Raw genomic sequence first — 56865 nt, 5'->3', positions numbered from 1 at the left:
GGACGCGTTCTGCGTATTGGCCAGCCGGGCTTCGTTGCGGCCGGCTACGCAGGCGTCGCGCCCGAAATTCCGGGCGACAAGGGCCAATGGTTGCTGCTTGGCGACACGCAGGGGCCACTGGCATGGCTAGTACTCGACGACCGTCTGCGCGACGATGCACCTGCGCTGCTGCAAGCCTGCAAAAACCGCGGCTGGAAAACGGTGCTGCTATCCGGTGACAGCTCGCCGATGGTTGCCGAAATCGCTCGACAGCTCGGCATCGAGGACGCGCACGCAGGAATGACCCCGACCGACAAGCTCGCCCACCTGCAACGGCTGCAAGCCGAAGGTCGCCGCGTGCTGATGCTTGGCGATGGCGTCAACGACGCTCCGGTCCTGGCTGCGGCGGACATCAGCGTAGCCATGGGCTCAGCGACCGACCTGGCCAAAACCAGCGCCGATGCCGTCCTGCTCACCAACCGACTCGACAGCCTGGTGCAAGCTTTCGCCGTGGCACGACGCAGCCGTCGCATCATCATCGAAAACCTCGCCTGGGCGAGCCTGTACAACGGCTTGATTCTGCCATTCGCCGCCATCGGCTGGGTAACGCCGTTGTGGGCAGCCCTGGGCATGTCGGCAAGTTCGCTGGTCGTGGTGCTCAATGCATTGCGACTGGCGCGCCTGCCTGCTCCCTCTGCGCCCCGACATTCTGCGCTGCCTGGCGTAGGATAGTCGGCGTCTGCCAAGGCTGCGTTGCCGAACCCATCTGGAGACCCGCTATGGCCGCACTTTACATTCTGATTCCCGTCGCCGTGGTTCTGGTCGCACTGGCTATCTGGGTATTTTTCTGGGCGGTCGACAGTGGCCAGTACGACGATCTGGACGGCCCAGCCCACAGCATCCTGTTCGACGAGGAAGATCCCAAGCATCGCGCCGGCATCGAAGAAGCGGACAAGGGCAGCGACGAGGGAAAAGCCGATCGTGACTGAGCTATTGCCGCTGCTGGTGTCGGCGTTCGTCCTCGGTTTGCTGGGCGGCGGGCACTGCCTGGGTATGTGCGGCGGCCTGATGGGCGCACTGATCATGGCAATCCCGGCGCAACAGCGCGGCAGACGCCTGCGTTTGCTGCTGGCATACAACCTGGGACGAGTGCTCAGCTACGCCAGTGCGGGTCTGCTCATCGGATTGGCCGGCTGGGCGGTAGCCAATAGCCCAGCCGCCATGGCGCTGCGAGTCGTAGCCGCGCTATTGTTGATCAGCATGGGGCTTTATCTGGCCGGCTGGTGGAGTGGACTGACGCGTGTCGAAGCAGTAGGACGCGGCCTCTGGCGTCACATCCAACCTTTCGCCAGTCGGCTCATGCCGGTCCGCAGCGTGCCGCGAGCCCTGCTACTTGGCACGCTCTGGGGTTGGCTACCGTGCGGCCTGGTCTACAGCACATTGCTATGGGCTGCGAGCCAAGGCGATGCGCTGGACAGTGCGCTGCTGATGCTGACATTCGGTATCGGCACCTGGCCCGTACTTCTGGCGACCGGCCTGGCTGCCGAACGGCTCACCGCGCTATTACGCAAACGCGGCGTGCGAACGCTCGGCGGCATCACGGTAATCCTGTTCGGCGTTTGGACACTTCCCGGCCCGCATCAGCACTGGTTGATGGGGCATTAACTGGAAGCTGGAAGAAGCGCAGACAGGTGATCCTCCAATTTCTGGCGGTGCATCCAGACTCCTTCCGGCTTCAAGCTTCAAAGCTGCTCTAGACCGGCTCTTTCGGCATCTGCCGCTTGTGTGCCGACTTGTCGTAGGTTTCCACGATGATGCGAGCCGCCTCTTCAGGTACCGGCAGGCCTTGTAGGAACGCATCGATATTCTGATAGCTCACCCCATGGGCGTCTTCGTCCGGCTTGCCTGGCGAGAGCTCTTCCAGATCGGCCGTCGGCACCTTCTTGACCAGTTGCTCGGGCGCGCCTAACGCGGCGGCCAATTCCCGCACCTGATGCTTGACCAGACCGGCCAGCGGTGTGAGGTCACAGGCGCCATCGCCGAACTTGGTGAAGAATCCCATCACCGCTTCGGCCGCATGATCGGTGCCGATTACCAGACCTTGTCGTGCATTGGCAATGGTGTACTGAGCTACCATGCGCATCCGCGCCTTGGTGTTGCCCAGTACGAAGTCGCGCTTCGCCGGGGTCAAGTCATCGAGCGCCTCGGTCGCCCGCGCCAAGCCCTGCACCGCAGCGCCGATATTGACCGTATGGCATTCATCCGGCTTGATCGAGTCAATTGCCAGCTGCGCTTCGTCCTCGTCATGCTGAACCTGATATGGCAGGCGGACCGCAATGAAGCGGTAGTCGTCGCCCTCCCCTGCGGCACGCATCCCCTCCACCGCACGCTGAGCAAGCAGGCCAGCCGTAGTCGAATCGACGCCGCCACTGATCCCCAGAACCAGAGTTTTCATGCCCGAATCGCGCAGGCATGCCTGGATGAAGGCAACCCGCCGCTCGATGTCGGCCTGGACCGCTGCAGGCCCATCAAACGGTGAGCAAACGTTGAGTGCGGCAGCGATCTCTTGTTGGCGGCTATGCATGTGTGTCTCCTATGCGGATGAACGGTTTCGGTTCAAGCCCTAGTTTGACTAATCCGACCACGGTTCGGCGATAAATCTCCATGTCCGCGCCACCGGTCTCAGCGTCCGCCGCTGGGTCTGGACTTGCTTGATACAGGTCAAGTCTACGCGGATGCGCCAGTCCTAGAATCCCATCACCGCAGTCAAACCGAGACCGTATGATGCTCGACGCCATTCGCTGGGATGCCGACCTGATCCATCGTTACGGTCAGGCTGGGCCGAGCTACCCGTCATATCACGCGGCGCTCCAGTTCAGCGGCGGACTGAGCTCCTTCGATCTGCTGCATGCATTGCGTCGCAGTCGACAGGCCAGCCACCCGCTTTCGCTTTATATCCATCTACCGTTCTGCGCAACGGCCTGCCATTACTGCCACCGTAACAAGGTCATCACGAGCGATCGCAGCCGCATCCAGTCCTATTTGCAGCGGCTGGAACAGGAAATCGAGATGATTGCCTGTCATCTCGCCCCGCATCAGGTGGTCGAGCAGCTGCATATCGGCGGCGGCACGCCGAACTTGCTTAGCCATGACGATCTGCGACGACTGATGACGCATCTGCGCAAGCATTTCAACCTGCAGAACGACGATCACGCGGACTTCAGTATCGAGATCGATCCCCGCGAAGCGGACTGGCCGACGATGGGATTGCTGCGCGAGCTTGGCTTCAATCGGATAAGTGTGGGTCTGCAGGCGCTGGATCCAGATGTGCAACGAGCCATCAACCGGCCGCAGACGATCGAGCAGACCCAGACGATCATCGAGGCAGCTCGGACCCTGCAATATCGCTCGCTACACATGGACCTCGTCTATGGCCTACCACTGCAGACCCACGGACGCTTCGCCCGCACGGTAGAAGCCGTTCTTGCCCTGCAGCCTGATCGCATATCTGTCTCGAATTATGTGCACCTACCCGAACGGCACATGGCACAGCGACGAATAAGCGCCACGGACCTCCCCACCTCGAACGACCAGCTCGCGATGCTGCAACACAGCGTGGAACAACTGACCCGCTCCGGCTACCGCTATATCGGCATGGATCAGTTCGCCCTGCCTGATGACGAGCTGGCAATGGCGCAGGAGGACGGCACGCTACAACACAACGTTCAGGGCTACACCACACATGGTCATTGCGACCTGATCGGTCTCGGCGTTTCGGCGATCAGCCAGATCGGCGATCTGTACTGCCAGAACCACCGCGATATCACGCTTTATCAGCAGATGCTGGATCAAGGGCAGCTGGCCACGATTCGCGGGCTACGATGCAGCGAGGACGACCGGATCAGGCGCAGGGTGATCGAAGCGTTGATCTGCAATTTCGAACTGCGTTTCGACGAAATCGAAAGCGCCCACGGAATCGTCTTCAAAATCTATTTCAAGGACAGCTGGCCAACTCTGGAGCAAATGGCTGCCGACGGACTCATTCAACTCAAGGCAGACACCATCACCATCCTGCCGGCCGGGCGCCTGTTGGCGAGCTCGGTTTGCATGCAGTTCGACAATCGCCCGCCTCGTCCCGCCCGGCTCTTTTCCCGCGCGATCTGACCTTAGGTCGCTCTTGCCTGCGACCCTCGCGCCAATTGGCCTAAGCCACTGGCCTGGGTTAATCTTGCACGTCCCGTAAGGTTTTTCAGGAACCACCGATGTCCGAGTCGATCAAGGTCCGCAGGCAGCCGCAAGCTCATTGCAAAGAATGCAGTCTTTCCGGCCTTTGCTTGCCGCTTTCGTTGAACATGCAGGACATGGATACGCTGGACGAGATCGTCAAGCGCGGGCGCCCGCTGAGAAAAGGTGAAATGTTGTTTCGCCAGGGTGAGCCGTTCAGCTCGGTTTTCGCCATCCGCTCCGGGGCCTTGCGCACGTTCAGCGTCACCGACACTGGCGAAGAGCAAATCACCGGCTTTCATCTGCCTAGCGAGCTGGTCGGCCTTTCCGGCATGGATACCGAAACCTATCCGGTAACCGCGCAAGCGCTTGAAACAACTTCGGTGTGCGAAATTCCTTTCGATCGCCTCGATGAACTCAGCGTGTTGCTGCCGCAGCTTCGCCGTCAATTGATGCGCATCATGAGCCGCGAAATTCGCGACGATCAACAAATGATGCTGTTGCTTTCGAAGAAGAGCGCCGACGAGCGCATCGCGACCTTTCTGATCAACCTGTCGGCCCGCTTCAGTGCGCGGGGTTTTTCCGCCAACCAGTTTCGGCTGCCCATGTCGCGCAACGAGATCGGCAACTACCTGGGGCTGGCGGTCGAGACGGTCTCGCGGGTGTTTACCCGCTGTCAGGCCAACGGCCTGCTGGAAGCAGAAGGCAAGGAAGTTCGTATCCTCGATTCAATCCGGTTATGCGCCCTAGCGGGCGGAAACATGGACGCCTAATAGCGAGAGCCCGTTATGATTTTCGACGAATTCGCCATCAAGACACTGATACGCCCGGTCCCCGACTTCCCCAAGCCGGGCGTGGTATTCCGCGACATCACTCCGCTGTTGCAGTCGCCCAAGGCGCTGCGCATGGTGGCGGATAGCCTGATTCAACGCTATGTCGAGACCGACTTCAGCCATGTAGGCGCACTCGACGCCCGCGGCTTCATCATCGGTTCGATCATCGCCTACGAATTGAACAGACCGCTGATCCTGTTTCGCAAGAAAGGCAAGCTCCCGGCCGACGTGCTGGCCGCGTCCTACAGCACCGAGTACGGTGAGGCCTTCCTCGAAGTTCACGCTGACAGCCTTTGTGAAGGCGATTCGGTGTTACTGCTGGACGATCTGATCGCCACCGGCGGCACGCTGATTGCCGCCGCGCAGCTGGTTCGCCGCATGGGCGCCCAGGTTCATGAAGCCGCCGCAATCATTGACCTGCCCGAACTGGGTGGATCACGCAAACTGCAGGACATGGGCATTCCCACGTTCACGCTCACCGCATTCGAGCTGAACGAGCGCTGATCATGTTCCGCAAAGCAACGAGGATTATCAGCTGCGCAGTTTTGCTGGTGACGTTCTGCTCCTCTTCGTTTGCCCTCGACCGCAACGCGTTGCTTGATGATGCGAATCTGCTGCTTCTGCCGCGCGAGCGGCCATTGCCGGTCCTCGAGCTGATAAACGAGCAAGGCCAGGCCGTCAGCACCGATTCTCTTCGCGGACGCTGGCACCTTATGTTCTTCGGGTTCACCGCCTGCCCGGATATCTGCCCCACAACACTGAGCGACATGCGACGGCTATTCGGCCAACTGCCTTCGGATGTTCGCGAACAGCTCCAGCTGGTGTTGATCACTGCCGATCCGGCGCGCGACACGCCCGAGGTGCTGCGCACCTATCTCGGTTATTACCGTGCAGGATTCCAAGGGTTGACGGGAGACATGGCGCAGTTGCAGAAACTGTCCAGGGCACTGGGGCTTCCGTTCGTCCCGGCAAAGCAGACCGAGGGAGACTACAGCGTCAGCCACAGCGGCAATCTAGCCATCGTCGGCCCCGATGGCAGCCTGCGCGGCCACATCCGCGCACCTTTCAAGCTGGAGGGGTTGCGTCAGGCCCTGCCGCAGATAATCGAAGCCGAGTGACAGCCCCGGTGGGAAACCAGCCCTAGTGGCAATCCAGGGTGTCGGCTAGCACATAGGCCTGAAATGCCACTTCGTCGATCCAATACTGAGTGGCTTCAACCAGCATCTCCTGTCCCTGCTCGCTTGAAAGGATCTGCTCGATGCGCTGCTGCAACAGCGCATCGTCAGCCTCGATCCGCAGTGCCAGCGCGGACTCCTCCAGAACAGGCAGCAGCCGATTGTAGCGACGCCATTCCGGTAGCGTGGCGATCTGCTGGAGCAACAACTGATCGCCCACTACCGCCTGGCATTCGCCAAGCTTCAAGCCAATCAATGTCTGCGCCGCACTTGGATAAGCGCGGGCAATACCATCGAAGCGAGACACAACGGTAGCGGCATGAGGGTTCCCAGCCGCGATGCAGACGGGTGCGCCAGCAAGGTCGGTCCATTCGGCTGGCCCCGCTTCGGCCGCAGCCAGCGCCGCGATCTCGCTGGAGTAATAGACGGCGCCCGAGCTAATCTCTCCGATACGCAGCTCCGCCTGTGCTTGGGCGTCGGCCAGGACGATGTCGATGTCGCCCCCCAACGCCTCACCCAAGCTGGCAAGCCAGGCCGCCTCGAACCCTTCGGTAACCGCCTCCGCTTCAGTCGCCTTGAGCGGCCGATAATCGCCGACCAGCACCGCCTGCAAGGGTGCTGCAAGCGCGCTGGCCGGCATCAGCAGCACGATCAACAACCGCAGCAGATGAGACTTCACGGCACCTCCTTCTCAGACGTACTGGTAGCGAAGCATCCTTTGCTTGAATTTTTCCAGCACCACCTGATCGATCAGCGTGGCAAGAATGGCGATCACCAGGATATTCATCATCACCCCGACCATGTCGGCGATCTCGCCGGAATAGGCGAGTGAACGCCCCAGGCCCTGCCCGAAGCCGATCAGCATTTCAGCGGAAATCAGCGCACGCCAAGCGTTACCGAAGGCCAGCTGAGCGCCGGTAATCAATTCTGGCATCACTGCCGGCAAATAAACGCGCCGCAGCAACTGCCAGCGCGACGCCCCCATCACCCGCGCGGCCGATACATGTACCGGCTGCACGCTTTCGGTGGCGTTCATCACCGACAGGGCCATGGGGAAGAATGCCGCCAGGGCCACCACAACGATGATCGGCAGGTTGCCGAAGCCCATGATGATGAGAAATAGCGGCACCCAAGCGATCGAGGGAATCGACTGCAGGATGACGATGGCCGAGCGCAGGATCTCCCGAAAGAAGAACAGCACGCCTCCGACCAGACCAAAGCCAATGCCAAACAGCAGCGCAAAGCCGTAGCCGCTACCAAGACGGCTCATGCTGCCGTACAGGCCTTCGCGGAATTCGGGCTCTTGTACCGTGGCGAACAGCCGTTCGAGCACCGTGGGAATCCCTGGCATCAGAAACGATGGCAGGCTCCAGGCCGCAGCCTGCCAAATCAGCAGGATGAACAGGACCGCCAGCACCACAGCAAAGTGTTTCTTCGGCCCGGTTAGACGACGAGGTTGACTCATGGCTGACCGACCTCCGTCTTGATGCCCAGCAACCGCAGAATCTCGGTGCGCTCGGCGGCAAATGCGGAGAGATCGTGACTCTTCTCGCAATGGGTGAAATTGAAGGTTTTCAGCACCCGCGCCGGGCGCGCGCTGAATACGAGGACATGGTCGGCCAGATACAGCGCCTCGTCGACGTCATGGGTCACCAGCAGCACGGTGGGCTGATGTTCGTTGATGAGCTCCAGCAGCACGTCCTGCAGCGCCATGCGGGTCAGCGCATCAAGCGCACCGAAGGGCTCATCGAGCAGCAGTACCTCGGGTTTGGCGATGAAGGCACGCGCCAATGCCGTGCGCTGACGCATGCCACCCGAAACCTGGTGAGGGTAGTAATGTTCGAAGCCTTCCAGGCTCACCCGGGCCAACCAGGCAGCGGCTTGCTCGAAGGCACTGACCTTCGCCACGCCCTGCAGCTCCAGCGCCATGGCGACATTGGCCTGCAGGCTCAGCCATGGATAGAGCGCATGCTCCTGGAATACCAGGGTGCGCCGCGGGCTCGGTCCGGGAATCTTCTTGCCATCGGCCAACACACGACCTGCAGTCGGGTTCTCCAGCCCGGCCACCAGATGCAGCAAGGTCGATTTGCCACAACCGGAAGGTCCGACCAGCGCTACCAGTTCGCCCTGGGCAAACTCACCATTGAAACCCTTGATGACTTTCAGTTGCCCGAACTGCTTGTCTACTTCTTCGAATCTGAGCTGCATGAAAAACCTGAAAGAAACTTCACCGGCAACGACCGGCAGAATGAAAACTGCCCGGCACGTGGCCGGGCAATGAACGATCGGCGCCATTAACAGGTCGCCGATACGACGATCAGAGTTCGCGTGCTTCCTGCCAGGAAAGATCAAGGATCGCGCTGGTATCGAACGGCTTGCCGTCGCGGGTTTTCAGCGAACCCAGTTCCTGAAGGATATCGGCCAGCTCCTGGATACGCGCCAGATCGGCATCGTCCAGTTTGGCGGTGAAATCCTGGGTCGCGATGGCTTCCTCGATTACCACCTCACGTGACAACTCGCCACGCTCGAGCGTCTTGAGCGTCGGTTCGGCAATGAAGTAATCGGCGATCAGCTTGGCGGCTTCGGCAGGTTGCTTCTCCAGCAACTCAATGGCGTCACGCTGGGCATCGAGAGATTTCCAGACGGCATCCTTGCGCTTGGCCAATGTTTCACCGGAAGTGATCACCACCATGCAGGGGAAAGGCCAGACCTCGCCGATCTCGTAGATCTGCTTGACCGGTGCTACCAGCTGGGCGATGCGGTCATAGGGCTCGAACAGGAACGCCGCATCGACCCGACCGGAAACCAGCGACTGCACCGCAACCGCCGGACTGACACCCATGATGTTTACGTCGCTGGGTTGCAGGCCGGCAGACTTCAGCGTCACGCCGCGCAGTACCGAATCGGCGGTGCTGCCCTCGCGCTGCGAAGCCAAGCTGTGTCCCTTGAGACCGGCCACATCATCGATACCGGTTTCGTTACGCACCAGAATCGAGTGATAACCCTGCTGGGCACCACCGACCACTTTCAGATCGGCGCCCTTGGAAGCCCAGGCGACCGCGTTGGTGAAGCCCAGTACACCTGTATCCAGCTGCCCGCCAACGATCGCCTTGATCAGATCGGTCCCGGAGCTGAATTCGACCAGTTCTACATCCAGTCCATGCTTTTTGTACAAGTCGCCTTCGAAGGCAACCATCGCTTGAGCATCGTCCATAACCCGGATGAAGCCAACCTTGAACTTTTCTTGAGCTTGCGCGAAAGCGCTGAGCAGCAGTAGCGCAGGGACCAGCCAGTGTTTTGCCTTCATCATCAACCTCAAGCTCTTAGGCAGCATTTAGTCATATAACCAAAAGAAAGCTTTCAATTCCATTTAGTTATAAATCAATTCTGGCTTAGAACTTTACACGAAGTTATTTCTGAACGGCACTAGTTAACAGCCATAAGCATTAAACCGGAGGTTATAAGTTGCTGAGATTGCACTACGGCAAAAGATTAGAGCGTGATCGTCTTCCGTCCAGCCAAGGCGTGGGCAAGCGTGCCGCCATCGACCAGATCGAGCTCTCCACCAAGCGGCACGCCATGTGCGATGCGGCTCAACGTCAGCCCCTTCGGAATCAACAGCTGAGCGATGTAATGAGCAGTCGCCTCACCTTCTACGGTCGGATTGGTTGCCAATATCGCTTCGCTGAAATTGCCTTCAGCTACGCGCACAAGCAGTTCAGGGATACCGATGGCCTCGGGACCCAGCCCGTCGAGCGGCGATAAGTGCCCCTTCAGGACGAAGTAGCGCCCACGAAAACCGGTCTGTTCCACAGCGAACACATCCACTGGGCTCTGGACGATGCATAGCAGCGAATCGTCCCGCCGCGGGTCGGCACATTGCGGACAGAGTTCATCCTCGCTCAACGTACGGCATTGCCGGCAATAGCCCACCTCCTCCATTGCCCGTGCAAGCGCTTGCGCCAATCGCAGCCCGCCACTTCGATCACGCTCGAGCATCTGTAGCGCCATGCGCTGAGCGGTTTTCTGTCCGACACCGGGAAGAACGCGCAGCGCATCGATGAGTTGACGAATAAGGGGACTGAAGCTCATGAATTTCTCGGAGAAAGCTGAAAGCTGAAAGCTGAAAGCTGAAAGCTGAAAGCTGAAAGCTGAAAGCTGAAAGCTGAAAGCTGAATCAGAGCCTGCGTTCGACCGGATGGTTTGCAAGCTCTTCCTCACGCTTCAAGCTTATGGCTTCTTTTAGAACGGCATCTTGAAACCCGGCGGCAACTGCATGCCTTCGGTCATGCCCGCCATCTTTTCTTTGCTGTTCTGCTCGATCTTGCGCACTGCATCGTTCACCGCAGCGGCGATCAGATCCTCGAGGATCTCCTTGTCTTCCTGCATCAGGCTGTCGTCCAGGCTGACGCGTTTGACGTCATGCCGGCCGTTCATCACAACGCTCACCAAGCCGGCGCCGGACTGGCCGGTGACTTCGGCGTTGGCCAACTCCTCCTGCATCTTCTGCATTTTTTCCTGCATCTGCTGCGCCTGCTTCATCAGGCCGGCCATGCCACCTTTCATCATGGGATTTACCTCGGATCAGGGTTCGGAGTGTTCTACGGGTTCGATGGTACCGTCACGAATGACGGCGGCGAACTGTTGCATCAATTGCTGCACCACGGGATCAGCCTGGATCGACTGCTCGGCCGCCCGCTGACGCTCACCACGGCGTCGTGCCGCTGCCTGAGCGGGTGTTTCCTGCTGCGGCGTCTGCAGCTCAATATCCAGCCGCAATGTACGCCCGTGATATTGATTCAGCGCCTCGTTAAGACGCCGATGCTGGGTCGCGTTGAATAGCGCACTTTGCGCCGGATCCAGGTGCATCAGCCAGCGATCGTCGCTCACTGAAATCAGCGTGCAATTGGCCGCGATGCTGCCGGTCAGGCCGCCCAGACCCAACTTCAGATAGATATCGAGCCACTCGGCAGCCAAACCAGTAGCAGGCTCGACCGCAGGGGCCGGTGCGACGACCTGCGGTTCTGCCGTCAGGTCATCCAGCCCTTCGAGATAGGCTTCGGCCTGAGTTTCGACTTCGAAATAATCCTCATCGGTCAACGGCGGCTCGTCATCGTCCGGCTCGTTCACCTCAACGACTGCGGCCACATGCTCGGGCTCGCCAATCGGGACGATTCGCTGTTCAAGTGCCTCACTTTCCACCGCGACTGGGGGCGTAACCGGCGGCTCATTCCAAGGCAAGTCGACGACCGGAGGAGCAGGTTCGGACACCAACTCGGGCTTGATCGCAGGAGCCGGAGCGGGATCGGGATCGGGACTGATCGACACCAGAGCGGTGACCGGCTCCGGTGGCGATGAAGAGACAACGGGCGTCGAAGGCGCTGGCGAAGGCATCACACGCGACTCAGATTCCGGCGCAGCCGATGTTGCTGGACCGGCCACATCGGTTGGTCTGGAATCAGTCGTGGCCGGACTGATCCCCAGGCTCTTTAGCGGTGTTCGTGGTGCATCTTCACTATCAGCCGGTCGAAACGCCAACATGCGCAGCAGGACCATTTCGAAGCCACTGCGTGGGTCCGGCGCCAGCGGCAGATCGCGCCGACCGATCAGGCCCATCTGGTAGTAGAACTGTACGTCTTCAGCCGGCAACGCCTGGGCCAGCCCCAGCACCCGCTCACGATCGCCCTGGCCGTTATCCACCGCCTCCGGCAACGCCTGGGCGATGGCGACGCGATGCAGCACATTGAGCATTTCGGCCAGCACGCCGCCCCAGTCCGGGCCTTGCTCCGCTAAGTGCCGGACCGCCTCCAGCATGGCGCGTGCGTCACCCTCCAGTAGCGCCTGCATTACCCCGTAAACCTGGCCGTGATCCAAGGTGCCGAGCATGCTGCGCACGTCCTCGGCCAGCACCTTGCCCTCACCAAAGGCGATCGCCTGGTCGGTCAGGCTCATGGCATCACGCATCGAACCGTCGGCGGCGCGTCCAAGCAGCCAGAGAGCGTCTTGCTCGAAGGGTACGTTTTCAGCACTCAGTACATGGTTCAGGTGCTCGACCACCCGCTCCGGCGGCATGTTCTTCAACGAGAACTGCAGACAGCGCGAAAGAATGGTGACAGGCAGCTTCTGCGGATCGGTGGTGGCCAGCAGGAACTTGACGTGCGGCGGCGGCTCTTCGAGCGTCTTCAGCAGCGCGTTGAAAGAATGCGACGAGAGCATGTGCACTTCGTCGATCAGGTAAACCTTGAAACGCCCACGGCTGGGCGCGTATTGCACGTTATCCAGCAGCTCGCGAGTGTCTTCGACCTTGGTGCGGCTGGCGGCGTCGACTTCGATCAGATCAACGAAACGGCCTTCATCGATCTCGCGACATACAGAGCACTCGCCACAAGGCGTGGAGCTGACGCCGGTTTCGCAGTTCAAGCACTTGGCGATGATCCGCGCGATAGTAGTTTTACCCACCCCGCGGGTACCGGTAAATAGATAAGCGTGGTGCAGGCGCTGGCTATCGAGCGCATTGATCAGGGCCTTGAGCACGTGCGTCTGCCCGACCATTTCGCGGAACGAACGCGGACGCCATTTACGGGCTAAAACCTGATAACTCATAACACCATCGCGGGGAAAGCAGAGGACGGGTAATGCTAGCGGAGCAGGCCGCAAATTGCATCCGGCCTGTCGTCAGCTAAGCAGATCCAGCTCGCAACCACGCCAACCGTCGCGTCAACGCTTGAGGGTCGCGCCCAGTGCGCGCACCAACTGCTCCAACTGCGGCTGGGTATCGTTGATCTCGACTTGCAGCCCCTCTATCTCTCGACGCGGAGGGTACTGTTTGCGCAGCAGATCGAAGCCGTTGCGACGTTGTTCGTCTTTGCCGGTCAAGCTTCGGCGAAACGCTGCATCGTCGCTACGCGGGTCGTAAACCGCTCGGCATATTGTTGCCAGCGCGTCACGGGGTGGCGCCGATGCATCGAAGGAAAGCCCACGCAACGGCGCGACCGGCATCAGCTCGGCCAGATCCACCGTTGGTGCCAGCCCTTTGCTGGCGCAGAACGCCTCGTATATCTGAGCGGTTCCGCGCAATTTACCGTCCAGGCTGTAACCGGCGATGTGCGGTGTGGCGATCCGACATAACCTGGCCAGTTCGACGTCAGCCTGCGGCTCCCCTTCCCAGACGTCGAGCACCACCTGAATATCGGGCCGTCTGGTCAGCTGTTCGCGTAGAGCTGCGTTGTCGACGACCGCACCGCGAGCTGCATTGATCAGCCAGGCGCCCGGGCGCAGCTGTTGCAGACGGGATCGGTCCAGCAGGTGAAACGTCGAATGCTCGCCTTCCAATGTCAAGGGTGTATGCAGGCTGATGACGTCACACTCGGCGAGGATTTCATCCAGACCGACGAACTCGCCAACCTCACGGGCCTGCCGCAGCGGATCACACACCCGTACAGTCCAACCCAGACCGCGCAGCACCTCCACCAGTCTGCCACCCACTTGCCCGGCACCGACCACACCATAACGGCGATCAGCCAGCTCCGCGCCCTCACGCTCGGCCAGCGCCAGGAGACTGCCGAGCACATAATCGACGACGCCCCGGGCATTGCAGCCCGGCGCGCTTGCCCAGCTAATACCTGCCTCCTCGAAATAATCGATATCCAAATGATCGGTACCAATGGTGCAGGTACCGACGAAGCGCACGGCACTGCCTTCGAGCAGCTCGCGGTCGACACGGGTGACTGAACGAACCAGAAGCACCTCAGCTTGTTCGAGCGACGCTCTATTGATGCTACGGCCAGGCATACGGCGAATCTCGCCGTGCTCGGCAAAGAATGCTTCGACCAGCGGAATATTTTCGTCGGCAAGGATGCGCATTGGCAGGCTCCGTCATTGATGAGCCCATTCTAGACCTCCTCGAAGCGCCGTGCCGCCTTCCGAGAACACCTCTCACGGCGTAGACTGAGCGGCTCTGTATACAATTGGATACACCCTGAATGCCCACTGAGTCGAAACTCAGCAGGGTTCGCGTTGAATTGCGCACCCTCTTTGCTCTCGCCCTGCCCATGATGATCGCGCAACTGGCGAACACCGCCATGGGCTTCGTCGATACATTGATGGCCGGGCGCGTCAGCCCCCGCGATCTTGCTGCCGTAGCGCTGGGCAACTCCATCTGGGTCCCTGTGTTTCTGCTTCTCACAGGGATCATTCTGGCAACGACACCCAATGTCGCACAGCGCTTCGGCAGCGGGCAGCATGAGCAAATCGGCCCGCTGGTGCGCCAGGCATTATGGATGGGCTTCGGGATCGGCACGCTGTTGGCGATATTGATGTGGAATGCCGAACCCGTGCTACACCTGATGCAGGTCGATCAGACGTTGATTGAGCCAGCGATGGCCTATCTGAGAGCGGTGGCTTGCGGCTTTCCGGCGGTGGCCCTGTACCAGGTATTGCGCTGCTACAGCGACGGCCTCGGACACACGCGTCCCAGCATGGTCGTAGGGCTTCTTGCGCTGGCATTGAACATCCCGCTCAACTACATCTTCATCTACGGCAAGCTTGGTCTGCCTGCCATGGGCGGTGTCGGTTGCGGCTGGGCCACTGCCGTGGTCATGGGCTTCATGCTGCTGGCCATGCTGTTCTGGGTCCGGCGTGCCGACTACTACCAACCAAACCGGCTTTTTGCCCGTTTCGATTGGCCGGACTGGTCCGTACTGAGCCGCCTGCTTTCCGTTGGCGTACCGATCGGGGTTGCGGTGTTCGCCGAGGCCAGCATCTTCTCGGTCATCGCTCTGCTGATCGGTAGTCTCGGAGCAACTGTCGTCGCTGGGCACCAGATCGCGCTGAACTTCACCTCGCTGATCTTCATGATTCCGCTGTCGCTGGGTATGGCCATCACCGTACGCATCGGTCAGACGCTGGGACGTAACGCGCCGCGAGATGCGCGCTTCGTTGCTGGCGTCGGGATCGTTTCAAGCTTGGTCTATGCCTGTTTCTCGGCCGGCACGATGCTGTTGTTCAGCGAGCAGATCGCCCGCATCTATACCACCGACCCGGCCGTAATTGCCGTCGCAGCCAGCTTGTTTTTCTATGCCGCGCTGTTCCAGTTCTCCGACGTGGTGCAAGTCACCGCAGCCGGCGCGCTACGTGGCTATCAGGACACACGCATGACGATGATCTTTACCCTCTTCGCCTACTGGGGCATCGGCCTGCCGGTAGGCTACCTGCTGGGCCTCACCGACAGGTTCGGCGACCCGAGCGGTCCGGCTGGGCTCTGGCAAGGACTGATCGCCGGCCTGAGTTGCGCCGCGATATTGCTCACCATCCGCCTGGCGCGCAGTGCCCGACGGGAGATACGCCGGCAAGCGACCCAGGCCGCAGCGTAGTGTGGCGATCACGTCAAACGTGTCAGACCTCGAACGCCAGCATCACAGCACTTAGTAGCAGGAAGCCGCTGAACAGAACGCGCAACAGGCGTTCCGGCAGCGCGTGTGCCAGTTTCACGCCAAGGCTGATACTGAGCAGTCCGCCAACGGCAAGCGGCAACCCCAGCGACCAGTCGACCTGGTCGTGAGTGGCATAGGCGAATAACGTTACGGCGGTGCTTGGCGCCGCCAACGACAATGACAGCCCCTGTGCAACGACCTGCGATGTACCGAACACTGCCGTAAGCACCGGCGTGGCAAGCACCGCGCCGCCAACGCCGAACAATCCACCCAACGCACCGGCGCCAGCACCCAGCACGCCCAGCCAAGGCCACGGATGGCGCAATTCGGTACTCCCAGGCTGCGACCGAATGAAAACGCGCAACAAGGTGTAGGCAGCTAGGGCGACGAGGAAACCGACGAAGGCGATACGCATGCGGCCAGCATCGAGCGAAACCGCAATGGCGGCACCCGCAATGGCAAAAAAGAAACTGGCTATACCCAGCGCCGCAGCGTGGCGCGGGTCGATGCGGTTGCGCTGGTGATAACGCCAGATGGCGAGCAGCACATTAGGCACAACCATCACCAACGCCGTGCCTTGCGCAACCTGCTGATCCAGCCCGAACAGCACGCCGAGCACCGGAATCGCAATCAACCCACCGCCGATTCCGAACAGGCCGCCGAGTGTTCCCAACGCCAAACCCAACACCACATTCAGCCCGAGCCCGACGAAGTCCATGATCGCTTCCTGATAAAAACCGCAATGCTACTCACCGCCCTCTAGTAGGTACACGCACAAGCCTGCACAATGGTTTTGCAACTTACGCAAAGCGGAGCAACGAACATGGATGCCAACGCACTCACCGATCAGTTCCGGCTATTTCTCGCCGTGATCGATACCTCCAGCTTTTCAGCTGCGGGCCGCCTGCATGGACTCACGCCCTCTTCCGTTGCCCGTCGTATCGATTCGCTGGAACGCTCGCTTGCCTGCCAACTGGTCAGCCGCAACACCCATTCCATCAAGCCCACCGCAGCCGGGCAGGTCTTTGCCGAGCGCGCCAGGCGTATCGTTCAGGAACTCAACCTGGCCCGCGCCGAAATGACATCGCTACAAAGCACACCGGAAGGCCGCATCCGTATCGATGCGCCAGCGCCTTTCGGCCGCCGGCATCTGGCACCTGCGCTTGCGGAGTTTCTGCAGGCCTATCCGGGTGTGGATATCCAGCTACGCCTGATCGACAGCTTTGTCGATCTGCAGGGCGAACACTTAGGCGAAGTCGATCTGGTACTGCGTATCGGCCCGCTGGCCGAAACACGGCTGGTCGCCACGGCACTGGCGCCGATGACGCGCATCGCCTGCGCCAGCCCCGATTACCTGGCGCGGCGAGGCACTCCGATATCGGTCGCGGAGTTGCCAGAACATGACGGGTTGGATTGGGATGCACTGGCACCGACCCACGCTTGGCGATTTGAGTATGAGGGCAAGTTGCAGCTGTTACGGCCGAGACGCCTGCGGATGATCGCGAACAATGCCGAAGCGCTGCTTTGCGGCACCGTGGCTGGCCTGGGTATTGCGCATCTGCCGACCTGGTTGATCAGCGATCACCTGCTGCGCGGGGAATTGCTGCCGCTGTTCTGTGAACAGGGCCTGCCAGCGCCGGAGCCAAGCGGCATCTACGCCCTGCGCCTGACCAGGGAAGCCGACTCTCGCAGCCGGTTGCTACTAGAGTTTCTGAAAAGCCGGTTTGGCCCGATCCCACCCTGGGATCAGGCACTGCAAAGCGGGCTAAGCTTTGGTTAAGGAATTGACGTCAGACGGGGCAGCCGGATATTTCCTGGGTGACGCCCCAGCCATCAACCACGCCACCCAGCGGCTCGATCAGATTTTCCAGATCCTGTTCGAAATCACCAATGCCATCGAAGGTGGCGTACATCACCTTGCTGACCTGTAGGTCCCAGGCGCCGTCATCACGTGGGGCGATCTGGGCGTTGATGCATTCACCGCGAAATTGGCTTGCGGCGGCAGACGCACACTCGCGATCGGGAAATACGGCATAGAACTCGATCGGATGGACGCGGGCGAAATCGAAACCGCCCTCTTTCATCCTCATCAATACGTTGCTGCTTACATCCTCATGGAAGGTGGCACTCATAAAACAACCTCCTCTCACTCATGGATGAAACGGTGGGGGAATGGATAGAGTCTTGAGTCAGCCTCTTTGCGGATATCGGCTGACTAGAGCCAATCGCAAATACCTTTAACAGATAAGAAACCGCAACGGGAAACAGCGTGCGGTATAAACAATAGGCCTCAGCAGTGCTGAGTAGTTCGGTTCAGGCGCCGCATGCCGTCCCCCAACGACATACGGTGTACGCATCGTTATCGGGCGCATGATAGACATCGAGCCAACCTGCACACTGCGGCAAACAGACTGCCGCAGTGCGCTAAGCGCTCAATCGTTGCTCGGCTTGCTGATGGCCTGCAACACATACTGAGGCAGCGCGAACGCGCCGATATGGATGTGCGGGTTGTAATAGCGGGTGACGATTCCGCTGCCGGCGAAACGCTGGCTCAGAGTTTCCAGCGTCAGTTTGCGGCTGGCCGAGTCGCAAGCGCCCCAGGCGAAGGTCATGGCGCCGCCGATGTAGGTAGGCACCGCCGCCTGGTAAAAATGCCAGTCAGGGAAGAGCCCGGTCATGCGCTTGGCGGTGGTCTGCACTTCGGCCAACTGCATGAACGGCGTACCGTTCTGCGTGACCAGAATTCCACCTTCGTTGAGGCAGCGGCGGCAGGCCTGGTAGAAGTTTTCCGAGAACAGCACTTCGCCGGGACCGATAGGGTCGGTCGAGTCGGAAATGATCACATCGAACTTTTCTTCGGTGGTCGCAACGAAGCGCATGCCGTCGTCGATCACTAGATTCAATCGCGGATCAGCGAATGCGCCTTTCGAGTGCTCCGGCAGGAATTCCTTGCACATCTCCACCACGGTGCCATCGATCTCGACCATGGTGATGCTTTCCACATCCCGATGCTTGGCGACTTCGCGAAGCATCCCGCCGTCGCCGCCACCGATGATCAGCACGCGGCGCGCCAGACCATGCGCCAGAATCGGTACGTGAGTAAGCATTTCGTGATAGATGAATTCATCGGCCTCGGTGGTCTGGATTACGCCGTCGAGCGCCATGACGCGTCCCATTCGGGCATTCTCGAAAATCACCAGATGTTGATGCTCGGTACGCACTTCATGCAGCATCTTGTCGATCCTGAAGCGCTGGCCGTATCCCTCGTAGAGAGTTTCCTGATAGTCGCTCATGGGGTGTCTCCCTGATGGATGGCGTAACAGACAAGCCGCCCGCAGGCCGCACGGACTGCCCGTTGGCAAAGAGGCGCATTCTACTTTGGTCTCATGACAGGGGAAACCATACCGCTTTCAAAGCGCTTTCGGTGAAGACAACCCCATCAACGACGGCTATGGTCGGCCCATGACGCCTCTGCACCTGCCCTATATCGCCCCCTGGAACTGGACACAATTTCACCAGCACTTCGCGCTGCGGCTGTTGCCGGGAGTCGAGGCGCTGGATGCCGACCGCTACAGCCGTACCGTTCGCGTGAATGGAAGTGTCGGCTGGATCAGCGTGCGACCGTTACCGGGCCAGGACGCCATTGAACTGACCCTGAGCGACTCGTTACATGAGCACGCACCCATGCTGGTTTCTCAGATTCGCAAGATGTTCGATCTCGACATCGACCCGGCAGCCGTAGCGCGGCATTTCATCGACGATCCGCAGCTCGGGCCGCTGGTCGTTGCGCATCCCTGGCTGCGCCTGCCCAGCGCTTTCGATCCGTTCGAACAGGCAGTGCGCGCCATCATTGGCCAGCAGGTCACGGTGAAAGCCGCCGTGACCATCACTCGACGGCTAGTAGAGCGGCTCGGCGGCGAGCTACCCCGCTCAACGGCGAGCCAAGCCGCCGGTTTGCTCACGCTGTTTCCCAGCCCGGCAGCGATAGCGCAAGCCCAACTGGACAATATCGGCATGCCTGGCAAGCGCGTTGCGACACTGCAACGCCTGGCGGCTGCGGTGGCAGAAGGTGCGCTCACACTTCAGGTTCAGGACGGTGCGGATGAACTTATTCGCAGGCTCTGCATGTTGCCTGGCATCGGCCCGTGGACCGCCGAGTACATCGCATTGAGAGGATTTGGCGAAGCGGACGCCTTTCCGGCCGCCGATCTCGGCCTGCTGAAAGCGCCCTTATGGGGGAGCGAGGGTATTACAGCGAGACAGTTATTGGCTCGATCACAGGCATGGCGACCTTGGCGGGCCTACGCTGCGGTACATATCTGGCAGAACTACGGCGTCACGGCAGGACAAAAAAGGCCGGTCACAAAGGCCGGGCCAGCAGCCTCAACGAGTTAGTGGTTGCTCGCGAATCGCGGCATGACAACCAACTGGCTCCGCCCGCACAGCTCACAACCTGACCTTGGCAAAGTGCCCCGCCGCAACGAACCACATGATCAGCCCCACTACCGGCAGCAGCACGATAACGAGGCTCCAGATGATCTTTCGCCCCACCTCGATACGGCTACGCCACACCTGAACGATGGCCAGCACATCGCCTACCAGCACTACCACTGCCAGCAGAGCACTCCAGGTTTCCATGGGCTTAGGGTCTCAGGTTCCGGTCGTCGGGGCGGTTACCACGCGGCCCCATGATGCCCCAGATGATCAGACCCAACACCGGCAGGATCACAATCAGCAACACCCACATCGCCTTTTTGCCAGTCGTGGCGTCGCTGCGCAGCACGCTGACGATGGCCCAGACATCCAGTGCCAGAATGAGCAGGCCGAAAATACCGCCGAAGGCATCGGTCATGGCAAGACTCCAATTACAGTGAGTACGTAATTAGGATGCCGGGGCGGTTTGAGGGTTCAGTAAGACGACCCGTTCAATAACGGGCCGGGTCGATCGCGGCAAAGCTTTGGACGGACTCATGACCAGTCAGCTCGCCGCCTTCGCGAGCCAGGCCACAGGTGTGCATGCCGGCCTGACGCGCAGCGTCCAGCTCTTCCACCACATCGGACAGAAACAGAACCTCATCCGCCTGCAGGCCGATCGATCCGGCTATTCGTCGGTAAGACTCAACCTCACGCTTGTGGCCGCTGCCCGTGTCGAAGTAACCGGAGAACAGTGGGGTCAGATCCCCCGCTTCAGCACATCCGAAAATCAGCTTTTGCGCCTGAATCGATCCGGAGGAATACACATAGAGCGCGTAGCCCTGCTCATGCCAACGATGCAGCGCGTCCACCGCATCCGGGTAGACATGGCCTTTGATCTGACCGGCCCGATAACCTTCGGCCCAGACCATGCCTTGCAGTACTTTCAAAGAGGTGGCTTTGCGATCGGCGGCGATCCATTCCAACAGAACTTCAACAACGCGCTCGACGCTCGCCTCCGGCTCGCCGCTTTCACTGCGTACAGCCTCAATCTGCGCAGCCACCGCCGGCTCCGCCGCATGCTTGCGCACGAACGCTGGCAGGTGCTCGCGGGCATAGGGGAACAGTACGTCGAAGACGAAGCTCACCGCGCTGGTGGTGCCTTCGATATCGGTGAGAATGGCCTTGATCGGCATCTTCAATCCTCCAGGCGCGGGAAGCGACCGGCGAGGTCTTCACCGGTGAATTGCGCGACCCAGCCTTCTGGATTGTTGAACAGGCGAATGGCGACGAAGTGCGGATTTTCACCCATGTCGAACCAGTGCCGGGTGCCGGCGGGCACGGAGATCAGATCGTTCTTTTCGCACAGCACGGCGTAGACCTTGTCATCGATATGCAACGTGAAAAGACCCCGCCCAGCAACGAAGAAGCGCACCTCGTCCTCGGCATGACGATGTTCTTCGAGAAACTTGGCCCGCAACTCGGCTTTTTGCGGGTGATCGTTGCTCAGGCTAATGACGTCTACCGTGACGTAGCCCCGCTCGTTCATCAGTCGGTCGATCTGCGGCCGATAGGCGGCAATCACCTCTTCCGGGCTGGCACCGGCGGCAAGCGGCGCACTGGCCTGCCAGCGTTCGAGGCGCACGCCAACCTCAGCCAATGTGGCGGCGATATCTTCGACATGGGTGAGCACCTTGAGAGGCTGCTCGGGAGCGTTGTCCTGATAGACGCTGAGAATGCTCATGGGGTTGTCTCCGAACCGGGTGCTGTCCCGGCTTCTCATCGGTTATTCGGGCACGCGTTGCGTGCGGTAGAAAGAGCGGCGGTCAGACACGCTGCAACATGCGCATCTTCAGTTCGCAATCGAACAGGAACTCGAACGCCTCGATCTGGCGCAGCGCGTCGTTCATCTGTGCGCCCCAGGTATAGAGGCCATGCCCACGGATCAGATAACCAGCGCAGTCGGGATGCTCGTCGAGCCAGGGCTGAACACGCGCGGCGAGTCGCTCGATATCCTGATCATTGTCGAAGATCGGCACCAGCACCTGGGATTCATGGGTCGCGATGCCGCTGAACGCCTTCTGCAACTCGTAATCAGCAAAGACCAGCGAATCACTCAGGCAGACGCGCGAAAGCACGGTGGCGTTGACCGAATGCGTATGCAGCACGGCGCCGATTTCCGGCTGCCAGCGATACAGCTGCGTATGCAGCAGGGTTTCCGCCGAGGGCTTCTTGCCCTCCTCCAGGCTGCGCCCGTCCATATCGACGGCCAGCAGATCATCCACCGTCAGCTGACCTTTGTGCTTGCCCGAAACGGTCAGTAGCGCCTCGGCGCTGGCCAGCCGCGCCGAATAGTTACTACTGGTCGCCGGCGACCAACCGCGACCATAGAGAAAGCGACCCGCGTCGATGATGGCCTGCGACAAGTGTTCACGAGTGGCTGTCATGCCCGGTTCTCCTGCTTGGGGATGGCAATGATAACGGCTGCGGCCAGTGCCGCCAGACTGGCGATGGCGAAGGTCCAGAACGGCCCGAGGCTGGCCCAGCTGTAGCCGGAGTAAAGCGCGCCCAGCGCTCCGCCGACACCCGCGAGCGTCGCGTACAACGCTTGTCCTTGCCCCTGCTGGCGGTGGCCGAAGCTACGCTGGACGAAATGTATCGCCGCCGCATGAAAACTGCCGAACGTCGCCGCATGCATCAATTGCGCGATCAACAGCACGCCCAGATGATCGGCCAGCGTGCCGAGCAGTAGCCAGCGGATCGCCGCCAGCATGAAACTGGCCATCAGGACCTGACGCAACGAAAAGCGCGCCATCAGCGCAGCCATGACCAGAAAAAGCAGAATCTCCGCGACCACACCCAGCGCCCACAACAGGCCGATGGTGCTCCGGCTATAGCCAAGCGACTCGAGGTGAATACTTAAAAAAGTGTAGTAAGGCCCGTGGCTGACCTGCATCAGTCCAACACAGACAAAGAACGCGAGTACGCCGGGACGGCACAACTGACGAAGGAAGCCACCCTGTTCAGCCAGATCCGGTCGTTGTTCCGGCGCGGCATTGGGCACCCAGACACTGGCGATGACGATGCCGACCATGACCACCATCACCGCCACGGGGTAAATATCCAGGGTCAGACGCTCGAACAGTGCACCAAGCCCCACCACCGCCGCGATGAAGCCGATGCTGCCCCACAAACGGATCTGACTGTAGCGCGATGCCTGATCACGAAGATGCGCGAGCGTGATGACTTCGAACTGCGGCAGCACGGCATGCCAGAAAAACGCATGCAACGCCATGACCAGCGCGAGCCAGGCGTAGCTCTTGCCGAAGAAAATCAGACCGAACGACAGCAGCGTACAGAGCGCACCAATGCGGACGATCACCAAACGCTGCCCGGTGACATCGCCCAGCCAGCCCCAGAGATTCGGTGCCAGGCAGCGCATCAGCATCGGTATGGCGACCAGCTCGCCAATGCGCTCGGCACTGAATCCCAGGTGATCGAAATACAACCCAAGAAACGGCGCAGCGGAGCCGAGCAGCGCGAAATAGAAGAAATAGAAGCTGGACAGGCGCCAGTAAGGAAGAGAAGCAGCCATAAGCTGGAAGCCAGAAGCTGGAAGCGAAACCGTAGCGTAAGGATGGAATTCCTATCTCTGGCTTCAGGCGTCCAGCTTCAAGCTCATCGCTGCCCTAACACCGGAGTCGTCACCCGCACATCGGCATTCTGACCACGATGCCGCAGCAGATGGTCCAGCAGGACGATGGCCATCATCGCTTCGGCAATGGGCGTGGCGCGAATACCTACGCAGGGGTCGTGGCGGCCTTTGGTGATGACATCGACCGGGTTGCCGTCAATGTCGATCGAGCGGCCGGGCGTGGTGATGCTTGAGGTCGGCTTAAGCGCCAGATGGGCGATGATCGCCTGGCCGCTGGAGATTCCGCCGAGCACGCCGCCGGCATTGTTCGAGAGAAAGCCGTCCGGGGTCAGCTCGTCACGATGCTCGGTGCCACGCTGGGAAACACTGGCGAAACCGGCACCAATCTCCACACCCTTGACGGCGTTGATGCTCATCAGCGCATGGGCCAGGTCGGCATCCAGACGATCGAAGATCGGCTCGCCCAGGCCTGGCGGTACGCCCTCGGCAACGACGGAAATCTTTGCGCCGACCGAATCCTGATCGCGACGCAATTGATCCATATAAGCTTCGAGCTCCGGCACCTTGTCTGGATCGGGGCTGAAGAAGGCGTTCTGCTCGACGCTGTCCCAGGTCTTGAAGGGGATCTCGATCGGACCTAGCTGACTCATGTAGCCGCGCACCTCAATGCCGAGAGTCGCCAGGTATTTCTTGGCGATGGCGCCGGCCGCTACGCGCATCGCGGTTTCACGCGCCGAGCTGCGACCACCGCCGCGGTAATCACGTAGCCCATACTTGTGGTGGTAGCTGTAGTCGGCGTGGGCCGGGCGGAACTGATCCTTGATCGCCGAGTAGTCCTTGGACTTCTGGTCGGTATTGCCGATCAGCAGGCCGATCGGACAACCGGTCGTGCGTCCTTCGAACACGCCAGAGAGAATCTCGACCTCGTCGGCTTCCTGTCGCTGGGTCGTGTGCCGGCTGGTGCCGGGCTTGCGTCGATCAAGGTCGCGTTGAAGGTCGGCGACGGTTAATTCCAGCCCCGGCGGGCAACCATCGACGATCGCGACCAGCGCAGGACCGTGACTTTCACCAGCTGTGGTGACGGTGAACAGCTTGCCGTATGTGTTGCCGGACATGCAGGGCGCTCCGCGATCGACCTAAACGAGGGGGCGGAAGTATACCCGAGCCGCCGCAGGTTTCACCGCTTCGGTGACTGCGCGTATGGTTGACAGGCGAACCAAGTGCTTCGCATCGCATCCAACCCGCTTCGCCGATGGTTGACCCCTACTCATGCGCACGCTCTTGCTGTTTGTCCTTCTCGCCATGCTTGCTCCACATATCCAAGCTCAGACGCTGCTGAATCAGGCCGTTACGGTGCAAGTACCGGAAGGTCGTCTACATGGCACTCTGCTGCTTCCCAAAAGCGCCGAACCTATACCGGTCGCGCTGCTGATTGCCGGATCGGGCCCCACCGACCGCAACGGCAACAGCCCAATGGGCCACAACGACAGCCTCAAGCGGCTGGCACAGGCGCTGGCCAAGCGCGGCATTGCCAGCCTGCGCTATGACAAACGGGGCGTTGGGCAAAGCCTTGCAGTCGCTCCAGACGAAAGGCAACTGCACGTGGAGCGCTACGCCGCTGACGCGGTGGCCTGGGCACAGATGTTGAAAGCCGACCCGCGCTTCTCTGCTGTCGTGCTGGTCGGGCACAGCGAGGGCGCGCTGATCGCCAGCCTGGCCACGCCTGTCGCCAAGCCCGACGCACTGATCAGCATTGCCGGCAGCGGCCGCCCAATCGACTTGCTGCTGCGTGAGCAACTCCAGGGCCGCCTGCCGCCAGCGCTACTGGCAACCGCGCATTACCTGATCGACGAACTCAAGGTGGGACGAGTGCATGAGCAAGTGCCTGATGCGCTACAGATCCTGTTTCGTCCAAGCGTGCAGCCTTATCTGATTTCCCTGTTCGGTAAAGACCCGGCAGAGGCCTTCGCCAGCACGACCGTGCCGGCCCTGATCATCCAGGGCACCCATGACATCCAGGTCGAGCAGGAAGATGCCGAAGCCTTGCAGCGCGCCCGAGGAGACGCCGAGCTGGCACTGATTGAGGGGATGAACCACGTACTGCGCATCGTGCCGATGGATCGCAACGAACAGACCGCCTCCTACAACCAGCCCGAGCTGCCGATCGCCTATGCGCTGACGGAGCGGATCAGCCAATTTCTGCGCAGAAATGGCTTATTGCCAGCCTCCAGCTAGCCGAACGTCGGCCGATACGCTCTTTGCCCACGCAACGACTCGCTCCTGGAGCCCATGGACGCCGACATGACCGACAGCTCGCCTTCCGCTAACGACAGCGAGGCCCAAACGCCTGACACAACGCCGCAGCCGCATCCCTGGGCGGAGCTCGCCCCGGATCGTTTTCGACTACTGCGCCTGGCGCCACTTCCGACCGATCGGGATACCGGTGCGCGGCCGTTGAGGTTCGTTGAACTGGCTCAAGTCGAACGGCATACACCGCAGCAGAGTTTACTGAAGCTGTTCGTGCGGCTACCGGGCCAGGTTTTGCCGAAGAAGCACAATGCACTGGAAGTCTGGGCGGATCATCGTGCCAAGGAGCTGCGCTTTGGCCCCGACTCCGGCCTGCATATGCAGCCAGTCAATCGTGGCCTCGGACGCTTTCTGCTGGCGCAGGGTGCGCTTTGGGCTCAGAAGCGCTGGGCACACTACCTAGTCGAAGGCGGCGCCCTTTCCGCTGCGGACATAACCGGCGAAGACATGCGCTTGCGCCGCGACCAGTGCCTACTGAGTCAAGGCTTCGATGTGCTCTATCCGGAGCCCAGCAAACTCAAGGCGACCTATAGCGCGTCTCGTGTCAGCTCACTGCGCCCCGACTGGAACCTGGAGAAAGTCCAGATCATCGACCTGAAGGATGCTGCCGCGATGCTGGAGCAGGCCGATCAGAATCTGTTGGAGCAGGAAAACAAGATCCGAGACCAGCAGGAGCGGCTGAACAAATTCCGCCGGGAAGATGGCACGCTCAGATTCACCATTGCCTGCCTGATCGCCTTCTCACTGTTCCAGGCGGGGTTGCTGATCTGGATTGCGACTCGCTGAGTCCCGTGCCGCCCCACATCGCAGCGCTGCTTTCTAGCCTTTGAGGCGAGCGCGAAACAATGCCTGATGCTCGCGGCATTGGCTGGCGGCAAGCAGAAATACGCCATGCCCGCCTTCGCTGAATTCCAGCCAGGTAAAGGTCACCTCGGGGTAAAGCGCCTCGACATGCACCTGGCTGTTACCTACCTCGATAACCAAGGTGCCGGTTTCGGTCAGGTGATCAGCCGCCTCGGCCAGCATGCGCCGCACCAGGTCCAGCCCATCATCCCCACAGGCTAGCCCCAGGGCCGGCTCGTGATGGTATTCGTCCGGCATGTCGGCGAAGTCTTCCGCATCCACATACGGAGGGTTGGAGACGATCAGATCGAAGCGCTGGCCGGGCAACCCGTCGAAGCCATCGCTCTGCACGGTGTAGACCCGATCCTCCACGCCATGATGCTCGATATTGCGATTCGCCACTTCGAGCGCCTCGAACGACAGGTCGGCCAGTACCACTTCGGCATCGAGAAACTCATAAGCGCAGGCAATCCCGATGCAACCGGAGCCGGTGCACAGATCGAGAATCCGAGCGGGGGGCTGCGCCAGCCAGGGTTCGAAGCGACGATCGATCAGTTGCCCGATTGGCGAACGCGGAATCAACACGCGCTCGTCGACGATGAACGGCAGCCCGCAGAACCAGGCTTGCCCCAGCAGGTAGGCGGTGGGCACACGCTGCTCGATTCGACGATGCAGCAGGTTTTGCAAATGCTGCCGCTCATCGTCTTCCAGCCGGCAGTCGAGATAGCTGTCAGCCATTTCCCAGGGCAGATGCAGGGCACCAAGCACCAGCTGACGCGCTTCATCCCAGGCATTGTCCGTGCCGTGACCGAAGAACAGCTGTTCGGCCTGGAAGCGGCTGACGGCCCAGCGAATGTAATCGCGCAAGGTGCGCAATTGGGACGGCGAAGCGGTCACGGCAGCATCTCCTTCTGAAAAGCGCGAGAGTTTAGCCGATGGCTTCGCGACTTTCTCAAATCGTATAGAAGGATCATGGGTCTATTGCAGGATTGCGTAACTCCGCTGGCGAAATCATCATCTTGGGCAGTTCACATATTGGTCATCTAGCGCCACAATCAGGCCCCTCTCAAAACAAGGAGTCAGTGATGTCCAAGCCACAGACCATGCTTCAGCTCAGTGGCCGCAGTTATGCACCGGCGACTCTGGCTAACGCGACCGTTGTGGTCATTGACGCTCAGGAAGAATATCGGACAGGGACTCTTGCGCTACCGAACCTGAGCTCAGCGCTGGAGGAAATCAAGAGCCTGGTCAGCGCTGCGCGCGCCGCCGGTGCACCCGTCGTGCATGTTCATCACCTGGGTATTCCAGGCGGGCTGTTCGACCCGCAGGGCCTACGCGGCCAGATCATGCCGGAAGCCGCGCCGCTCCCCGGCGAAACCGTGATCGGCAAGACCCTGCCCAACGCCTTCGCCGGCACTGAATTGCACGAGCTGTTGCAGCAGCATGGCCGCCTCGACCTCATCGTCTGCGGCTTCATGACCCACTCCAGCGTGAGCACCACGGTTCGCGCGGCGAAAGACTATGGGTACCGCTGTACCCTCGTTGACAAAGCTTGCGCCACCCGCGATCTGCCAATGGGAGACGGTGTGCTCGAGGCGGCACAGGTGCATCGCATGGAAATGACCATTCTCGCGGACAACTTCGCTGTTTGCGTGGCTGACGTAGGAGCACTGGCGTAATCGTTCGCGCCGTAAGCGTTACCTGACCGCGAATAAAACTGACCGGGCTGCCCCGGTCATAGCCAGTTCTGACGAGGTAACCGGAATGAAACGAACCGATGGATTCGATGCACGCCGACTTCGCCCTCGCGAGCAACGGAGCTGGGGCGCACGCCTCGGCGCAATGCTGGGCCTGCTGTTGAGCATCCTCGGTGTGCTTCTGGCGGGATCTGGTGCGGCGTCCCTGTTCGGCAGCCATGCAGCCTTCGCCAACATGGCGTTCGAATATGAAGAAGCAGTGACGCTATTGGTGCTTGGCCTGGCTTTGCTGGTTATCGGTCTGCTCATCCGACACCGCGTGCGTCGCCGGTTGCGTGAACCCGGTGGACTGAGCCTGTCCCCAGGACTGAAGAAGAAGCGCTGACCTCTGCGCTTCGAGCAGGTTGAAAGCGGAGGCTTTCGGGTAAGATCGCCTGCAACGCGGAGGCCCCATGCAAGACGACGACTTTTCCCTGTTCAAATCAGCCGTTCATGGCGTCAAGCCAATCAAACACGACCGCGCCGACACCGGCAAACCACGCAGCAACAAGGCGCAGATCGCCACTCGACGCGCAAACGCAGTCATCAGCGACAGCGAAATCCGCATCGATGGGCTTTCCGATCAGTTCGTCATCGATGTCGCAGCGGAAGACGAGCTGTATTGGGCACGCGACGGTGTGCAAGACAGCCAGATGCGCAAGCTCAAAGCCGGCCAGATCCCCTTCGAAGGCAGCCTGGATCTGCATGGGCTGAGCGTCGAAAAGGCGCGCGAGCTGCTCTGGGATTTCCTTGCCGAAGCCAGCAAGTTCGAAATTCGCTGCGTGCGGGTCACCCACGGCAAGGCCGCACGCGTCGACGGCAAACGCCCAATGATCAAGAGCCACGTCAATACCTGGCTGCGTCAGCATGCCCAAGTGCTTGGCTTTTCTTCATGCCTGCCGAGACATGGCGGCACCGGGGCGGTTTACGTGATGCTCAAACGCACCATGCTCGAAGGGAGGGATGAGTAGCAGCCCAAGCTGACAGAGCCCGCGAAGCCAAACGAGCCGTCGCTCCTCTTGCGGCTTGTAGCGTGCAGCTTGCTGTTCCCCCTTGCCAGCGCGGCGGGTGCACCCTACCCTTCGCGTTTGCGCTCACATGAAGCCCGACAGGTAGCTCAATGTCACTGGAACAACATTACACCGAGATCCTTGGCCAGCTCGGAGAAGACGTCACCCGCGAGGGATTGCTCGACACGCCCAAGCGCGCCGCCAAAGCCATGCAGTACCTATGCAAGGGTTACCAACAGACGCTTGAAGAAGTCACCAATGGCGCGCTGTTCAGCTCCGACAACAGCGAAATGGTGCTGGTGAAGAACATCGAGCTGTACTCCTTGTGCGAACACCACATGCTCCCTTTCATCGGCAAGGCCCATGTTGCCTACCTGCCCAACGGCAAAGTACTGGGACTGTCGAAGGTAGCGCGTATCGTCGAGATGTACGCTCGCCGGTTGCAGATTCAAGAGAACCTCACCCGCGAAATTGCCGAGGCGGTCCAGAAGGTCACCGGCGCATGGGGCGTGGCTGTTGTTATTGAAGCCCAGCACATGTGCATGATGATGCGCGGCGTTGAGAAGCAGAACTCCTCGATGGTCACCTCGGTCATGCTCGGACAGTTCCGGGAAAACGCCGCCACCCGCAGCGAATTTCTCGGGTTGGTCAGATAGGAGAAATGAGGCTGGGCTGGCTTCATGCTTTCTTTGCTGCTTGAGGCTTGCAGCGCGCAGCTGCTTTCTCGCCCAGCCTCAAGCCTCCAGCCTCTTTCTCGTCTTCCTTAGTCGAACATCCCGACGTGCCGCGGATGGCTGGCAACCCGCTGTAGCCACGCGCAGATTGCTGGGTATTTCTCCAGTTTGAATCCGCCCTCTTCCGCTACGTGCGTATAGGCATACAGCGCGATGTCCGCAATTGAGTAGTGATCGCTAACAAGGTACGGCGTGCGCAGTAGCTGTTGCTCCATGACGTCCAGCGCGTGGTAGCCGTCCAGTTGCTTGGCAGCATATTCATCGAGACGATCATCAGGCAAACCCAGATATACCTTGATGAATCGCGCCACGGCAATGAACGGCTCGTGACTGTATTGCTCGAAGAACTGCCACTGCAGCACTTGGGTGCGCAAGCGCGCATCCTTGGGCAGGAACTCGGTTCCCTCCGCAAGAAAATTGAGAATCGCATTCGACTCCCATAGACAGGAACCGTCTTCCAATTCGAGCACGGGAATCTTGCCGTTAGGATTCTTTTTCAGAAACCACCCTTCACGGCTTTCGCCACGGAGGATATCTACCGGTATCCACTCGTAATCCCGCCCGAGCAGATGCAATATCAGCTTCACCTTGTAGCAATTGCCAGACCGATAGTCGCCATAAACCTTGTACGCCATATCTCTTCTCCATGCGGCAGCGCAAGCACCGCTAAATGAAACTACGCCGCATCGACCATTTCGGCACTCCGAATGACGCTCGCCAGCCGGCGAACGCCCTCAGCCAGCCGCTCCGGCGCGACGTGGCTGAAATTAAGCCGCAGGTATCCTGGATTCTGCTCCGGGTCGACGAAGAACGGCTCGCCGGGCATGAATACCACGTCCTGCGCCAACGCCGAATCGAGCAGGGTTCGCGTATCTACCGGACGCTTCAGCTGCAACCAGAAGAACAGCCCACCCTGCGGGAGCTGCCAGTCGGCAAGATCGCCAAAATGAGCCTCCAGCGCAGCCTGCATCGCATCACGGCGTAGGCGATAAAAACATCGTAGCTCGACCAGGTGCGACTGATATTGCTCGCTTCCCAGCCATTGCAACGCCTGCCACTGGCCGATGCGATTGGTATGCAGGTCGGCTGACTGCTTCAGCCGAAGCAGATACGGAAACAGATCAGGAGTCGCGATCAGATAGCCGACCCGTAGCCCCGGCAGCAGCGTTTTGGAGACCGTACCGGTGTAGATCCAGCTTGCCCTGTGCATGCGGCTGACGATGGGTTTGGCGCTACCTTCGTCGAAAACCAGCTCTCGATAAGGCTCGTCCTCGATCAGAGTGACGTTGAATTCATCGAGCAGCGCCGCGACAGCGTCGCGTTTTTCTTCGCTGTAGCGCACCGCTGAAGGGTTCTGAAAGGTTGGAATGAGGTAGGCGAAAGCCGGTTTGTGTTGCTCCAGCCGTTGGCGTAGCGCAGCGAGGTGCGGCCCGTCAGCTTCCTGCGGTACCGCCAGGCAGTCCGCACCGAATAGTTGGAAAGCCTGCAACGCCGCCAGATAGGTCGGCGCCTCCAGCAACACTTCGGTACCTCGATCGATGAACAGCTTCGATGCCAGATCCAGCGTCTGCTGGGAGCCGCTGACGATGAGAACCTGGCTGGCCGAACAGTCGACACCGAGTGAACGCGCTTCGGCGGCAATGGCCTCGCGCAGCGCCGGCTCTCCCTCGCTCATACCGTACTGCCCCATGGTCGCCGGCATCTGCGCCCATTCCACCTTCGGCAGCATCGATTCGGCCGGCAACCCACCGGCAAAGGACATCACCTCGGGACGCTGCGCAGCGGCGAGAATTTCACGGATCAGCGAGCTTTTCAGGCGGTCGACGCGTTCGGAAAAGACCATGGGGCACCAGATGCATTAAGGGGAAAATTAAGTCAAACTACTTGACCGAAATTACGCTTACGCCCCCGAATACGTCAATATGGCTGACCTAAAAAAAAGCACAATCCAACGCCAGATCATGGAAAGTTTCTTCCTTGGCTATCAGGCCTTCACAGCCAAGCCGGACGAAATGCTCGCGCGCCGCGGACTTTCTCGGGTCCATCACCGCATTCTTTTCTTCATCGCAAGCTATCCCGACCTCAGCGTCAAGGAGCTGCTCGGCTACCTCGGCGTGAGCAAACAGGCACTGAATATCCCGCTACGGCAGCTCATCGAGATGCATTTGGTGGAAAGCAGAACCGCGGAGGACGACAAGCGCAAGCGCATACTGCGCTTCACAGCAGAAGGCGCCAAGCTGGAACAGTTACTTAGACGAGAGCAGGTACGGCTACTCGAACGAGCGTTCAAACAGGCGGGCGATGACGCCGTATCCGGCTGGCTTGCAGTGAACCAGACGCTGGCGACCGGCACCAATCGACATTAAGCAACCTTGGGCGCACAGATGCGCCTGAAGGTTTTGACGCGATCTCCAGCTTATTCGAAGCACAAAAAAGGGCGACCGAAGTCGCCCTTTTTTATGGATTGCAGAACTTAGTTCTGGTTTTCCATCTGTGCGCGGATCAGATCACCAATGGTGGTCGGACCAGCGGCTGGCTCTACGTCCTGCTTGGTACGCAGTTCCTTCATCGCGTCTTTCTCGTCCTCGACGTCTTTCGACTTGATGGACAGGCTGATGACGCGGCTCTTGCGGTCGATGCTGATGATCTTAGCTTCGACTTCATCGCCTTCCTTCAGCACGTTGCGCGCGTCTTCAACGCGGTCACGGCTGATTTCGGACGCCTTCAGAGTTGCTTCGATATCGTTGCCCAGATCGATGATGGCGCCTTTGGCGTCAACTTCTTTCACGGTGCCACGAACGATGCTGCCCTTGTCGTTGACGGCGGCGTAGTTGGAGAACGGATCGTCTTCCAGCTGCTTGATGCCCAGGGAGATGCGCTCACGCTCCGGATCGACTGACAGGATGACGGTATCCAGCTCGTCGCCCTTCTTGAAGCGACGCACGGCTTCTTCGCCAGCTTCGTTCCAGGAAATGTCGGACAGGTGAACCAGACCGTCGATGCCGCCGTCCAGACCAATGAAGATACCGAAATCGGTGATCGACTTGATGGTACCGGAGATGCGATCGCCCTTGTTGAACTGGCCAGAGAAGTCTTCCCATGGGTTGGACTTGCACTGCTTGATGCCCAAGGAAATACGACGACGCTCTTCGTCGATGTCCAGAACCATGACTTCCACTTCGTCGCCGACCTGTACGACCTTCGACGGATGGATGTTCTTGTTGGTCCAGTCCATTTCGGACACGTGCACCAGGCCTTCGACGCCCTCTTCCAGCTCGGCGAAGCAGCCGTAGTCGGTGAGGTTGGTGACCTTGGCCATGACGCGGGTGTTTTCCGGGTAGCGGGCTTTGATGGCAACCCATGGGTCTTCACCCAGCTGCTTCAGACCCAGGGAGACGCGGTTGCGCTCGCGGTCGAACTTCAGCACCTTGACGTCGATCTCGTCGCCAACATTGACGATCTCGGAAGGATGCTTGATGCGCTTCCAGGCCATGTCGGTGATGTGCAACAGGCCGTCTACGCCGCCCAGATCCACGAACGCGCCGTAGTCGGTGAGGTTCTTGACGATACCCTTGACCTGCTGGCCTTCCTGCAGCGATTCCAGCAGAGCTTCACGCTCGGCGCTGTTCTCGGCTTCCAGGACGCTACGACGGGAAACGACAACGTTGTTGCGCTTCTGGTCCAGCTTGATGACCTTGAACTCGAGTTCCTTGCCTTCCAGGTGAGTGGTATCACGCACTGGACGAACGTCAACCAAGGAACCTGGCAGGAACGCACGGATGCCGTTAACGTCGACCGTGAAGCCGCCCTTAACCTTACCGTTAATAACGCCCTTGACCACTTCCTCAGCTGCGAAAGCCGCTTCCAGAACAATCCAGCACTCGGCACGCTTAGCTTTCTCGCGGGACAGCTTGGTTTCACCGAAGCCATCTTCAACCGCGTCCAGCGCCACGTGAACTTCGTCACCCACGCTGATGGTCAGCTCGCCCTGCTCGTTGTAGAACTGCTCGACCGGGATGACGCCCTCGGACTTCAGACCGGCATGGACAGTGACCCAGTCACCATCGATGTCGACCACGATGCCGGTGATGATGGCGCCCGGCTGCATGTCGAGGGATTTCAGGCTTTCTTCAAAAAGTTCTGCAAAGCTTTCGCTCATGTTTATTCCTGCTGTTTTCGGGCGAGGATCCGCCCTATCTCCACGCCCCAGATAACGTGGGTTCATTCATATAAAAAAAGGCCTGCGGGACTGGATCTGGTCTCCCACATGCCTCCTTGTTAACAGCTCTCGAAACGAGAACCGTCGGACCGCACCTCGGCGGTCGCTCTTCAGGCGAAATCGCGTTTGGCGACTTCGCTCAGAATCTGTCCTAGCACCTGCTCGACGGAAAGATCAGTAGAGTCCAGCTGTACCGCATCGTCTGCCGGTTTCAGCGGCGCCACTTCACGTTGGGTATCACGCTCATCGCGCACCCGTATCTCATCGAGAAGACTCGCGAGATTAACATCATCACCCTTGGCCTTCAACTGCAGGAAGCGCCGACGTGCCCTTTCCTCGGCACTGGCGGTGAGAAAAATCTTCAGCGGAGCGTCCGGAAAGACCACGGTCCCCATGTCTCGCCCATCCGCGACGAGCCCGGGCGGCTCACGAAAGGCCTTTTGACGCTGCAAGAGTGCATCTCGAACGACCGGTAGTGCGGCCACCTGGGACGCACCGGCACCGACCTGCTCGTTGCGAATCGCGCTGGTGACGTCCTCCCCTTCGAGAATGATCTGCATACCATGGCCGCCCCCAGCTCCGAACTGGACGTCAAGATGAGCCGCGAGCAGCTTCAGCGCTTCTTCATTGGTCAAATCGACCCCGTGGTTGCGGGCTGCGAAGGCAAGCAGGCGATAAAGTGCCCCGGAATCAAGAAAATTCCATCCCAGCTTCGCAGCCAGCAGCGCCGCCACCGTGCCCTTGCCGGACCCGCTAGGGCCGTCAATGGTTATGACCGGAACCTGTCTGATCATGAATCAGCCTCCACAGTCACCCGCATTCCGGCCCGTTCGGCCAGCGCCAGGAAGTTCGGGAACGAAGTGGCGACGTTAGCGCAATCGTGGATGCGTATCGCAGCACCGGCACGAAGCGCAGCGACACTGAAAGACATCGCAATTCGATGATCGCCGTGCGCCCAGACCTCGCCACCACCGAAGGCAGCGCCGCCTTCGATGATAATCCCATCCGGGGTCGGTGTAGCCTGCACGCCGAGCGCTTGCAGACCATCGGCCATCACCTGAATGCGGTCGGACTCCTTGACTCGCAACTCGTCGGCACCACGCAAGGTTGTCCGGCCCTCGGCACAAGCCGCTGCGACAAACAGCACCGGGAACTCATCGATGGCGAGCGGGACGAGGTTCTCCGGTATCTCGATACCCTTGAGCTGAACGGCACGCACCCGTATATCTGCAACCGGCTCGCCGCCTACTTCACGCTGGTTGGTCAATTCGATATCGGCACCCATCAGCTTGAGAATGTCGATGACGCCGGTACGCGTCGGGTTTATCCCAACGTGTTCGAGGGTGATGTCCGAACCTTCTGCAATACTGGCAGCGACCATGAAGAAGGCGGCGGAAGAAATATCCGCAGGCACTTCGATCTGCGTGGCGTGCAGTTTGTGGCCAGATTCGACAGCAGCGGTGCTGCCCTCCACCATAACCGGATAACCGAAGCCCTGGAGCATCCGCTCGGTATGGTCACGGGTGGGCGCCGGCTCGGTCACGGACATCCTCCCTGCAGCATACAGTCCTGCCAGCAACAAGCAGGACTTGACCTGAGCACTGGCCATCGGCATTTCGTAATGCATCCCGGAAAGCTTCTGCCCGCCACGAATGGTCAAAGGCGGGCGCCCCTCAGCGGCCGTCTCGATCACTGCACCCATATCACGCAGGGGCTTTGCGACGCGATTCATCGGGCGCTTGGACAGAGAAGCATCACCGGTCAGCGTGGTGTCGAACGGCTGCGCAGCCAACAAGCCGGACAGCAGACGCATCGAGGTCCCGGAATTACCGAGATAGATCGGGCCTGGCGGAGCCTTCAAGCCATGCAGGCCGACGCCATGGACGGTCACGCGCCCCTGATTCGGCCCCTCGATCACCACACCCATGTCGCGGAATGCCTGAATGGTTGCCAGGGCATCCTCGCCCTCGAGAAACCCTTCCACTTCGGTGATTCCATCGGCAAGCGAGCCGAGCATGATCGACCGGTGGGAAATGGATTTGTCGCCTGGTACTCGAAGTGTGCCGCTAAGGCTGCCGCCAGGATTGGCGAGGAAGATCAGATCTTTGGAATGCATAACGTCCACATAGGCTCTGCGAGCCAGTATTTTGCTGAAATGTTCCCGGGCAGCCCTGGCGCGCGTGAACACGCCCAACAACGTATGCCCGTCTCCTTCATCGACCGCGGCGCGTAGCGCATCGAGGTCGGCACGAAAATCATCGAGGGTATGCAGCACCGCCTCGCGATTGGCGAGAAAGATATCGTGCCACATGACCGGATCGCTGCCTGCTATACGGGTGAAATCACGAAACCCGCCTGCCGCATAACGGAAAATCTCGAGATTCTCGTTGCGTTTGGCCAGCGAATCCACCAGACCAAACGCCAACAGATGAGGTAAGTGGCTGGTCGCTGCGAGCACTTCGTCATGATGTTGAACATTCATATGCTCAACATCGGCGCCCAATGCCCGCCACATGGCATCGACAAGCGCCAGCGCGTCAGAATCCGTGCCCTCCAGCGGTGTAAGAATCACCTTGTGGCGACGAAAAAGCGTGCTTTGGGCAGCGGTAACGCCGCTCTGTTCCGAACCTGCTATCGGATGGCCCGGCACGAAACGCGGCGGCACCCGCCCGAACCGCTCACGAGCACAACGCACCACGTTGCCCTTGGCGCTGCCAACATCGGTCAGCACCGCACTTCCGAGATCGAGCATTGCAAGCTCCGCCAGCAGACGCTCCATCGCCAGGATCGGGACGGCCAGCTGAATCACATCCGCGCCTTGGCAAGCGTCCGCAAGGTTGTCTGCGCAGCGATCCACCACGCCAAGTTCGACGGCAAGCTCGCGAGAACGGGCATCGAGATCGAAGCCGACCACCTCGCCACACAACCCACGCTCACGCAGCCCTTTGGCGAACGAGCCACCGATCAGTCCAAGACCGATAACGACCAGACGACCTACCTGGGGTACGTCGGCGCTCGTCGATACAGTGCTGCGACTCAACGCCCGAGAGCCTTGCGCAGGACGTCGAGAAAACGTGCATTCTCGGCTTCGGTTCCGATCGACACACGAAGAAAGGTTGGCATTCCATAGCCAGCCATAGGTCGAACGATGACGCCATCGCGCAGCAACGCCTGGTTGATCGGCGAGGCGTCACGGCCAAAATCAACCGCGATGAAGTTCCCCCTGGACGGTATCCAGTCCAGCCCCAGCTGTTTGAAGCCCGTCTCGAGCTGCTGCATACCAGCGCTATTACACGCCCTGCTTTGAGACAGATATTCGGCATCGTCAAGCGCGGCGCAAGCAGCGGCAAGGGCGAGGCTGTTGACGTTGAATGGCTGGCGAACACGATTCAGCACATCGGCAATCCGCGCCGAACAGATTGCATAACCCACGCGCAATGCAGCCAGGCCGTAGGCCTTGGAGAAGGTGCGGGACACCAGCAAGTTGGAATGCGAAACCAGAAAGGTCAATCCATCCGGCAGCTCGCCACCCTCCGCGTATTCGATATAAGCCTCATCCAGCACAACCAGAACGTGCGCTGGAACATTGGCGAGAAAGCTGCCGAGCGCGTCGGCATCGAACCAGGTACCAGTCGGGTTATTGGGGTTGGCAATGAACACGACACGGGTGTTCTCATCGATAGCCGTCAACATGGCCTCGAGATCGTGACCCCAGTGCTTGGCCGGCACAGCCTTCGCCTGTGCGTCGACGGCCTGGGTAGCAATCGGATAGACCGCAAAAGCGTGCTCGCTGAATACCGCATTGAGCCCGGGTGCGAGGTAAGCACGCGCAACCAGCTCGAGGATATCGTTGGAGCCGTTGCCGAGCGTGACCTGATCAAGCTCGACGCCGTATCGCTCGGCCAGTTTCTGCTTGAGCACGAAACCGTTGCCGTCGGGATAGCGGGTCAATTCGTCGAGCTGCGCTCTGATCGCAGTGATGACGTTCGGACTGGGACCCAGCGGATTTTCATTGCTGGCCAGCTTGACGATGGTCTGTGGATCGAGATCAAGCTCCCGAGCCAGCTCGTCCACGGGCTTGCCGGGCACGTAGGGCGACAGCTTCTGCACGCCTGGCTGCGCCAGGGCGAGGAAATCACAGGACATATTCAGCTCCGCTGAAGCTGAAAACTTGAAACTTGAAGCTTGAAGCTTGAAGCAATCCGCATTGCCCAAAGTTCCAGCTTCCAGCTTCCGGCTTCCAGCTGCTTATTAAAGTACCGCCTTGGGATACGACCCCAACACCTTCAACGCCACCGCTTCACGACCGATCTTCTCCAGAACGTCCTTGATCAGCGGGTCCTGGTGGTGGCCGATGCAGTCGATGAAAAATACATAGGTCCATTTACCGCTGCGCGAAGGGCGGGTTTCGATCCGCGTAAGATCAATGCCGTTGGAATGGAATGGCATCAACAGTTCATGTAGCGCGCCAGGTTTGTTGCGCATGGAAACGATGATTGAGGTTTTGTCGTCACCGGTAGGCGGTACTTCCTGGCTACCGATGATCAGGAAGCGCGTGGAGTTGTCCGGACGGTCTTCGATCTTTTCGGCAATCTTGCTCAGGCCGTAAAGCTGAGCGGCCATGTCACCGGCGATCGCTGCGGAGTTCCACTCGCTCTTCACGCGCTTGGCCGCATCAGCATTACTGGAAACTGCTACGCGTTCGACGTTCGGATAATGGGCATCCAGCCATTTGCGACATTGCGCCAGCGACTGCGCATGGGAATAGATGCGGGTGATGCGGTCGGTCTTGGTCGTCTCACCCACCAGCAAGTGATGGTGAATACGCAGCTCGACCTCGCCGCAGATGACGATGTCATGCTCGAGGAAGCTATCCAGCGTATGGTTGACGGCGCCTTCGGTGGAGTTTTCCACCGGCACCACGCCGAAGTTCACCGCACCGGCAACCACTTCTCGGAAAACTTCGTCGATGGCCGCCATCGGCTTACTAACCACCGAGTGACCAAAATGCTTGAGCGCCGCCGCCTGCGAGAAGGTACCTTCAGGGCCGAGATAGGCGACCCGCAGCGGCTGCTCCAGTGCCAGGCATGAGGACATGATTTCGCGAAACAGGCGCGCCATCTCCTCGTTGTCCAGCGGGCCTTTGTTCAGCTCCATGATGTGCTTGAGCACCCAGGCTTCGCGCTCGGGACGATAGAACACCGCTTCCTCGCCTTCGGCCAGCGAAGCCGTTTTGACACGGGCCACGTCCTGGGCGCAACGGGCGCGCTCGCTGATCAGCTCGAGAATCCGCTCGTCGAGACTGTCGATGCGAACGCGTAGCGCCTTCAGCCGGTCGGCATCACTCATCAGCCGTGCTCCTTCTCGAATTTGCGCATGTAGGCGACGAGCGCCTCCACGGCGTCCAGCCCGACCGCATTGTAGATAGAGGCACGCATACCGCCGACCGAGCGATGACCTTTCAAGTTGAGCAGGCCGCGCGCATCGGCCCCTGCCAGAAAGGCCTTGTCGAGTTTTTCATCGGCCAGCCTGAACGGCACGTTCATCCACGAGCGAGCGTTGCTGGCAATCGGGTTGGAATAGAAGTCGCTGGAGTCGATCACGCCGTAAAGCAGGTCTTTCTTGGCGCGATTGCGCTGCTCCATCGCTTCGACACCGCCCTGTTCCTTCAGCCACTCGAACACCAGGCCGGAGAGATACCAGGAAAACGTTGCCGGCGTGTTGTACATGGAACCGTTGTCGGCTGCGATCTTGTAATCGAGCATGGTCGGGCAACTGGAACGCGCGCGACCGAGCAGATCCTCACGCACAATCACTACCACCAGACCCGACGGGCCAATGTTTTTCTGCGCCCCGGCGTAAATCAGACCGAATTTCGACACATCGATGGGGCGCGACAGAATGTCCGAAGACATGTCGACCACCAACGGCGTGTCACCCAGTTCAGGCGTCCAGTCGAACTGCAGTCCGCCGATGGTTTCGTTACTGGCGTAATGCAGATAGGCCGCGTTGTTGCTGAGCGCCCACTCGTTCTGCCCCGGAATCGCGAAGTAGTCGTAGGGTTTGGCGCTGGCAGCGATATTGATATGACCGAAGCGCTTGGCCTCTTCGATACTCTTGCGCGACCAGATACCCGTATCGATGTAATCGGCGACGCCATCGTCCGGTAACAGATTCAACGGGATTTCGGCGAATTGCTGGCTGGCGCCACCCTGCAGAAACAACACTTTGTAGTTGGTGGGAATGTTCAGCAAATCGCGCAGATCCTGCTCAGCCTTCTCGGCGATGGCCGTGTATTCGTCGCTGCGGTGGCTCATTTCCATCACCGACAGGCCTCGGCCCTGCCAGTCAAGGAGTTCAGCCTGGGCGCGCTGCAGCACAGCTTCAGGAAGCGCGGCCGGACCGGCACAGAAATTAAAGGCGCGTTTGCTCATCTTCGTTCTCTCAAAAACGGTCGATACCATGCTCGCTCCGCCCGTCGCCGAGGCGCTCAGGTCAAGCGCTTGCAATTTCTTCACCCGTAGCGGGTTGCCGATCGAACACGCGCGGCGCCCTTGGGCGCCGCAATCTGTCGAATCAGTTTTCGTCGTCGGTGGGCACTACATCCGGCGGAACGTCCCCGCCCCCGCCAAGCAGCTCGTCCTCGCTGGGCTCGGTGCTGACGACAGGCATTTCCTTATCCAGCGCCTCGTCATCGAGAACCGCCTCGATATCTTCCAGGACGTCCTCTTCGGATGGTTCCTGAACCCTTTCGAGACCAACCAGATGCTCGTTCTTGCCCAACTTGATCAACGTTACACCCTGGGTATTGCGCCCCAGTGATGAAACCTCATCGACACGGGTACGCACCAGTGTGCCCTGATCGGAAATCAGCATGATTTCCTCGCCCTGCTGCACCTGAACGGCACCGACCAGCGGACCGTTGCGCTCATTGGTCACCATGGCGATGACCCCCTGACCACCACGACCGCGACGCGGGAACTCATCGATCACCGTGCGCTTACCGTAACCATTGAGGCTCGCGGTGAGGATCTGCGCATCGGGCTCGGGAATCAGCATGGAAATCAGACGCTGGCCTTCCGGCAGGCGCATGCCACGAACGCCGCGGGCGGTACGGCCCATGGTGCGAACGTGTTTCTCCTTGAAGCGAATCACCTTGCCGCCGTCGGAGAACAGCATGACTTCGCGTGCACCATCGGTAACCGCAGCAGCGATCAGGGTGTCGCCCTCTTCCAGACCGAGCGCGATCAGGCCGACGCTGCGTGGACGACTGAATTGCGAGAGCGGAGTCTTTTTGACGGTGCCCTTGGCGGTCGCCATGAAGATGTAGGTACCGGTCGGCTCGTCCACCGACTCGTCGGCGTCCTCACCGTCGAGCGACTCTTCCACTTCATCGCTTTCGCTGATGATTTCAGCGTCTTCGATATCGTCATCACCGTTCAGCTGCTGCTGACGCGCTGCCTCGATATCGACCTGCAGCATCGCGGTGATGTGCTCGCCTTCGGAAAGCGGTAGCAGGTTCACCAGTGGACGACCGCGCGAGGTGCGTGAGGCTTCGGGAATTTCGTAGGTCTTGAGCCAGTACACCTTGCCCTTGCTGGAGAACAGCAGCAGCGTGGTGTGGCTGTTGGCGACCAGCAGATGCTCGACGTAATCCTCTTCCTTGACGCCGGTCGCCGCCTTGCCGCGACCGCCACGGCGCTGTGCCTGGTAGGCCGCCAAAGGCTGCGACTTGGCGTAGCCGCCATGGGAAATAGTGACGACGCGTTCTTCTTCGGTGATCAGGTCGGCCAGTGTCAGGTCCAGGCGCGCTTCGAGGATCTCGGTGCGGCGGGCGTCGCCGAATTCGGCCTTGACGCCTTCCAGCTCCTCGCAGATGACTTCCATCAGGCGCTCGGGACTGGTCAGGATCCGAATCAGCTCGCCGATCTGGGCCAGGATTTCCTGGTACTCGCTGAGCAGCTTCTCATGCTCGAGCCCCGTCAGGCGATGCAGACGCAGATCGAGGATGGCCTGCGCCTGTTCCGGCGACAGGTAGTAACGGCCATCGCGCAGCCCGTATTGCGGATCGAGGTCTTCCGGGCGGCAGGCATCAGCTCCGGCGCGCTCGACCATGGCTTCCACCGCACTGGATTCCCAGGCGGTGGCGATCAGCGCGTCCTTGGCTTCGGCCGGCGTCGGCGAGGCTTTGATCAGCGCGATGACCGGGTCGATGTTGGACAGCGCGACCGCCTGACCTTCGAGGATATGGCCGCGTTCGCGCGCCTTGCGCAGCTCGAATACCGTGCGGCGCGTCACCACTTCACGGCGGTGGCGAACGAAGGCTTCCAGCAGCTCCTTGAGATTCAAGGTGCGCGGCTGGCCGTCGACCAGCGCCACCACGTTGATGCCGAACACACTCTGCAGCTGCGTCTGGGCATAAAGATTATTGAGAATAACTTCCGGCACTTCGCCGCGGCGCAGCTCGATCACTACGCGCATACCGTCCTTATCAGACTCGTCGCGCAGCTCAGTGATGCCTTCGAGCTTCTTCTCCTTTACCAGCTCGGCGATCTTCTCGATCAGACGCGCCTTGTTCAGCTGATAAGGCAGCTCGGTAATGACGATCTGCTGACGACCGCCTACCTTGTCGATGTCTTCGATGGTCGAGCGGGCACGCATATAGATGCGGCCGCGGCCGGTGCGATAAGCCTCGATGACCCCAGCACGGCCGTTAATGATGCCTGCGGTCGGGAAATCCGGACCGGGGATATGGGTCATTAGCTCATCGATGGTGATATCCGGATTGGCGATCAGAGCCAGACAGCCATCAATGACTTCGCCCAGGTTGTGGGGCGGAATGTTGGTTGCCATGCCCACCGCGATACCGCTGGAACCGTTGACCAATAGGTTCGGGATCTTGGTCGGCATGACCGCCGGGATCTGTTCGGTGCCGTCGTAGTTCGGCACCCAGTCCACGGTTTCTTTGTGCAGATCGGCCAGCAGCTCGTGAGCCAGCTTGGCCATGCGCACTTCGGTGTATCGCATGGCCGCCGCGCTGTCGCCATCGACCGAACCGAAGTTGCCCTGGCCATCGACCAGCAGGTAGCGCAGCGAGAAAGGCTGCGCCATCCGTACGATGGTGTCGTAAACCGCCGAGTCGCCGTGAGGGTGGTATTTACCGATCACGTCACCGACCACACGGGCGGATTTCTTGTACGGCTTGTTCCAGTCGTTACCCAGCTCGCTCATGGCAAAAAGCACACGGCGATGCACGGGTTTCAGTCCGTCGCGCGCATCCGGCAGCGCACGACCGACGATTACACTCATGGCGTAGTCGAGGTAGGACTGTTTGAGTTCGTCTTCGATATTGACCGGGAGGATTTCTTTGGCCAGTTCGCCCATGGAAGCCTGGTTCCTTATAGTCAGCAGGGTCCTGCGATTAAGCGCGGGATGGTATCACAAGGCGGGAGGTCGCTGGAGGCTGGAGGCGTAACGAAGAAGCGCTCGCCGACGCCAACGAAATTCAATTACTGCCGCCCCAGCCTCCAGCCGCTTTAGTCATCTTGCGCCTTAATGCAACCGCTTGCGGCTCATCAGGGCCGCGAGTTTAGCCGCGCTTGGTCGCTCGACCACGCCCTTCTCGGTCACGATGGCATCGATGAGATCCGCCGGGGTCACATCGAATACCGGGTTGAAGGCATCGACCTCCGCCGCCAACCGCTGGCCGTTCACTTCCAGCAACTCGCTGCCGGCACGTTCCTCGATGGGAATGTCATCACCAGATTCCAGCTCCATGTCGATGGTCGAACTGGGCGCCACGACCATGAACCGCACCCCGTGATGCATGGCGAGTACTGCGAGCTGATAGGTACCGATCTTATTGGCGACGTCGCCATTGGCGGTGATCCGGTCGGCTCCGACGATCACCCAGGTGATGCCGCGCGTTTTCATCAGGTGTGCGGCAGCCGAATCGGCATTCAACGTCACCGGCACGCCTTCGCCCGCCAGCTCCCATGCAGTCAGCCGGGAGCCCTGCAGCCAGGGGCGAGTTTCATCGGCATAAATGCGCTCGACAAGCCCTTCCAGATGCGCAGCACGGATCACGCCGAGGGCGGTGCCGAAACCACCGGTGGCGAGCGCACCGGTATTGCAGTGGGTGAGCAGGTTCTGCGGATTGCCTTGGTGCTTGCGGATCAGGTCGACGCCGAACTGCGCCATGGTGAGATTGGCTTCGCGGTCACTGTCGTGAATGGAGGTCGCCTGAGCCTCGGCTGCGATCAGCGGATCTTCGCCCGATTTCAAACGATCGAGCCGTTCGCGCATCTGATTCAATGCCCAGAACAGATTGACGGCGGTCGGGCGTGAGCCGGCAAGCACCTCAAAGTCTGCTTCCAACGCCGCGCGCCAGTCACCGCCCTCGGCGAGCCGCGCCCTGAGTCCCAGAACCAGTCCATACGCCGCGCTGATTCCAATCGCCGGAGCGCCGCGCACGACCATCTCACGGATAGCCTTGGCGACAGCCGCAGCAGAATCATAGGTGTGCCATAGCTCTTCCAGCGGCAGTTTGCGCTGATCGAGCAAACGCAACTGCCCGTCCCGCCACTCGATAGCCTTCACCTTTTCTGCGGCCAACAAGCGTTCGCGCATGGCAATCCTCTCTGTTCTTGACTGGCACCCCGGATCACCAGGGATAGAACCGGCCCGCTCATGGCTACGAGCCGGCGCATGAAAAAGCCCGGTCATCCTCGAGCCGGGCTTCAACATTCGGCATGAATATGCAGCGTCATTCGACCTCGCACTCATACCCGGGCGCGAATCCTAATCGACTGATTTTTTCAGCACAAGCAAAGCTCATCTGCCGCACTCGATACGGAGCGGATACAGTGATCAGCGGCATTAGGCGGATGGCGGCGGCTACGTTCTGGATTTCAGTTTTAGTTTGAAAAAGCGTTCTTCATCGTTTCACCTTGACCTGTAGTCGACAGCCAGAATACTGTACCGATATACAGTATTAGGATTATTCACTGCCATGACGTCCGTGGTCGCCCTCAACCACCTGATCGATACGCGCCGGCTCTGGCGCGGCCAGACCAAAGTCCTTACACCTAACGCCCAGCCAACCGGGCATGCTGCGCTGGATGACGTATTACCCGGCGGCGGCTGGCCTGAATCGGCATTGAGCGAGATTCTCTTCGCCACTACCGGAATCGGCGAGTTACGCCTGCTTTGGCCCACCCTGGCGCGCCTCACCGCCGCCGGCGAGCGCGTAGTGCTGGTGGCTCCGCCCCATGTGCCTTATCCCCAGGCCTGGCTGACTGCCGGCATAGATCTGCGTCAGCTGTTCATTATCAACGCACGGGGCCGTGACGCCTTGTGGGCTACCGAACAATGCCTGCGCTCGGGCAGTTGCGGTGCGGTGTTGTGCTGGCCGCAACAGGTTGACGATCGCGCTCTGCGCCGCCTGCAGGTCGCGGCCGAAACAGGCCAGACATTGGCCTTCGCTTATCGTCCGCTACGCGAAGAGGTCAATCCGTCCCCAGCAGCGCTGCGCCTGGCTGTCGAAAACCGACCGGCGCAACTGCGCGTCCTCAAGTGCCGAGGTGGCCTGCCCAGAACGCTCCCCATTCCCGCTGCGGCGTTGGGCTGAGGTCCTCATGCTTTGGGTCTGCATATTGCTGCCTCAACTGGCCATGGACGGCGTGCTGCGAGGCCGAGACGATGCCGAATCGCCGCTGGCGCTCTTGAGCGGCACACCACAACGCCGCGTGCTGCAGGCAGTCAACCCCGCTGCACGGGCTCTCGGCCTCAAGCCTGGACAATCGTTGATCGCTGCCCAGGCGCTGACTCACGCCTTCGCCACGGCTGAATATGACCTGGCGTCGATCGAGCGTTGGCAGCAATTTCTCGCCGCCTGGGCCTATGGCTTTAGCTCGCAGGTCAGCCTGCACTATCCGCGTTGCCTGCTTTTGGAAGTGCAATCCAGTCTCGGCCTGTTCGGCCCCTGGCCTCGCTTGGAGGCACGCCTGCGCGAAGAATTGAACACGCTGGGTTTTCAGCATCGCATTACCCTGGCGCCAAACCCTGCCGCCGCGCGAGTCCTGGCCAACGCCCATGACGGTCTGGCGGTGATGGATACCGAAACGCTGCCTGGCGTGCTCGCTGCATTGCCGGTAGAGCGCATCGGAGTGCCCCGTGAAGTGGCGACCGCCCTTGCACGCATGGGTCTGCGAACACTGAAGCAGATCCTTGAAATGCCTCGACATGGCCTAGCGCAGCGCTTTCCGACCGGCGCACTGAAACACATCGACACCCTGCTCGGTCATCAGCCATTGGTGCTGGGCTTCCATCGACCGCCAGACGTGTTCGATGCTCGGCTCGAGCTGAACTTCGAAGTCGAGTCGCATCAGGCATTGCTATTCCCGCTGCGACGCCTGACAGCCGATCTCGCCGCCTACCTGGCCGGACGCGACAGTGGCGTGCAGCGCTTCGCTTTGCACCTGGAACACCGCAACCTGACAGACAGCCAAGTACCAGTCGGTCTACTCAGCGCCGAGCGTGATCCGGCCATGCTGTTCGAACTCACCCGTGGGCGCCTGGAAAACTTGCAATTACCGGCCCCGGTATTGGCGATCCGCCTGATAGCACGCGAGCTACCCGCCTTCACCCCAGCGCACCGCGAGCTGTTCGACGAACGGCCACAGCAATCGCTGCCCTGGGAGCAGCTGCGCGAACGTCTGCGGGCCCGGCTGGGTGACGATGCCGTGCAGGGACTCGGCGCTCGCTACGACCATCGCCCTGAGTGCGCCTGGCAGCCGCAGCCTGGCCGGAACGAACCTCCATTCAGCACCGCTCCACGCCCCGGCTGGCTGCTGACCGAATCGAAGCCGTTGCACGAAGCCTCATTGCGCATTCTCGCGGGCCCCGAGCGAATCGAGTCCGGCTGGTGGGACGGCGGTGACGTGCGCCGCGACTATTACCTGGTGGAAACCCGCTCAGGCCAGCGTGGCTGGGCCTTTCGTTCGATCACGGACGGGGGGCCGCTGTCGTTGCACGGTTGGTTCGCATGACAGCCGACTATGCCGAATTGCACTGCCTGTCCAATTTCAGCTTTCAACGGGGCGCCTCCAGTGCCCGTGAATTGTTCGAGCGCGCCGTCCGCCTTGGTTACCGGGCCTTGGCCATCACCGACGAATGCACCCTGGCCGGCATCGTGCGCGCCTGGCAAGCCTCGAAGGAGGTTGGCCTGCCATTGATCATCGGCAGCGAGGTTCAGATCGAGGGCGGACCGAAGCTCGTTTTGCTGGCGGAGAACCTGACCGGCTACCAGGCACTATGCCGGCTGATCACCCGCGCCCGACGCCGCGCGGAGAAAGGTCGCTATCAGCTGCTGCCTGAAGATTTGAGCAAGCCGGTAGATGGGCTGCTGGCTATCTGGCTCGCCAAACAAGCTGACGCTGATGCTGAGGGTCGCTGGCTTCACGAGCGCTTCGGCGAGCGCCTCTGGCTGGGTATCGAACTGCACCGCGGACCCGACGACAGGCTGCGTCTGGAGCAATGGCAGGCCTTGGCTGCGCGCCTGAACATCCCTGCTGTGGCGTGCGGCGATGTACATATGCACGCCCGCGGCCGTCGCGCCCTGCAGGACTGCATGACCGCAATTCGTCATCACTTGCCGGTATCCGAAGCCGGGCGCTATCTGTTTCCCAACGGCGAACGGCACCTGCGCCAACGCGAAGACCTGGCCCAACTCTATCCACCCAAGCTGCTCGACGAGACGCTGCGCATTGCCGAGCGGTGCCAGTTCACGCTTGACCAATTGCGCTACCAATATCCCCACGAATTGGTGCCCACCGACCATAACGCCACCTCCTGGCTGCGCAAGCTGGTCGAGGACGGCATCCGCCAGCGCTGGCCGGACGGGGCAACGACGAAAGCCCGCGCACAGATCGAACATGAGCTGCAACTGATCGCTGAACTAGAGTACGAGAGTTACTTCCTCACGGTACACGACCTCGTTCGCTTCGCCCGCAAGCACAAAATTCTCTGCCAGGGCCGCGGCTCGGCGGCCAATTCCACGGTGTGCTTCGTGCTCGGCATCACCGAACTCGATCCAGCGCACACCAGGCTGCTGTTCGAGCGCTTCCTCTCGCGCGAACGCAAGGAGCCGCCGGATATCGACGTCGACTTCGAGCATGATCGTCGAGAGGAAGTCATCCAGTACGTATTCCGCCGCTACGGTCGTGATCGCGCAGCGCTAACCGCCGTGGCCAGCACTTACCACGCCACAGGTGCCCTGCGCGACGTGGCCAAGGCGCTCAGCCTGCCGTCGGATCAAATCAATGCATTGGCCGATTGCTGCGGACGCTGGAGCGACCGGGTTCCCGACGATGGGCGTCTGCGCGAAGCCGGCTTCGACCCCGACAGTCCGGTGTTGCGCCGGGTATTGGTGCTGACGGGGGAATTGATCGGCTTTCCCCGTCACCTGTCCCAGCATCCGGGCGGCTTCGTCATTTCCGAACACTCGCTGGAAACGTTGGTACCGGTCGAAAATGCCAGCATGGCCGAACGCACCGTGATCCAGTGGGACAAGGACGACCTCGACCTGGTCGGTCTGCTCAAGGTCGACGTGCTCGCCCTCGGCATGCTCAGTGCGCTACGCCGCTGCTTCAACCTAATCGAACATTATCGTGGCACGCGCTGGACCATAGCCACCCTGCCCCAGGAAGACCGGGCAACCTATGACATGATCAGTCGCGCCGATACCGTAGGTGTGTTCCAGATCGAATCGCGGGCACAGATGGCGATGTTGCCGCGGCTGCGCCCCAGAACCTTTTACGATCTGGTGATCCAGGTCGCCATCGTGCGGCCGGGGCCGATTCAGGGCGACATGGTTCACCCCTACCTACGTCGGCGCAATGGTGAGGAACCCGAAGATTATCCTTCCGAAGAACTGAAGCCGGTTTTCGAACGCACCCTCGGCGTGCCGCTTTTCCAGGAACAGGTGATGGATCTGGCGATGGTTGCAGCCGAATACACCCCTGACGAGGCCGACAATCTTCGCCGTGCCATGGCGGCCTGGAAGCGACATGGCAGCCTGGAGCCGCATCGCATACGGCTGACCGAACGCATGCTTGCCCGTGGCTACAAAGCTGAATTCATCGCCCGTATCTTCGAGCAAATAAAAGGATTCGGCAGCTACGGCTTTCCCGAATCCCATGCCGCCAGCTTCGCCCTGCTCGCCTACGCCAGCAGCTGGCTGAAATGCCACGAACCGGCTGCCTATGCCTGTGCGCTGATCAACAGTTGGCCCATGGGGTTCTACAACCCCGACCAGATTCTTCAGGATGCTCGCCGGCACAAGGTGGAGATCCGGCCCGTGGATGTCCGCCACAGCGATTGGGATTGCAGCCTGGAGCCGAGCGGCAGCGAGCAACCGGCGATCCGCCTGGGCTTGCGCTTGGTACGCGGTTTTCGCGAAGCGGATGCACGACGCATCGAGGCGTCCCGTCAGGCTCGGCCATTTGCTGACACCCATGATCTATGCACGCGTGCCGGGCTGGATATCCGTGCTCGGGAGCACCTGGCCGATTCTGGTGCTCTGCGAGACCTCGCAGGCCATCGCCATCGGGCCCGCTGGGCGGTGGCAGGGTACGAGCCACAATTGCCCTTATTCGCTGGTCGACCTCCACAAAATGAAGTTCCGCCCCCCTTGCCGTTACCCACGGTCGGTGAAGATCTGCTGACCGATTACGCCACGCTCGGCACCACGCTGGGTCCACACCCACTGGCGCTGCTACGTGATCAATTGAGAGCAAAGCGCTGTCGCAGCTCTCGAGAGCTGGTCACCATCGAGCCTGGCCGCCCTATCAGCGTTGCCGGCCTGGTCATCGGTCGCCAACGCCCACAAACCGCCAGCGGAATCATCTTCGTCACGCTGGAAGACGAGTTCGGCATGATCAACGTCGTCGTCTGGCGCGACCTGGCTGAGCGCCAACGGCGCGTATTGATCCAGTCCCAGATGCTGCGAATCGATGGTCATCTTGAGGCGTCTAACGGCGTGCGCCATGTCATTGCGGGACGCTTAAGCGACCTCACGGCGTTACTGACAGGGCTGGATGTACGTAGTCGAGATTTTCAGTGACACGCGCGATGGAAGTGCACATCAAGACCGTAACCGCGCAGGAGCTTCAGAGACTGGGTCTCTACGCCAAAATCAGCAAATACGTTCCGCCAGCCTTGATCTAACCCCGACCACATCGACCCCGCCGATCATCGCACCCGGCGTATTCCCAAGGCCGGGTTCGCTTCACGATCCCAATCAGGGAAGCGGGTTACCGAGACCAGGCTCGTTCGGGTCATAAATGTTTGGCTCGCTACCGCTAGGGGTATCTGAATCCGGCACACCAACCGGCCGTTCAGCCGGATTTCCACGATTGCCAGGGCCTCTTTGCACGTCTGGATTATCAGTAATGAAATCCGGCTCGGGGGAGTGACTCGGGTTCTGACTTTGCCCTGGGACCGGCTGCTGATCATGGGGCCTGTCGAGTGGATCAATGCTCATGGGCTATCTCCGATTAAGTTTGATGGCTCTTACGTTTGAAATAACCCAACCATGTTCGTGCAGTCCGCACGTCGACTAATACGGCACCTGGCTTCGTGGAACTGTTCTGACTGTATCGAGCCGGTAGCCCCCAGCACAAGGCGGGCCGAATGCCGGGTTGCGAAACGAAGCCACAAGGCTCGACTCAACACTCAACCATCAGGGTCTAACGACTATCCCAACGCTTCGACCACGAGGGTCCGACGCGGTTTGCAGCGTTTTTCCATCCACCCGTATCGCCTGGATATCACCCATAGACCAGCCCTGATCTTCAAGTATGTAGCCCATGGCCTTCAGCTCGTCCGCAACCTCGCCCGCTAACGGTGCGTAGGCGTCGTAATAGATAGTGTCCTTGGGCAGTAACTGATGATGTATGCGCTGTGCGGCCACGGCTTTCTCCAGGGGGAGGCCGAAGTCATAGACGTTGTTCAGCACTTGGAAAATGGACGTGAATATCCGCGAGCCGCCGGGCGTACCGAGCACCAGGCTTACCTTTCCATCGCGCGTGACGATGCTCGGGCTCATGGAAGAAAGCATGCGCTTGCCCGGCTCGATGGCGTTGGCATCACTGCCAACCACGCCGAAGGCATTTGCAACGCCCGGCTTTGCGCTGAAATCATCCATCTCATCGTTGAGCAGAAACCCAGCCCCCTGGACCACGACCCCGCTGCCGAAGTCCCAGTTCAGCGTGTAGGTATTGCTGACCGCATTACCATCGGCATCGACGATCGAGAAGTGTGTGGTTTGCCGTGGTTCCAAGCCAGGACGCACCTTTTCGGTAGCAGAGATGGCCGAAGGGTTGATCTCGGCCGCGCGCTGCTCCAGATAGTCAGGAGCGATCAGTTGAGTTACCGGCACGTCGGAAAAGTCTGGATCGCCAAGATAATCTGCACGGTCGGCAAAGACCCTCTTCTCGATTTCCGCCAACAAATGGATGTAGCGCGCCGAGTTCAGCTCAACCGCCTTGAAATCTTCAGCGCGCCGCTCCTTGATGCCTATCAGCTGAGCCAGCGCAATGCCGCCTGAGCTGGGCAGCGGCGCGGTGTAGAGACTGTTGCCCTGCCAATCAACGCGCATCGGCTCGCGCCACTTGATGCGGTAGTCGGCCAAATCCTCTTTTGTAATAAGCCCGCCGTCGCGCTGCATCTGGGCGATCAGTAGCTCGGCCGTCTTGCCTTTGTAGAAATCGTCGGCGCCTCGGTCGGCGATGCGCTCCAGCGTCTCGGCCAGCTCTGGCTGGCGGAAGTTAGCTCCTGGACTCATGGTGCCGAAGTAGTCTTCGAAATTGGTCTTGTCGTTGAAAAGCCCGATGGCGTCCTCACGGTACTGGAACTGCTGGTCGGCCACCTTGAAGCCTGCCCGCGCATAGCCAACTGCAGGTGTTATTAACTCGCTCCAAGGCAGTTTGCCAAAACGTCGATGCGCCTCCCACATACCCAATACGGTCCCCGGAACGCCCGCTGCCTTGGCGCCGACCAAGCTGAGATTCTCGATCACCTCTCCCTTGTCATCGAGGTACATGGTCTTGCTCGCTGCCTTGGGCGCGACTTCACGGTAATCCAGGAAATAGGGATTGCCGTTCATGTACAACGTCATGAATCCACCACCGCCGATATTACCGGCCTCGGGATAGGTAACGGCAAGCGTGAAGGCTGTCGCCACCGCTGCATCCACCGCGTTGCCCCCGTCCCTTAATACTTGCGCGGCGACCTTAGCGCTGTACTCGTCAGGAGCCGCGACCGCACCGCCTTCGAGGCTAGCTCCGAGAGCGGCATGACTGGTGACAACAACCGCCACACAAAGGGTCAGTTTGGATAGGTGGAGGGGATGCATAGTGACCATTCCTTCTTATTGTGATGAGAACGAGCGCCGGCTGCTTGGCAGGCGCTGGCTGATAGTCAGCTTAGAAGATAGGTGGGCACAGGGTGTCGCTCGCTGCAGACAGATGTCGGAACCGTTCGTTATGCGGATGCTGGTAGACAATCGGGGCAAGACGGAGAGGTGTCACGCCCGGACGTCCCTACGGCAATCCCGACGAGCGCCGCAACGCTATGCCTGTTCTTTACGTGAAAGGAAAATGTGTACCGGGGAAAGAAAGAAGGGTTCTGCTGGGCCAGTCACTCTGGTCCAGCTGGTTGCGGCCGCCAATAATGTCTGCCACCGACTCATGCGCACCCGCTCGATAAGAGGAGGCAGGATAGGAAAAAAGCCGGTTTACTCGGAAAATTACTAAGACAAAAACAACAAAGCCACCCGAAGGTGGCTAAGTTATTGAAGTATATGGTCGGGACGGAGTGATTCGAACACTCGACCCCTTGCACCCCATGCAAGTGCGCTACCAGGCTGCGCTACGCCCCGACTGTGCCATCAGCACTGCTGAAAGCGGATCGAACTATACATTAAGCATCTGAATATGTGAAAGTTTTTTGTGCAGGAGCACTTAATTCTTAAGGAGCTGAAGCACATCCTCAAGTTCGGTAATCACTTGCCGGATCAGTTGTTTGTACTGAGTGGTGTCGTCTCGGGCCTCATCACCAGACATTCGCTGACGAGCCCCACCGATAGTGAATCCCTGTTCGTAAAGCAGCGACCGAATCTGGCGGATCAACAAGACGTCCTGACGCTGGTAATAGCGTCGGTTGCCACGCCGCTTCACCGGGTTCAGCTGGGGGAACTCCTGCTCCCAATAGCGCAGCACGTGTGGTTTTACCGCACAAAGCTCACTTACCTCACCGATAGTGAAGTAGCGCTTGCCAGGTATCGTCGGCAATTCGTCGTTATGACTTGGTTCCAGCATACGCTTCGACTCTGGCTTTTAATTTTTGGCCTGGCCGGAATGTCACGACACGACGCGCCGTGATTGGGATTTCCTCGCCGGTTTTCGGATTACGCCCAGGGCGCTGTCGCTTATCGCGCAAGTCAAAGTTGCCGAAACCGGACAACTTTACCTGTTCGTTATGCTCGAGCGCCTGACGGATTTCCTCGAAAAACAGCTCGACCAACTCCTTGGCCTCGCGCTTATTCAAGCCTAGCTCTTCATATAGACGTTCCGCCATTTCAGCTTTCGTCAGAGCCCCCATACGCTATTTCCTTAACGTGGCATTGAACCTTTCTTCCAGGGAGGAGAGGATTTGCTGCAGCGCACCACTCACCTCGTCGTCGTTTAGAGTGCGCGAAGGGTGTTGCCAGGTCAAGCCGACTGCCACACTTTTGCTAAGGGGATCAATACCTTTACCCTGATACACATCAAATAGCTTGAGGTCTGTGAGGTTCTCGCCCGCCGCATTACGGATGCACCGCAACAGGTCGTCAGCCGATACGTCTTGCGCCACCAGAACCGCAAGATCACGTCGCACCTCGGGGAAACGGGAGAGCTCGTTGAAACTCGGCAAAAGTCCTTCGCTGACCTCAGCAACCAACAATTCGAAAAGGTAGACGGGCTGATCGATACCCAGAGTGGCGGCCAGCTCTGGATGAAGGCCGCCGATGTAGCCAACCGGGCGTCCGCCTCGTTCAATCCGAGCAGTCTGCCCCGGATGCAAAGCAGGATGCTCAGCCGGAACGAAATCATACGCAGAGGCATCCCCGGCATGTCCGAGCAGAGCTTCGACATCGGCTTTCATGTCATAGAAATCGGCCGCAGCCCGTTCGTTGCTCCAGCCCACCGGCAGACGGCTTCCGGTAATTACACCTGCCAGCATCGGCTCCTGTTTCAGCTGGCCGAGTTGGCCGACGAAACGCAGTCCGCTTTCGAACAAACGCACCCGAGTTTGCTGACGATTGAGGTTGTACTGCAAAGCCTTGATCAAACCCGGCCAAAGTGTCTCGCGCATGGCAGCCATGTCCGAAGAGATCGGATTGGCTAGCCGCAGCGGTTCGACACCAGGACTGAAAAGCTCGAACAACTTCGGGTCTATGAAGCTGTAGGTAATCGCTTCCTGGTAGCCACGCGCAACTAATAGACGGCGCAACGCTGGCAATTCCGCACGGGCTTCGGGACGGGCCTCTGGGGCCAGTCGCGCCTGCGGATAACTCACCGGAAGACGATCGTAACCATATAGGCGCCCCAGCTCTTCGATGAGATCTACTTCAAGGCTGATATCGAAACGATGACTAGGCACGCTGACTTCCCAGCAGCCCGGTGACTGTTCCACGACGCCCAGGCCAAGAGCGGACAGCAGCGAGACGACCTGCTCTCCCGCCATCTCCAGACCGAGCATTTGCTCGATACGCTGCGCCCGCAGCTGGATCGGAGCGACTTTTGGCAAATCGGCTTCGCTTGCGACTTCGGTCACTGGGCCGGCGCTGCCTCCAACTATTTGGAGCAGCAATGTCGTGGCGCGCTCCATAGCTGCCTGCGCAAGCTGTGAATCGACACCGCGTTCGTAACGATGCGATGCATCTGTATGCAAACCGTAAGAGCGTGCTTTACCCGCAAGTGCGATAGTGTCGAAGAAGGCACTTTCAAGGAACAGATCCTGCGTCGAGGCGCTTACACCGCTGTGCTCACCACCCATTACACCTGCAATCGCGAGGGCACGCTGGTGATCGGCGATGACCAGCGTATCGGCACGCAGTGTTACTTCCTGTCCGTCGAGCAAGATGATCTTTTCCTGCTCTTCAGCCATCCGAACCCTGATGCCACCATTGATTTCGGCAAGATCGAATGCGTGCAACGGCTGGCCCAGCTCGAGCATCACGTAGTTCGTTACGTCTACGACAGCATCGATGCTGCGGATATCGGAACGACGCAGCCGCTCGACCATCCACAGCGGAGTCGGCCGCGCCAGATCGACATTGCGAATGACACGACCAAGATAGCGAGGGCAGGCTTTCGGAGCCAGCACCTCGACCGGGCGCACCTCGTCATGAGCTGCATCCACTAGAGCAATATCGACTGGCGAAACCGACGCCGCGTAAATCGCACCCACTTCACGCGCAAGCCCGGCGATGGATAGGCAATCCCCTCGATTCGGCGTTAGACCGATTTCGATGCTCGCATCATCGAGGCCGAGGTATTCACGCAGATCACTACCCACCGATGCATCCGCAGCCAGCTCCATCAGCCCGCTGTCATCGACACCGATCTGCAGTTCGGTTTCCGAACACAGCATGCCATTGGATTCGACTCCACGGAGCTTGGCCTTCTTGATCTTAAAGTCGCCCGGCAACTTAGCGCCGATCATGGCGAAGGGGATTTTCAGACCGGGGCGCACATTTGGGGCACCGCAGACCACCTGGAAGGTTTCGCTGCCATTGCTGACCTGACATACGCGCAGCTTGTCGGCGTCGGGGTGCTGTTCGGTACTAAGCACCTCCCCCACCACCACACCGCTAAATTCGCCGGCAACCGGAGTAACCGCATCGACCTCTAGGCCGACCATCGACAGGCGTGCCACAAGTTCTTCACGGGAAACCTGCGGATTGACCCAAGTACGCAACCACTGCTCGCTGAATTTCATCCTGCTCTCCTGAAAATTCTTGGATTGACTCTGGACCTAGCGAAACTGCGCCAGGAATCTCAAGTCGTTATCGAAGAACAGGCGTAAGTCGTTGACGCCATAACGCAGCATGGCCAGCCGCTCGGCACCCATGCCGAAAGCGAAGCCCTGATACTTTTCCGGGTCGATACCGGACATGCGCAGCACGTTCGGATGCACCATGCCGCAGCCCATCACCTCAAGCCAGCCGGTTTGCTTGCACACGCGACAACCTTTACCGCTG

Annotated in this window: 55 protein-coding genes and 1 tRNA gene (2 of these 56 only partly in view); 20 read left to right on the top strand and 36 right to left on the bottom strand. The window is 60.0% G+C overall.

What is annotated here, in order from left to right:
- The 3 genes in view from E0D86_RS03470 to E0D86_RS03460 are tightly spaced (at most 47 nt apart) and all read left to right on the top strand, a layout consistent with a single transcriptional unit that may run on beyond the window.
- Window positions 1-711 carry the 3' portion of a heavy metal translocating P-type ATPase gene (locus E0D86_RS03470; RefSeq protein WP_131648559.1) on the top strand. 1734 nt of this gene lie to the left of the window's left edge, so the window shows 711 of its 2445 coding nt (coding positions 1735-2445); its start codon lies off the left edge, out of view; the stop codon is at window positions 709-711.
- 47 nt (window positions 712-758) lie between these two features.
- Window positions 759-968, top strand: a complete 210-nt coding sequence (gene ccoS, locus E0D86_RS03465; RefSeq protein ID WP_131648558.1) for a cbb3-type cytochrome oxidase assembly protein CcoS — start codon at window positions 759-761, stop codon at window positions 966-968.
- A complete protein-coding gene (locus E0D86_RS03460) occupies window positions 961-1644 on the top strand; it encodes a sulfite exporter TauE/SafE family protein (RefSeq protein WP_131648557.1) in 684 nt (227 codons plus the stop codon). The genes ccoS and E0D86_RS03460 overlap by 8 nt, the downstream gene beginning before the upstream one ends.
- A gap of 88 nt (window positions 1645-1732) precedes the next feature.
- Here E0D86_RS03460 and nadE read toward each other — a convergent pair whose 3' ends face one another.
- Window positions 1733-2563: an ammonia-dependent NAD(+) synthetase gene (gene nadE, locus E0D86_RS03455; protein WP_131648556.1), complete on the bottom strand. Its 831-nt coding sequence runs from the start codon at window positions 2561-2563 to the stop codon at window positions 1733-1735.
- Window positions 2564-2763: 200 nt separating this feature from the next.
- On the opposite strand from nadE, the gene hemN reads away from it, so the two are divergent.
- The 4 genes from hemN (at window position 2764) to E0D86_RS03435 (ending at window position 6154) form a co-directional block, all read left to right on the top strand.
- Window positions 2764-4143: an oxygen-independent coproporphyrinogen III oxidase gene (gene hemN / locus E0D86_RS03450; RefSeq protein ID WP_131648968.1), complete on the top strand. Its 1380-nt coding sequence runs from the start codon at window positions 2764-2766 to the stop codon at window positions 4141-4143.
- Window positions 4144-4241: 98 nt separating this feature from the next.
- Window positions 4242-4976: a fumarate/nitrate reduction transcriptional regulator Fnr gene (gene fnr / locus E0D86_RS03445; protein WP_131648555.1), complete on the top strand. Its 735-nt coding sequence runs from the start codon at window positions 4242-4244 to the stop codon at window positions 4974-4976.
- Between the two features lie 15 nt (window positions 4977-4991).
- On the top strand, window positions 4992-5540 hold the full coding sequence (locus E0D86_RS03440) for an adenine phosphoribosyltransferase (RefSeq protein WP_131648554.1): 549 nt from the start codon (window positions 4992-4994) through the stop codon (window positions 5538-5540).
- A gap of 2 nt (window positions 5541-5542) precedes the next feature.
- On the top strand, window positions 5543-6154 hold the full coding sequence (locus E0D86_RS03435) for an SCO family protein (protein ID WP_131648553.1): 612 nt from the start codon (window positions 5543-5545) through the stop codon (window positions 6152-6154).
- A 22-nt stretch (window positions 6155-6176) separates the two neighbouring features.
- On the opposite strand, the gene E0D86_RS03430 is transcribed toward E0D86_RS03435, so the two are convergent.
- From E0D86_RS03430 to pdxB, 8 genes are all read right to left on the bottom strand, one after another.
- Window positions 6177-6890 carry a transporter substrate-binding domain-containing protein gene (locus E0D86_RS03430; RefSeq protein WP_256681119.1) on the bottom strand — a complete coding sequence of 238 codons (714 nt, stop codon included), beginning with the start codon at window positions 6888-6890 and terminating at the stop codon, window positions 6177-6179.
- Between the two features lie 12 nt (window positions 6891-6902).
- Window positions 6903-7676: an ABC transporter permease gene (locus E0D86_RS03425; RefSeq protein WP_131648552.1), complete on the bottom strand. Its 774-nt coding sequence runs from the start codon at window positions 7674-7676 to the stop codon at window positions 6903-6905.
- Window positions 7673-8419, bottom strand: a complete 747-nt coding sequence (locus tag E0D86_RS03420; protein WP_131648551.1) for an ABC transporter ATP-binding protein — start codon at window positions 8417-8419, stop codon at window positions 7673-7675. Before E0D86_RS03420 ends, E0D86_RS03425 begins: the two co-directional genes overlap by 4 nt.
- A gap of 109 nt (window positions 8420-8528) precedes the next feature.
- Entirely contained in the window at window positions 8529-9518 is a 990-nt protein-coding gene (locus E0D86_RS03415; RefSeq protein WP_131648966.1) for an ABC transporter substrate-binding protein, read from the bottom strand.
- A 185-nt stretch (window positions 9519-9703) separates the two neighbouring features.
- Window positions 9704-10303 carry a recombination mediator RecR gene (gene recR, locus E0D86_RS03410; RefSeq protein ID WP_131648550.1) on the bottom strand — a complete coding sequence of 200 codons (600 nt, stop codon included), beginning with the start codon at window positions 10301-10303 and terminating at the stop codon, window positions 9704-9706.
- A gap of 150 nt (window positions 10304-10453) precedes the next feature.
- A complete protein-coding gene (locus E0D86_RS03405; protein WP_131648549.1) occupies window positions 10454-10780 on the bottom strand; it encodes a YbaB/EbfC family nucleoid-associated protein in 327 nt (108 codons plus the stop codon).
- A 15-nt stretch (window positions 10781-10795) separates the two neighbouring features.
- A complete protein-coding gene (gene dnaX / locus E0D86_RS03400; protein ID WP_131648548.1) occupies window positions 10796-12814 on the bottom strand; it encodes a DNA polymerase III subunit gamma/tau in 2019 nt (672 codons plus the stop codon).
- Between the two features lie 114 nt (window positions 12815-12928).
- Window positions 12929-14074, bottom strand: a complete 1146-nt coding sequence (pdxB, locus tag E0D86_RS03395) for a 4-phosphoerythronate dehydrogenase PdxB (protein ID WP_131648547.1) — start codon at window positions 14072-14074, stop codon at window positions 12929-12931.
- Window positions 14075-14193: 119 nt separating this feature from the next.
- On the opposite strand from pdxB, the gene E0D86_RS03390 reads away from it, so the two are divergent.
- Entirely contained in the window at window positions 14194-15582 is a 1389-nt protein-coding gene (locus E0D86_RS03390; protein ID WP_131648546.1) for an MATE family efflux transporter, read from the top strand.
- Window positions 15583-15604: 22 nt separating this feature from the next.
- Here the strand turns inward: E0D86_RS03390 and E0D86_RS03385 are convergent, their stop codons facing one another.
- Window positions 15605-16360 (bottom strand): sulfite exporter TauE/SafE family protein, encoded by a 756-nt coding sequence (locus E0D86_RS03385; protein ID WP_131648545.1) that lies wholly within the window; start codon window positions 16358-16360, stop codon window positions 15605-15607.
- Window positions 16361-16465: 105 nt separating this feature from the next.
- On the opposite strand from E0D86_RS03385, the gene E0D86_RS03380 reads away from it, so the two are divergent.
- A complete protein-coding gene (locus tag E0D86_RS03380; protein WP_131648544.1) occupies window positions 16466-17422 on the top strand; it encodes a LysR family transcriptional regulator in 957 nt (318 codons plus the stop codon).
- A gap of 10 nt (window positions 17423-17432) precedes the next feature.
- Here E0D86_RS03380 and E0D86_RS03375 read toward each other — a convergent pair whose 3' ends face one another.
- Entirely contained in the window at window positions 17433-17774 is a 342-nt protein-coding gene (locus E0D86_RS03375) for a ribonuclease E inhibitor RraB (protein ID WP_131648543.1), read from the bottom strand.
- A gap of 300 nt (window positions 17775-18074) precedes the next feature.
- A complete protein-coding gene (speE, locus tag E0D86_RS03370; RefSeq protein ID WP_131648542.1) occupies window positions 18075-18935 on the bottom strand; it encodes a polyamine aminopropyltransferase in 861 nt (286 codons plus the stop codon).
- Between the two features lie 169 nt (window positions 18936-19104).
- On the opposite strand from speE, the gene E0D86_RS03365 reads away from it, so the two are divergent.
- The gene (locus tag E0D86_RS03365) at window positions 19105-20037 is read left to right on the top strand and encodes a DNA-3-methyladenine glycosylase (protein WP_131648541.1); all 933 of its coding nucleotides are present in this window, start codon (window positions 19105-19107) and stop codon (window positions 20035-20037) included.
- 51 nt (window positions 20038-20088) lie between these two features.
- Here the strand turns inward: E0D86_RS03365 and E0D86_RS03360 are convergent, their stop codons facing one another.
- From E0D86_RS03360 to aroC, 7 genes are all read right to left on the bottom strand, one after another.
- Window positions 20089-20280, bottom strand: a complete 192-nt coding sequence (locus E0D86_RS03360) for a PLDc N-terminal domain-containing protein (RefSeq protein ID WP_131648540.1) — start codon at window positions 20278-20280, stop codon at window positions 20089-20091.
- 4 nt (window positions 20281-20284) lie between these two features.
- A complete protein-coding gene (locus tag E0D86_RS03355) occupies window positions 20285-20494 on the bottom strand; it encodes a PLD nuclease N-terminal domain-containing protein (RefSeq protein WP_131648539.1) in 210 nt (69 codons plus the stop codon).
- 73 nt (window positions 20495-20567) lie between these two features.
- On the bottom strand, window positions 20568-21251 hold the full coding sequence (mtnC, locus tag E0D86_RS03350; RefSeq protein WP_131648538.1) for an acireductone synthase: 684 nt from the start codon (window positions 21249-21251) through the stop codon (window positions 20568-20570).
- A 2-nt stretch (window positions 21252-21253) separates the two neighbouring features.
- On the bottom strand, window positions 21254-21799 hold the full coding sequence (locus tag E0D86_RS03345; protein WP_131648537.1) for an acireductone dioxygenase: 546 nt from the start codon (window positions 21797-21799) through the stop codon (window positions 21254-21256).
- Between the two features lie 82 nt (window positions 21800-21881).
- Entirely contained in the window at window positions 21882-22502 is a 621-nt protein-coding gene (locus tag E0D86_RS03340; protein WP_131648536.1) for a methylthioribulose 1-phosphate dehydratase, read from the bottom strand.
- Complete coding sequence (locus E0D86_RS03335) at window positions 22499-23650, bottom strand: MFS transporter (protein WP_131648535.1); 1152 nt, start codon at window positions 23648-23650, stop codon at window positions 22499-22501. The genes E0D86_RS03340 and E0D86_RS03335 overlap by 4 nt, the downstream gene beginning before the upstream one ends.
- Window positions 23651-23733: 83 nt before the next feature.
- The gene (gene aroC / locus E0D86_RS03330) at window positions 23734-24825 is read right to left on the bottom strand and encodes a chorismate synthase (RefSeq protein WP_131648534.1); all 1092 of its coding nucleotides are present in this window, start codon (window positions 24823-24825) and stop codon (window positions 23734-23736) included.
- A 154-nt stretch (window positions 24826-24979) separates the two neighbouring features.
- Here aroC and E0D86_RS03325 point away from each other — a divergent pair, with 154 nt between their 5' ends.
- Window positions 24980-25945 (top strand): alpha/beta hydrolase, encoded by a 966-nt coding sequence (locus E0D86_RS03325; RefSeq protein ID WP_131648533.1) that lies wholly within the window; start codon window positions 24980-24982, stop codon window positions 25943-25945.
- 66 nt (window positions 25946-26011) lie between these two features.
- Window positions 26012-26803: a hypothetical protein gene (locus E0D86_RS03320; protein ID WP_131648532.1), complete on the top strand. Its 792-nt coding sequence runs from the start codon at window positions 26012-26014 to the stop codon at window positions 26801-26803.
- Between the two features lie 33 nt (window positions 26804-26836).
- Here E0D86_RS03320 and prmB read toward each other — a convergent pair whose 3' ends face one another.
- Entirely contained in the window at window positions 26837-27757 is a 921-nt protein-coding gene (gene prmB / locus E0D86_RS03315; protein WP_131648531.1) for a 50S ribosomal protein L3 N(5)-glutamine methyltransferase, read from the bottom strand.
- A 188-nt stretch (window positions 27758-27945) separates the two neighbouring features.
- Between prmB and E0D86_RS03310 the strand changes: the two genes are divergently transcribed.
- From E0D86_RS03310 to folE, 4 genes are all read left to right on the top strand, one after another.
- Window positions 27946-28539, top strand: a complete 594-nt coding sequence (locus E0D86_RS03310; protein WP_131648530.1) for a cysteine hydrolase family protein — start codon at window positions 27946-27948, stop codon at window positions 28537-28539.
- Between the two features lie 85 nt (window positions 28540-28624).
- Window positions 28625-28942 (top strand): hypothetical protein, encoded by a 318-nt coding sequence (locus tag E0D86_RS03305; protein WP_131648529.1) that lies wholly within the window; start codon window positions 28625-28627, stop codon window positions 28940-28942.
- 67 nt (window positions 28943-29009) lie between these two features.
- A complete protein-coding gene (locus E0D86_RS03300) occupies window positions 29010-29567 on the top strand; it encodes a Smr/MutS family protein (RefSeq protein WP_131648528.1) in 558 nt (185 codons plus the stop codon).
- A gap of 149 nt (window positions 29568-29716) precedes the next feature.
- Complete coding sequence (gene folE / locus E0D86_RS03295; RefSeq protein ID WP_131648527.1) at window positions 29717-30262, top strand: GTP cyclohydrolase I FolE; 546 nt, start codon at window positions 29717-29719, stop codon at window positions 30260-30262.
- A gap of 107 nt (window positions 30263-30369) precedes the next feature.
- On the opposite strand, the gene E0D86_RS03290 is transcribed toward folE, so the two are convergent.
- Together E0D86_RS03290 and E0D86_RS03285 are read right to left on the bottom strand one after the other, a co-directional pair.
- Complete coding sequence (locus E0D86_RS03290) at window positions 30370-30975, bottom strand: glutathione S-transferase family protein (RefSeq protein ID WP_131648526.1); 606 nt, start codon at window positions 30973-30975, stop codon at window positions 30370-30372.
- Between the two features lie 41 nt (window positions 30976-31016).
- Window positions 31017-32183, bottom strand: coding sequence for a PLP-dependent aminotransferase family protein (locus E0D86_RS03285; RefSeq protein ID WP_131648525.1), 1167 nt, complete (start codon window positions 32181-32183; stop codon window positions 31017-31019).
- Window positions 32184-32262: 79 nt separating this feature from the next.
- On the opposite strand from E0D86_RS03285, the gene E0D86_RS03280 reads away from it, so the two are divergent.
- Window positions 32263-32706 (top strand): MarR family winged helix-turn-helix transcriptional regulator, encoded by a 444-nt coding sequence (locus tag E0D86_RS03280; RefSeq protein WP_131648524.1) that lies wholly within the window; start codon window positions 32263-32265, stop codon window positions 32704-32706.
- A 107-nt stretch (window positions 32707-32813) separates the two neighbouring features.
- Here the strand turns inward: E0D86_RS03280 and rpsA are convergent, their stop codons facing one another.
- The 8 genes from rpsA to mtnA form a co-directional block, all read right to left on the bottom strand.
- On the bottom strand, window positions 32814-34499 hold the full coding sequence (gene rpsA, locus E0D86_RS03275) for a 30S ribosomal protein S1 (RefSeq protein WP_131648523.1): 1686 nt from the start codon (window positions 34497-34499) through the stop codon (window positions 32814-32816).
- 170 nt (window positions 34500-34669) lie between these two features.
- Window positions 34670-35353, bottom strand: a complete 684-nt coding sequence (gene cmk, locus E0D86_RS03270; RefSeq protein WP_131648522.1) for a (d)CMP kinase — start codon at window positions 35351-35353, stop codon at window positions 34670-34672.
- Window positions 35350-37599, bottom strand: a complete 2250-nt coding sequence (locus E0D86_RS03265; RefSeq protein WP_131648521.1) for a bifunctional prephenate dehydrogenase/3-phosphoshikimate 1-carboxyvinyltransferase — start codon at window positions 37597-37599, stop codon at window positions 35350-35352. The genes cmk and E0D86_RS03265 overlap by 4 nt, the downstream gene beginning before the upstream one ends.
- Window positions 37596-38705 carry a histidinol-phosphate transaminase gene (gene hisC / locus E0D86_RS03260; protein ID WP_131648520.1) on the bottom strand — a complete coding sequence of 370 codons (1110 nt, stop codon included), beginning with the start codon at window positions 38703-38705 and terminating at the stop codon, window positions 37596-37598. The genes E0D86_RS03265 and hisC overlap by 4 nt, the downstream gene beginning before the upstream one ends.
- A 105-nt stretch (window positions 38706-38810) precedes the next feature.
- Window positions 38811-39908, bottom strand: coding sequence for a prephenate dehydratase (gene pheA, locus E0D86_RS03255; protein ID WP_131648519.1), 1098 nt, complete (start codon window positions 39906-39908; stop codon window positions 38811-38813).
- On the bottom strand, window positions 39908-40993 hold the full coding sequence (gene serC, locus E0D86_RS03250; protein ID WP_131648518.1) for a 3-phosphoserine/phosphohydroxythreonine transaminase: 1086 nt from the start codon (window positions 40991-40993) through the stop codon (window positions 39908-39910). Before serC ends, pheA begins: the two co-directional genes overlap by 1 nt.
- 142 nt (window positions 40994-41135) lie before the next feature.
- Window positions 41136-43943, bottom strand: coding sequence for a DNA gyrase subunit A (gene gyrA / locus E0D86_RS03245; protein ID WP_131648517.1), 2808 nt, complete (start codon window positions 43941-43943; stop codon window positions 41136-41138).
- A 168-nt stretch (window positions 43944-44111) separates the two neighbouring features.
- Window positions 44112-45188 (bottom strand): S-methyl-5-thioribose-1-phosphate isomerase, encoded by a 1077-nt coding sequence (gene mtnA, locus E0D86_RS03240; protein WP_131648516.1) that lies wholly within the window; start codon window positions 45186-45188, stop codon window positions 44112-44114.
- A 382-nt stretch (window positions 45189-45570) separates the two neighbouring features.
- On the opposite strand from mtnA, the gene imuA reads away from it, so the two are divergent.
- Genes imuA through E0D86_RS03225 form a run of 3 tightly spaced genes read left to right on the top strand, consistent with a single transcriptional unit; the run spans window position 45571 to window position 50682 of the window.
- The gene (gene imuA, locus E0D86_RS03235) at window positions 45571-46188 is read left to right on the top strand and encodes a translesion DNA synthesis-associated protein ImuA (protein ID WP_131648515.1); all 618 of its coding nucleotides are present in this window, start codon (window positions 45571-45573) and stop codon (window positions 46186-46188) included.
- 7 nt (window positions 46189-46195) lie between these two features.
- Window positions 46196-47608: a DNA polymerase Y family protein gene (locus E0D86_RS03230; protein WP_131648514.1), complete on the top strand. Its 1413-nt coding sequence runs from the start codon at window positions 46196-46198 to the stop codon at window positions 47606-47608.
- Window positions 47605-50682: an error-prone DNA polymerase gene (locus E0D86_RS03225; protein WP_131648513.1), complete on the top strand. Its 3078-nt coding sequence runs from the start codon at window positions 47605-47607 to the stop codon at window positions 50680-50682. Before E0D86_RS03230 ends, E0D86_RS03225 begins: the two co-directional genes overlap by 4 nt.
- A gap of 618 nt (window positions 50683-51300) precedes the next feature.
- Here E0D86_RS03225 and ggt read toward each other — a convergent pair.
- From ggt to pheS, 6 genes are all read right to left on the bottom strand, one after another.
- On the bottom strand, window positions 51301-52974 hold the full coding sequence (gene ggt / locus E0D86_RS03220) for a gamma-glutamyltransferase (RefSeq protein ID WP_131648512.1): 1674 nt from the start codon (window positions 52972-52974) through the stop codon (window positions 51301-51303).
- 448 nt (window positions 52975-53422) lie between these two features.
- A tRNA-Pro gene (locus E0D86_RS03215) sits at window positions 53423-53499 on the bottom strand.
- Between the two features lie 82 nt (window positions 53500-53581).
- The gene (locus E0D86_RS03210; protein ID WP_131648511.1) at window positions 53582-53938 is read right to left on the bottom strand and encodes a MerR family transcriptional regulator; all 357 of its coding nucleotides are present in this window, start codon (window positions 53936-53938) and stop codon (window positions 53582-53584) included.
- Window positions 53919-54221, bottom strand: coding sequence for an integration host factor subunit alpha (gene ihfA, locus E0D86_RS03205; protein WP_003282572.1), 303 nt, complete (start codon window positions 54219-54221; stop codon window positions 53919-53921). The genes E0D86_RS03210 and ihfA overlap by 20 nt, the downstream gene beginning before the upstream one ends.
- Before the next feature lie 3 nt (window positions 54222-54224).
- A complete protein-coding gene (gene pheT, locus E0D86_RS03200; protein WP_131648510.1) occupies window positions 54225-56603 on the bottom strand; it encodes a phenylalanine--tRNA ligase subunit beta in 2379 nt (792 codons plus the stop codon).
- A 36-nt stretch (window positions 56604-56639) separates the two neighbouring features.
- Window positions 56640-56865 carry the final stretch of a phenylalanine--tRNA ligase subunit alpha gene (gene pheS / locus E0D86_RS03195; RefSeq protein ID WP_131648509.1) on the bottom strand. The gene runs 791 nt beyond the window's last position, so the window shows 226 of its 1017 coding nt (coding positions 792-1017); its start codon lies beyond the right edge, outside the window; it ends in the stop codon at window positions 56640-56642.

The organism is Pseudomonas sp. IC_126, from assembly GCF_004331835.1.
Taxonomy (GTDB): Bacteria; Pseudomonadota; Gammaproteobacteria; order Pseudomonadales; family Pseudomonadaceae; genus Stutzerimonas.
Note: the sequence above shows the minus strand (reverse complement) of the source record. Positions and strands in the feature narration are given on the sequence as shown.

Coding starts and splice junctions, on each gene's coding strand:
- ccoS (WP_131648558.1), top strand. CDS start 759: ATGGCCGCACTTTACATTCTGATTCCCGTCGCCGTGGTTCTGGTCGCA.
- nadE (WP_131648556.1), bottom strand. CDS start 2,563: ATGCATAGCCGCCAACAAGAGATCGCTGCCGCACTCAACGTTTGCTCA.
- hemN (WP_131648968.1), top strand. CDS start 2,764: ATGCTCGACGCCATTCGCTGGGATGCCGACCTGATCCATCGTTACGGT.
- fnr (WP_131648555.1), top strand. CDS start 4,242: ATGTCCGAGTCGATCAAGGTCCGCAGGCAGCCGCAAGCTCATTGCAAA.
- E0D86_RS03440 (WP_131648554.1), top strand. CDS start 4,992: ATGATTTTCGACGAATTCGCCATCAAGACACTGATACGCCCGGTCCCC.
- E0D86_RS03435 (WP_131648553.1), top strand. CDS start 5,543: ATGTTCCGCAAAGCAACGAGGATTATCAGCTGCGCAGTTTTGCTGGTG.
- E0D86_RS03425 (WP_131648552.1), bottom strand. CDS start 7,676: ATGAGTCAACCTCGTCGTCTAACCGGGCCGAAGAAACACTTTGCTGTG.
- E0D86_RS03420 (WP_131648551.1), bottom strand. CDS start 8,419: ATGCAGCTCAGATTCGAAGAAGTAGACAAGCAGTTCGGGCAACTGAAA.
- E0D86_RS03415 (WP_131648966.1), bottom strand. CDS start 9,518: ATGAAGGCAAAACACTGGCTGGTCCCTGCGCTACTGCTGCTCAGCGCT.
- recR (WP_131648550.1), bottom strand. CDS start 10,303: ATGAGCTTCAGTCCCCTTATTCGTCAACTCATCGATGCGCTGCGCGTT.
- E0D86_RS03405 (WP_131648549.1), bottom strand. CDS start 10,780: ATGATGAAAGGTGGCATGGCCGGCCTGATGAAGCAGGCGCAGCAGATG.
- dnaX (WP_131648548.1), bottom strand. CDS start 12,814: ATGAGTTATCAGGTTTTAGCCCGTAAATGGCGTCCGCGTTCGTTCCGC.
- pdxB (WP_131648547.1), bottom strand. CDS start 14,074: ATGCGCATCCTTGCCGACGAAAATATTCCGCTGGTCGAAGCATTCTTT.
- E0D86_RS03390 (WP_131648546.1), top strand. CDS start 14,194: ATGCCCACTGAGTCGAAACTCAGCAGGGTTCGCGTTGAATTGCGCACC.
- E0D86_RS03385 (WP_131648545.1), bottom strand. CDS start 16,360: ATGGACTTCGTCGGGCTCGGGCTGAATGTGGTGTTGGGTTTGGCGTTG.
- E0D86_RS03380 (WP_131648544.1), top strand. CDS start 16,466: ATGGATGCCAACGCACTCACCGATCAGTTCCGGCTATTTCTCGCCGTG.
- E0D86_RS03375 (WP_131648543.1), bottom strand. CDS start 17,774: ATGAGTGCCACCTTCCATGAGGATGTAAGCAGCAACGTATTGATGAGG.
- speE (WP_131648542.1), bottom strand. CDS start 18,935: ATGAGCGACTATCAGGAAACTCTCTACGAGGGATACGGCCAGCGCTTC.
- E0D86_RS03365 (WP_131648541.1), top strand. CDS start 19,105: ATGACGCCTCTGCACCTGCCCTATATCGCCCCCTGGAACTGGACACAA.
- E0D86_RS03360 (WP_131648540.1), bottom strand. CDS start 20,280: ATGGAAACCTGGAGTGCTCTGCTGGCAGTGGTAGTGCTGGTAGGCGAT.
- E0D86_RS03355 (WP_131648539.1), bottom strand. CDS start 20,494: ATGACCGATGCCTTCGGCGGTATTTTCGGCCTGCTCATTCTGGCACTG.
- mtnC (WP_131648538.1), bottom strand. CDS start 21,251: ATGCCGATCAAGGCCATTCTCACCGATATCGAAGGCACCACCAGCGCG.
- E0D86_RS03345 (WP_131648537.1), bottom strand. CDS start 21,799: ATGAGCATTCTCAGCGTCTATCAGGACAACGCTCCCGAGCAGCCTCTC.
- E0D86_RS03340 (WP_131648536.1), bottom strand. CDS start 22,502: ATGACAGCCACTCGTGAACACTTGTCGCAGGCCATCATCGACGCGGGT.
- E0D86_RS03335 (WP_131648535.1), bottom strand. CDS start 23,650: ATGGCTGCTTCTCTTCCTTACTGGCGCCTGTCCAGCTTCTATTTCTTC.
- aroC (WP_131648534.1), bottom strand. CDS start 24,825: ATGTCCGGCAACACATACGGCAAGCTGTTCACCGTCACCACAGCTGGT.
- E0D86_RS03325 (WP_131648533.1), top strand. CDS start 24,980: ATGCGCACGCTCTTGCTGTTTGTCCTTCTCGCCATGCTTGCTCCACAT.
- E0D86_RS03320 (WP_131648532.1), top strand. CDS start 26,012: ATGACCGACAGCTCGCCTTCCGCTAACGACAGCGAGGCCCAAACGCCT.
- E0D86_RS03310 (WP_131648530.1), top strand. CDS start 27,946: ATGTCCAAGCCACAGACCATGCTTCAGCTCAGTGGCCGCAGTTATGCA.
- E0D86_RS03305 (WP_131648529.1), top strand. CDS start 28,625: ATGAAACGAACCGATGGATTCGATGCACGCCGACTTCGCCCTCGCGAG.
- E0D86_RS03300 (WP_131648528.1), top strand. CDS start 29,010: ATGCAAGACGACGACTTTTCCCTGTTCAAATCAGCCGTTCATGGCGTC.
- folE (WP_131648527.1), top strand. CDS start 29,717: ATGTCACTGGAACAACATTACACCGAGATCCTTGGCCAGCTCGGAGAA.
- E0D86_RS03290 (WP_131648526.1), bottom strand. CDS start 30,975: ATGGCGTACAAGGTTTATGGCGACTATCGGTCTGGCAATTGCTACAAG.
- E0D86_RS03285 (WP_131648525.1), bottom strand. CDS start 32,183: ATGGTCTTTTCCGAACGCGTCGACCGCCTGAAAAGCTCGCTGATCCGT.
- E0D86_RS03280 (WP_131648524.1), top strand. CDS start 32,263: ATGGCTGACCTAAAAAAAAGCACAATCCAACGCCAGATCATGGAAAGT.
- rpsA (WP_131648523.1), bottom strand. CDS start 34,499: ATGAGCGAAAGCTTTGCAGAACTTTTTGAAGAAAGCCTGAAATCCCTC.
- cmk (WP_131648522.1), bottom strand. CDS start 35,353: ATGATCAGACAGGTTCCGGTCATAACCATTGACGGCCCTAGCGGGTCC.
- hisC (WP_131648520.1), bottom strand. CDS start 38,705: ATGTCCTGTGATTTCCTCGCCCTGGCGCAGCCAGGCGTGCAGAAGCTG.
- pheA (WP_131648519.1), bottom strand. CDS start 39,908: ATGAGTGATGCCGACCGGCTGAAGGCGCTACGCGTTCGCATCGACAGT.
- serC (WP_131648518.1), bottom strand. CDS start 40,993: ATGAGCAAACGCGCCTTTAATTTCTGTGCCGGTCCGGCCGCGCTTCCT.
- gyrA (WP_131648517.1), bottom strand. CDS start 43,943: ATGGGCGAACTGGCCAAAGAAATCCTCCCGGTCAATATCGAAGACGAA.
- mtnA (WP_131648516.1), bottom strand. CDS start 45,188: ATGCGCGAACGCTTGTTGGCCGCAGAAAAGGTGAAGGCTATCGAGTGG.
- imuA (WP_131648515.1), top strand. CDS start 45,571: ATGACGTCCGTGGTCGCCCTCAACCACCTGATCGATACGCGCCGGCTC.
- E0D86_RS03230 (WP_131648514.1), top strand. CDS start 46,196: ATGCTTTGGGTCTGCATATTGCTGCCTCAACTGGCCATGGACGGCGTG.
- E0D86_RS03225 (WP_131648513.1), top strand. CDS start 47,605: ATGACAGCCGACTATGCCGAATTGCACTGCCTGTCCAATTTCAGCTTT.
- ggt (WP_131648512.1), bottom strand. CDS start 52,974: ATGCATCCCCTCCACCTATCCAAACTGACCCTTTGTGTGGCGGTTGTT.
- E0D86_RS03210 (WP_131648511.1), bottom strand. CDS start 53,938: ATGCTGGAACCAAGTCATAACGACGAATTGCCGACGATACCTGGCAAG.
- ihfA (WP_003282572.1), bottom strand. CDS start 54,221: ATGGGGGCTCTGACGAAAGCTGAAATGGCGGAACGTCTATATGAAGAG.
- pheT (WP_131648510.1), bottom strand. CDS start 56,603: ATGAAATTCAGCGAGCAGTGGTTGCGTACTTGGGTCAATCCGCAGGTT.